This window comes from Acinetobacter sp. RF15B (genome assembly GCF_007558235.1).
Taxonomy (GTDB): domain Bacteria; phylum Pseudomonadota; class Gammaproteobacteria; order Pseudomonadales; family Moraxellaceae; genus Acinetobacter; species Acinetobacter lwoffii_C.
Map to the genome: position 1 here is coordinate 115344 of NZ_VLSR01000008.1, position 47920 is coordinate 163263.

38 protein-coding genes and 3 tRNA genes (1 of these 41 running past the window's edge) are annotated in these 47920 nt (G+C 46.2%); 19 read left to right on the plus strand and 22 right to left on the minus strand.

Annotated elements, in window-relative coordinates:
- From E2K74_RS08220 to ovoA, 3 genes are all read left to right on the plus strand, one after another.
- Positions 1–65: the end of a DUF2061 domain-containing protein gene (locus E2K74_RS08220; protein WP_151207066.1), read on the plus strand. Its footprint begins 178 nt before the window's first position; the window shows 65 of its 243 coding nt (coding positions 179–243); its start codon lies beyond the left edge, outside the window; its stop codon occupies positions 63–65.
- Positions 66–480: 415 nt separating this feature from the next.
- Entirely contained in the window at positions 481–1350 is an 870-nt protein-coding gene (locus tag E2K74_RS08225; protein ID WP_151204016.1) for a LysR family transcriptional regulator, read from the plus strand.
- A 147-nt stretch (positions 1351–1497) separates the two neighbouring features.
- Positions 1498–3681, plus strand: coding sequence for a 5-histidylcysteine sulfoxide synthase (gene ovoA / locus E2K74_RS08230; protein ID WP_151207068.1), 2184 nt, complete (start codon positions 1498–1500; stop codon positions 3679–3681).
- 94 nt (positions 3682–3775) lie between these two features.
- On the opposite strand, the gene E2K74_RS08235 is transcribed toward ovoA, so the two are convergent.
- Both E2K74_RS08235 and E2K74_RS08240 read right to left on the minus strand, forming a co-directional pair.
- The gene (locus E2K74_RS08235; protein WP_151204018.1) at positions 3776–4015 is read right to left on the minus strand and encodes a DUF2789 domain-containing protein; all 240 of its coding nucleotides are present in this window, start codon (positions 4013–4015) and stop codon (positions 3776–3778) included.
- Positions 4016–4178: 163 nt separating this feature from the next.
- The gene (locus E2K74_RS08240; protein ID WP_151207070.1) at positions 4179–4829 is read right to left on the minus strand and encodes an HAD family hydrolase; all 651 of its coding nucleotides are present in this window, start codon (positions 4827–4829) and stop codon (positions 4179–4181) included.
- A 185-nt stretch (positions 4830–5014) separates the two neighbouring features.
- On the opposite strand from E2K74_RS08240, the gene E2K74_RS08245 reads away from it, so the two are divergent.
- Together E2K74_RS08245 and ptsP are read left to right on the plus strand one after the other, a co-directional pair.
- The gene (locus tag E2K74_RS08245; protein ID WP_151204020.1) at positions 5015–5497 is read left to right on the plus strand and encodes an RNA pyrophosphohydrolase; all 483 of its coding nucleotides are present in this window, start codon (positions 5015–5017) and stop codon (positions 5495–5497) included.
- Positions 5498–5585: 88 nt separating this feature from the next.
- Complete coding sequence (gene ptsP / locus E2K74_RS08250) at positions 5586–7883, plus strand: phosphoenolpyruvate--protein phosphotransferase (RefSeq protein WP_151207072.1); 2298 nt, start codon at positions 5586–5588, stop codon at positions 7881–7883.
- On the opposite strand, the gene E2K74_RS08255 is transcribed toward ptsP, so the two are convergent.
- Together E2K74_RS08255 and E2K74_RS08260 are read right to left on the minus strand one after the other, a co-directional pair.
- Positions 7880–8077, minus strand: a complete 198-nt coding sequence (locus tag E2K74_RS08255; protein ID WP_151204022.1) for a hypothetical protein — start codon at positions 8075–8077, stop codon at positions 7880–7882. The genes ptsP and E2K74_RS08255 overlap by 4 nt on opposite strands.
- 278 nt (positions 8078–8355) lie before the next feature.
- Positions 8356–10014: an acyl-CoA dehydrogenase family protein gene (locus tag E2K74_RS08260; protein WP_151207074.1), complete on the minus strand. Its 1659-nt coding sequence runs from the start codon at positions 10012–10014 to the stop codon at positions 8356–8358.
- A gap of 531 nt (positions 10015–10545) precedes the next feature.
- Between E2K74_RS08260 and E2K74_RS08265 the strand changes: the two genes are divergently transcribed.
- The gene (locus tag E2K74_RS08265) at positions 10546–12066 is read left to right on the plus strand and encodes a catalase (protein WP_151207076.1); all 1521 of its coding nucleotides are present in this window, start codon (positions 10546–10548) and stop codon (positions 12064–12066) included.
- 94 nt (positions 12067–12160) lie between these two features.
- Positions 12161–12604, plus strand: coding sequence for a thiol-disulfide oxidoreductase DCC family protein (locus tag E2K74_RS08270; RefSeq protein WP_151207078.1), 444 nt, complete (start codon positions 12161–12163; stop codon positions 12602–12604).
- Between the two features lie 217 nt (positions 12605–12821).
- Here the strand turns inward: E2K74_RS08270 and E2K74_RS08275 are convergent, their stop codons facing one another.
- The 9 genes from E2K74_RS08275 to hcaE all read right to left on the minus strand — a co-directional run bounded on the left by E2K74_RS08275 (position 12822) and on the right by hcaE (position 21866).
- Entirely contained in the window at positions 12822–13877 is a 1056-nt protein-coding gene (locus tag E2K74_RS08275; RefSeq protein WP_151207080.1) for an MBL fold metallo-hydrolase, read from the minus strand.
- Between the two features lie 368 nt (positions 13878–14245).
- A complete protein-coding gene (locus E2K74_RS08280) occupies positions 14246–15181 on the minus strand; it encodes a cation diffusion facilitator family transporter (protein ID WP_151207082.1) in 936 nt (311 codons plus the stop codon).
- Positions 15182–15368: 187 nt separating this feature from the next.
- Positions 15369–16277: a DMT family transporter gene (locus E2K74_RS08285; RefSeq protein WP_151207084.1), complete on the minus strand. Its 909-nt coding sequence runs from the start codon at positions 16275–16277 to the stop codon at positions 15369–15371.
- A 292-nt stretch (positions 16278–16569) separates the two neighbouring features.
- Positions 16570–17799: a 3-phenylpropionate/cinnamic acid dioxygenase ferredoxin--NAD(+) reductase subunit gene (gene hcaD, locus E2K74_RS08290; RefSeq protein ID WP_151207087.1), complete on the minus strand. Its 1230-nt coding sequence runs from the start codon at positions 17797–17799 to the stop codon at positions 16570–16572.
- Between the two features lie 4 nt (positions 17800–17803).
- Positions 17804–18769 (minus strand): 3-carboxyethylcatechol 2,3-dioxygenase, encoded by a 966-nt coding sequence (locus E2K74_RS08295; protein ID WP_151207089.1) that lies wholly within the window; start codon positions 18767–18769, stop codon positions 17804–17806.
- Between the two features lie 70 nt (positions 18770–18839).
- Positions 18840–19655, minus strand: coding sequence for a 3-phenylpropionate-dihydrodiol/cinnamic acid-dihydrodiol dehydrogenase (gene hcaB / locus E2K74_RS08300; protein ID WP_151207091.1), 816 nt, complete (start codon positions 19653–19655; stop codon positions 18840–18842).
- 2 nt (positions 19656–19657) lie between these two features.
- Entirely contained in the window at positions 19658–19984 is a 327-nt protein-coding gene (gene hcaC / locus E2K74_RS08305) for a 3-phenylpropionate/cinnamic acid dioxygenase ferredoxin subunit (RefSeq protein WP_151205623.1), read from the minus strand.
- A complete protein-coding gene (gene hcaF / locus E2K74_RS08310) occupies positions 19984–20502 on the minus strand; it encodes a 3-phenylpropionate/cinnamic acid dioxygenase subunit beta (RefSeq protein WP_151207093.1) in 519 nt (172 codons plus the stop codon). The genes hcaC and hcaF overlap by 1 nt, the downstream gene beginning before the upstream one ends.
- A complete protein-coding gene (gene hcaE, locus E2K74_RS08315; RefSeq protein ID WP_151205625.1) occupies positions 20499–21866 on the minus strand; it encodes a 3-phenylpropionate/cinnamic acid dioxygenase subunit alpha in 1368 nt (455 codons plus the stop codon). Before hcaE ends, hcaF begins: the two co-directional genes overlap by 4 nt.
- A 280-nt stretch (positions 21867–22146) precedes the next feature.
- Between hcaE and hcaR the strand changes: the two genes are divergently transcribed.
- Complete coding sequence (gene hcaR, locus E2K74_RS08320) at positions 22147–23055, plus strand: DNA-binding transcriptional regulator HcaR (RefSeq protein ID WP_151207095.1); 909 nt, start codon at positions 22147–22149, stop codon at positions 23053–23055.
- Positions 23056–23428: 373 nt separating this feature from the next.
- Here the strand turns inward: hcaR and E2K74_RS08325 are convergent, their stop codons facing one another.
- From E2K74_RS08325 to E2K74_RS08355, 7 genes are all read right to left on the minus strand, one after another.
- Positions 23429–24289 carry an alpha/beta fold hydrolase gene (locus tag E2K74_RS08325; protein WP_151205557.1) on the minus strand — a complete coding sequence of 287 codons (861 nt, stop codon included), beginning with the start codon at positions 24287–24289 and terminating at the stop codon, positions 23429–23431.
- Between the two features lie 271 nt (positions 24290–24560).
- Positions 24561–25802, minus strand: coding sequence for an OprD family outer membrane porin (locus E2K74_RS08330; protein WP_151207097.1), 1242 nt, complete (start codon positions 25800–25802; stop codon positions 24561–24563).
- A 491-nt stretch (positions 25803–26293) separates the two neighbouring features.
- Positions 26294–27313: a 4-hydroxy-2-oxovalerate aldolase gene (gene dmpG, locus E2K74_RS08335; RefSeq protein WP_151207099.1), complete on the minus strand. Its 1020-nt coding sequence runs from the start codon at positions 27311–27313 to the stop codon at positions 26294–26296.
- Positions 27314–27324: 11 nt separating this feature from the next.
- The gene (locus E2K74_RS08340; RefSeq protein WP_151205425.1) at positions 27325–28221 is read right to left on the minus strand and encodes an acetaldehyde dehydrogenase (acetylating); all 897 of its coding nucleotides are present in this window, start codon (positions 28219–28221) and stop codon (positions 27325–27327) included.
- A 21-nt stretch (positions 28222–28242) separates the two neighbouring features.
- Positions 28243–29040, minus strand: a complete 798-nt coding sequence (locus tag E2K74_RS08345) for a 2-keto-4-pentenoate hydratase (protein WP_151207100.1) — start codon at positions 29038–29040, stop codon at positions 28243–28245.
- A 407-nt stretch (positions 29041–29447) separates the two neighbouring features.
- Positions 29448–30116, minus strand: coding sequence for an HAD-IA family hydrolase (locus tag E2K74_RS08350; RefSeq protein ID WP_151207102.1), 669 nt, complete (start codon positions 30114–30116; stop codon positions 29448–29450).
- Positions 30117–30446: 330 nt separating this feature from the next.
- The gene (locus E2K74_RS08355) at positions 30447–31415 is read right to left on the minus strand and encodes an RluA family pseudouridine synthase (protein WP_151207104.1); all 969 of its coding nucleotides are present in this window, start codon (positions 31413–31415) and stop codon (positions 30447–30449) included.
- 770 nt (positions 31416–32185) lie between these two features.
- Between E2K74_RS08355 and E2K74_RS08365 the strand changes: the two genes are divergently transcribed.
- The 5 genes from E2K74_RS08365 (at position 32186) to E2K74_RS08385 (ending at position 38204) form a co-directional block, all read left to right on the plus strand.
- Complete coding sequence (locus E2K74_RS08365) at positions 32186–35689, plus strand: Rne/Rng family ribonuclease (protein ID WP_151207106.1); 3504 nt, start codon at positions 32186–32188, stop codon at positions 35687–35689.
- A gap of 175 nt (positions 35690–35864) precedes the next feature.
- On the plus strand, positions 35865–37706 hold the full coding sequence (locus E2K74_RS08370) for a long-chain-acyl-CoA synthetase (protein WP_151207108.1): 1842 nt from the start codon (positions 35865–35867) through the stop codon (positions 37704–37706).
- Positions 37707–37897: 191 nt separating this feature from the next.
- Positions 37898–37973: transfer RNA gene (locus E2K74_RS08375), tRNA-Lys, on the plus strand.
- 23 nt (positions 37974–37996) lie between these two features.
- Positions 37997–38072: transfer RNA gene (locus E2K74_RS08380), tRNA-Lys, on the plus strand.
- 56 nt (positions 38073–38128) lie between these two features.
- A tRNA-Lys gene (locus E2K74_RS08385) sits at positions 38129–38204 on the plus strand.
- 156 nt (positions 38205–38360) lie between these two features.
- On the opposite strand, the gene E2K74_RS08390 is transcribed toward E2K74_RS08385, so the two are convergent.
- A complete protein-coding gene (locus E2K74_RS08390) occupies positions 38361–39047 on the minus strand; it encodes a hypothetical protein (RefSeq protein ID WP_151207109.1) in 687 nt (228 codons plus the stop codon).
- 242 nt (positions 39048–39289) lie between these two features.
- Between E2K74_RS08390 and E2K74_RS08395 the strand changes: the two genes are divergently transcribed.
- The 3 genes from E2K74_RS08395 to E2K74_RS08405 all read left to right on the plus strand — a co-directional run bounded on the left by E2K74_RS08395 (position 39290) and on the right by E2K74_RS08405 (position 41969).
- The gene (locus tag E2K74_RS08395) at positions 39290–39499 is read left to right on the plus strand and encodes a PspC domain-containing protein (protein WP_151205123.1); all 210 of its coding nucleotides are present in this window, start codon (positions 39290–39292) and stop codon (positions 39497–39499) included.
- 190 nt (positions 39500–39689) lie between these two features.
- Positions 39690–40472, plus strand: a complete 783-nt coding sequence (locus E2K74_RS08400) for a sulfite exporter TauE/SafE family protein (protein WP_151207111.1) — start codon at positions 39690–39692, stop codon at positions 40470–40472.
- Positions 40473–40559: 87 nt separating this feature from the next.
- Positions 40560–41969, plus strand: coding sequence for an SLC13 family permease (locus E2K74_RS08405; protein ID WP_151207113.1), 1410 nt, complete (start codon positions 40560–40562; stop codon positions 41967–41969).
- Between the two features lie 182 nt (positions 41970–42151).
- Here E2K74_RS08405 and E2K74_RS08410 read toward each other — a convergent pair whose 3' ends face one another.
- Positions 42152–43264, minus strand: a complete 1113-nt coding sequence (locus E2K74_RS08410) for an HPP family protein (protein WP_151207115.1) — start codon at positions 43262–43264, stop codon at positions 42152–42154.
- A 676-nt stretch (positions 43265–43940) separates the two neighbouring features.
- Here E2K74_RS08410 and glyQ point away from each other — a divergent pair.
- The 3 genes from glyQ to E2K74_RS08425 all read left to right on the plus strand — a co-directional run bounded on the left by glyQ (position 43941) and on the right by E2K74_RS08425 (position 47858).
- The gene (gene glyQ, locus E2K74_RS08415) at positions 43941–44930 is read left to right on the plus strand and encodes a glycine--tRNA ligase subunit alpha (protein WP_151205127.1); all 990 of its coding nucleotides are present in this window, start codon (positions 43941–43943) and stop codon (positions 44928–44930) included.
- Complete coding sequence (gene glyS / locus E2K74_RS08420) at positions 44930–46999, plus strand: glycine--tRNA ligase subunit beta (protein WP_151207117.1); 2070 nt, start codon at positions 44930–44932, stop codon at positions 46997–46999. The genes glyQ and glyS overlap by 1 nt, the downstream gene beginning before the upstream one ends.
- Positions 47000–47066: 67 nt before the next feature.
- Complete coding sequence (locus tag E2K74_RS08425; RefSeq protein ID WP_151207119.1) at positions 47067–47858, plus strand: AAA family ATPase; 792 nt, start codon at positions 47067–47069, stop codon at positions 47856–47858.
- The last annotated feature ends 62 nt before the right edge of the window (positions 47859–47920 follow it).

Below are 47920 nucleotides of genomic sequence, written 5' to 3' on the forward strand. Positions count from 1 at the left end.
TTCATGAACAGATATGGAATCGAAAAGGCCAGAAACAGGCCCCCACGCAAGACATTAAAGCTTAAGCCTAGTCCAGAGTAGTTGTGAGCTGGGGGTGCCAATCGCCACCACCTCCGCCACAACTACTGCAACAACGGTCACAATGACTCGTGGCAGATCCTGAATCATGACAACGTTTATGGAGAGCGTCCGCTAAAGAAGATCAATTGCTCCTCGATACCTCTGAAAGTTCAGCCGGATCATCTCTCTGCGAAATACAAAGCAGTGGATGGATGCACAGGCAGATGTCTCTTATCGAGAGGATTAGATGAATCTTGCAGACGTGTCCCAATGCGCTGAGAAAAAGTTTATTTATTAAAAAACATTCAAATATGAACAAGCTGGCCAATTAATTTTAAATTTACATAATTTCACTTTGATTTATTCCCAAATAATTACAATAATAAAATTAAGTATGAAAATTCTTTATAGGTAATCAAAATGAATCTCGCAGCCTTTGAAGCCTTTGTAAAAGTTATGGAAACCGGCTCAATTTCCCTAGCTGCAGATCAGCTTTTTATTACCCAGCCTGCCGTGACCAAACGTATTCATAGTCTGGAAGACTATTTTGGGGTCAAGCTGTTTGAGTCTGCTGGCCGCGGCGTACAGGCCACCCATGCCGCCCATTCACTGCTGCCTAAAGTCAAAAACTGGCTGAACGAGCTGGGAGATATTCATTATACCCTGAGCCATGAACAGGGTCAGATACAGGGAAAATTAAAGATTGGCACCAGCCATCATATTGGCCTGCATCATCTGCCGAGCCATTTACGTAACTATGTGCAGCAGTATCCGGATGTCACTCTGGATGTACATTTTGTCGATTCTGAACAGGCGCATGAACAGGTGATTGCCGGTGACCTGGAGCTGGCATTTCTCACCTTGCCGCCGCGTGGCAATGAACGCCTGAACTATGTCACCATCTGGAATGATCCTCTGGTTTTTGTGGCAGCCCCGTTTCATCCTCTGGCCCAGCAAAAAAAACTGAGTCTGGAAGATTTACTCAATTACCCCAGCCTGTTGCCCTCTTCACAGACCTATACCTCGCAGATAACGCTGGCCGAGTTTGAAAAACGTGGTATCAAACCTAAAGTTACCATGAGCAACAACCCACTGGAATCGATCCGCATGCTGGTATCCATCGGGCTGGGCTGGTCAGTTTTACCCAAAACCCTGGTTAATCATGATTTGCAGCAACTGGATATTAATCTGCAAATGAACCGCAGTCTGGGCATGGTCTGGCATCCGGGCCGAACCCAGTCCAAAGCGGCGGAAGCCCTGGTACAACTGATGCAAAATCCTGCGCTCTAAATCTGACTCTGCTCTGCTGCATTTATGGCGATGCAGCATTTTGTTACCGAATACCTCGCATCTCATGATGGCTTTAGAGTACTTTTAAGATAAACAAATTCATTTAATACAATGAATACTTAAAATGTATTTGAAGGGACGGACCGGATGCAGCTTCATTCTTATTCCAAAACCTTATCTGCTACGGCACAAGACAGAACTGATGAAGCTGAGCTGTGGCAGTCTCTCAGGCCCAGCCTCAAACCTACGTCGCATCTTGACTTTAAAGATGAGTACAGCGCGCGCAAGGTCTTGCGTGAGTATTTTCTGAATACTTTCGATACCTATGAGCAGTTATTTGACTGTCTAAAAAATGATGAAGCCTATTATCATAAACCCATCTCTTTACGCCATCCGCTGATTTTTTATTTTGGTCATACGGCGACTTTTTTCATTAATAAATTATTATTGGCCAAACTTGTCCAGGAACGCCTGAATCCACGCTTTGAAAGCCTTTTCGCTATTGGGGTCGATGAAATGAGCTGGGATGATCTGGATGAGCAGAATTATGATTGGCCAAGTGTGCAGGCCGTTCGTGATTACCGGCATCAGGTTCGCGCCCTGATCCTGAATATTCTGGAGCATGCACCCTTAACGCTTCCCCTGAACTGGCAACATCCCTGGTGGACCATCATCATGGGGATTGAGCATGAGCGTATTCATCTGGAAACCTCATCAGTGCTGATTCGCCAACATCAATTACACTATGTGCAAAATCATCCGTTGTGGCGTGCCAATGTGATCACCGGCATTGCTCCCGAAAACCGCCTGCTGGCCGTTCCTGCTGGACCGGTCATTTTAGATAAAGATTTTCACAGCCCCTTTTATGGCTGGGACAATGAATATGGCCATCATCATGCCGACATTCCAGCCTTTGAGGCGGCGCAATATCTGGTGTCGAATCAGGAATTCTTAGAGTTTGTCGAAGCAGACGGCTATCAACATCCCGATTACTGGAGTGAAGAAGGACAGCAATGGTTAGAGTTTTCTCAGGCGACCCATCCCACCTTTTGGGTCAAGACTGAACTTGGCTGGTTCCTGCGGCTGATGCTGGAAGAGGTTCTCATGCCTTGGGACTGGCCGGTAGAGGTAAATTATCATGAAGCCAAAGCTTTCTGTCAGTGGAAATCACAGCAGCTCGATCAGCCGATTCGTCTGCCCACCGAAGATGAATGGTATCGGCTCTATACTGTGTCGGGTCTGGACCCGACTCTACCGAGTCCGGCACAGGCCAATATCGAACTGAAGTATGCACCCCACTCCTGCCCGGTTGATCAGTTTCAGCAGGGCGATTTTTATGATGTTCAGGGCAACGTCTGGCAATGGACCGAAACTGCCATTTATCCGTTTGAAGGCTTTCAGGTACATCCTTTTTATGATGATTTTAGTACCCCTACTTTTGATGGCCAGCATCACCTGATTAAAGGCGGCTCCTGGATTTCAGCGGGAAATGAGGCCTTACACAGTTCACGTTATGCCTTTAGACGGCATTTTTTCCAGCATGCCGGTTTTCGTTATGTGGCAGCCACGGATGCCTTACCACAATTCCAGTCGCAGTATGAAAGTGATCAGCTGGTCTCGCAATATCTGGAATTCCAGTATGGCGCTGATTATTTCAATGTTTCCAATTTTGCCCAGACGCTGGTCAATCTGGCGCGTCCTTATTTCCAAGCCACGCCCTGCCACAAAGCACTTGATGTCGGCTGTGCCACCGGACGTGCCAGCTTTGAACTGGCACGTGATTTTGATCAGGTCACCGGGCTGGACTTTTCCGCACGGTTTATCCAGATGGGCGTAAAACTGATTCAGGAAGATCGCCTGCACTACCGCATTCCAGTCGAAGGTGACCTGATGGAGGATAAAAGCTTTAGCTTAAAGGAACTAGGACTGGCGCAGCACAAATCCAGAGTTGAATTCTTCCAGACCGATGCCTGTAATCTGAAACCGCATTTTAAAGAATATGATTTTATTCTGGCTGCCAATCTGCTGGACCGCCTGCATCATCCCAAAGCTTTCCTGAAGGAGATTTATAAACGCCTGAATATCGGTGGAATCCTGATGCTGAGTTCGCCCTATACCTGGATAGAAGACCATACGGCGCACAGTGAATGGCTGGGCGGTTTTGTACAAGATGGAAAAGCCTTAACCACACTCGAAGGAATTTCGGCGCTTCTCAATGAACATTTCGAGCTGCTGGCTGAACCGCAGGATGTGCCCTTTGTCATTCGTGAAACTGCACGTAAATATCAGCATAGTCTGGCGCAGCTCACGATCTGGAAACGCACTCATTAATCTAGTCCAAGACCAGAAGTTTTTTAGTAAAAATTAAAAAAAAGAGGAAGATACCAGGTCTTCCTCTTTTTTCTTTCTAAGCCCTTAAAATGGCTTAACGGGTTGTTTCATGTAAGGATTCATTGAGCTGATCGACTACAATCGCCCATTCTCCATCTGATGCAATTTTTTCTGTCAGAAACTGACGTTGAGCTTCATTCCAGAAAGGAGCTTCCAGTAAGGTCAGATCTTTATGTAACTGGTGCTCGTGAATAAATTTGGCAATTCCTTCTTCACTTGAATCCAGACCTAACTGTGCAAATAAATGTGTCATACGCGGTCGAACTAGAGTCATATTCAGCACCTCAGCTTTTGCTATTGTTATCATGTTATGGCTATTTTGTGTCCCTGAGCATAGCATGTTTGTTCCGGCACACGCAGCCTAAAAAGTACTGCGACTTTCGTCCTAGTGGGCATAAAAAAGCACAACCGGCGTTGTGCTGTAGCACTACAATAAATTAAATTGACCAGTCCTGAATGTCCCAGCCCTGCTCAATGGCAAGCGCTTTCAGGCGGTCATCCGGATTGACAGCAATGGCATGGTCAGCATACTCCAGCAGGAAACGGTCATTAATCGAATCAGAATAGGCCCAGGACTCTTGCACCTGACGGCCTGCCAGCCACTGATCCAGACGTGCCAGCTTGCCTTGCTGATAGCAGGCAATATTAATCACCTTGCCGGTATATTTACCCTCCACCCTTTCAGCATTGGTGGCAATAATCTCGCTAATGCCAAATTCCTGGAAAATAGGCGCGGTAATAAAGTCCGACGTCGCGGTAATTCCCACAATTTCATGGCCAGCCTCCTTATGATGCTGAATGGCTTTAAAACCCTCCGGACGCATTTGCGGGCGAATCACTTTTTGCATGAACAATTGATGTAATTCGGTCAGATAATCCTGCTCATGTTGGGTTAGAAACTGGAATACAAATTCGTTATAGGCAATCGGGTCCAGCTGGCCTTTTTTATAATCTTCATAAAATTTATCGTTTATGGCGCGATGCTGAACTGGATCAACCAGACCTTCATGAACCAAAAACTCTCCCCAAGAATGATCTGAATCAGTATTTAACAAGGTGTGATCGAGATCAAATAGTGCCAATTTCATGAAAATACTCGTAAAAACTGAAATTTAAGAAAAAATTTGTAAATCTATCTCCGCTAGTCGATAGAAATTCGTTAAGATCATAACAATTTTAACATTTTTAAACTTTGCTTTTTGTGTGCAGGATAAAGAAATAAACATCCCCCAGAAGCAAAGGCATAAATTAAACAAATTTTTTAGGTAGCCAAATGATCGACTCTGAAGGTTTCCGACCGAATGTCGGGATCATTTTGGCAAACGATGCTGGACAGGTTTTATGGGCAAAACGCATTGGTCATAATGCATGGCAATTTCCACAGGGCGGGATCCAATTTGGAGAAACTCCCGAGCAGGCACTCTATCGTGAGCTGAGAGAAGAAGTTGGCTTACTGCCTGAACATGTCCAAATAGTTGCGCAAACCAAAGGCTGGTTGCGTTATCGTTTGCCACACCGCTATATACGTACGGATTCAGATCCGGTATGTATCGGTCAAAAGCAAAAGTGGTTTTTACTCAAATTGACGGCGCCGGTACAGCACATTCAGTTGAACCTGTCCGACCCACCAGAATTTGATCAGTGGCAATGGGTCAGTTATTGGTATCCATTGGGCCAGGTTGTGAATTTTAAACGTGATGTTTATCGCAAGGCAATGATCGAGTTGTGCCAGCAGCTCCCACAGCAAAAACCTTAAAAAATCGCATCAATATGCAGATTTTTTGGCTGGCTATTGTTATAAATAAGTATCCGATTAAAATTCTGAGTATGACGGAGCAGAACTGATGTCAAATATGCAACTGGACACTTTAAGACGCATTGTTCAAGAAATCAATGCCTCGGCCAGTTTGCATGAATCTCTCGAGATTATGGTCAATCATGTGGCTGCCGCCATGCATGTGGATGTCTGCTCCATCTATCTACTGGATGAACGCAACCAGCGTTATCTATTGATGGCTTCTAAGGGTCTAAACTCTGAGTCTGTCGGTCATGTCTCCTTGCATACCAGTGAAGGTCTGGTGGGTCTGGTCGGGCAGCGTGAAGAAATCGTCAACCTTGATAATGCCTCCAAACACGAACGCTTTATGTACCTGCCCGCAACCGGAGAAGAGATTTATAACTCTTTTCTCGGCGTGCCGGTCATGTACCGTCGCAAAGTGATGGGTGTACTGGTGGTCCAGAACAAAGAACCTCAGGATTTCTCTGAAGCAGCGGAATCTTTTCTAGTTACGCTTTGTGCCCAGTTGTCGGGCGTGATTGCACATGCCCACGCGGTTGGCAATATTGATGTCTTTCGCAAGCCCAGCAATCTGCCTGCCTATAAAACCTTTCAGGGAATCTCCGGCTCTGGCGGAATTGCACTGGGCCGCGCTGTTATTCTCTATCCGCCTGCCGATCTGGCCGCTGTACCAGATCGCGAAGCCGACGATATTAGTGAAGAATTACAGCTTCTGGACAATGCCCTAGATTCAGTGCGTGAAGAAATTCAGGCGCTGGATGAAAAAATGCAGGATGCACTGATGGCCGAAGAACGCGCCCTGTTTAGTGTGTTCCTGCGCATGCTGGATGAAAATGCCCTGCCGGCTGAAATTAAAGCTGAAATTCGTGATGGAAACTGGGCACAAGGCGCAGTCCGTATTGTAATTGATAGCCATGTGGCCCAGTTCGCTCAGATGGAAGATGACTATTTGCGGGAACGGGTTGCAGATCTGAAAGATCTGGGACGGCGCATTCTGGCACGCTTACAGGAAGCGGATTCCAGCCACCGTGAACTGACCGACGAAAGTATCCTGATTGGTGAAGAAATTTCGACAGCTGCCCTGGTGGAATTACCGGTCGATAAGATTGCAGCGATTGTAACCTCTGAAGGGGCCATGAACTCGCATATGGTCATTGTGGCACGCGCCCTCGGTATTCCTACCGTGGTCGGGGTGACCGAGCTGCCAATCAGTAGCATTGATGATGTAGAAATGATTGTGGATGCACATCAGGGCCGGGTGTTTATCAATCCGCCGCGCCGCCTGCGTACCCGTTATAAAGAAATTCAAAAAGAAGAAGAACTGATTGCCAAAGACCTGCGGCAGTATGAAACCAAGGATACCATTACCCCAGATGGCATTGTGGTGAAACTGTATGTCAATACCGGCCTGATGATTGATGTGGTTCGTGGCGTTCAACGGGGTGCCAAAGGCGTTGGCCTTTATCGCTCTGAAATTCCTTTTATGCTGCGAGATCGCTTCCCCGGTGAAGAAGAGCAGCGCGCCATTTACCGCCAGCAGCTGAGCCATTTTGCCAACAAACCGGTGGTCATGCGCACCCTGGATATTGGTGCTGACAAGGATCTGCCTTATTTTTCCATTGAAGAAGAAAATTCAGCCTTGGGCTGGCGTGGCATCCGTTTTACCCTCGATCATCCGGAGATTTTCTCTTCCCAGATCCGCGCCATGCTGAAAGCCAGTATTGGGCTGAATAATCTGCATATTCTGCTGCCAATGGTGACCAGTGTCAGCGAAGTCGAAGAAGCCTTATATTTGCTGGAACGCGACCATCATGCCGTTCAGGAAGAAGAACAGGTCAAAATTACCAAACCCAAAATCGGTATTATGGTGGAAGTGCCCAGTATCTTATATCAGATTGATGAGTTCTCGGAACTGGTGGACTTTTTTTCGGTCGGCTCCAATGACCTGACCCAGTACTTACTGGCAGTTGACCGTAATAATCCGCGGGTGGCCAATGTCTATTCTCATTTGCATCCTGCTGTCTTACGCGCGCTGGACCGCCTGGTTCAAGACTGTCATCGCAATGAAAAGCCGGTCAGTATTTGTGGTGAAATGGCAGGAGATCCGCTTTCTGCAATTCTATTGATGGCAATGGGCTTTAATACCCTGTCGATGAGTTCCAGTAATATTTTGCGGGTCCGCAAGGCGATCTGTCATGTACCGATGAATGATGCGCAAGAGATGCTGGCACATGCCTTAAAAATGGATAATCCTCTGGTGGTGAAAAGCCGGATTGAATATTATTTTAAAACCCATGGGCTGGGGGATATGGTGAAAGCAACCACCCGGATTGTCGGGGCTTAAACACCAGCCGCCAAAAAATGCAGTAATAAAAAAGGGCGATCATCTTGTTGATATCGCCCTTGTTTGTGCTTGGTATAACCACGTTTTGCATTTTTCTTCCGGTCTACAAAGACCTGACTCTTGTTGACCTCATGCATGTGTTTCGCCACGAAGTTGTGAATGACCACTTCTGGCAGTGCTTTTTTCTTTGCCATCGCGCTGTCCTTTTTCAGTTGATGAGTTTTAGTCTCGGTTCAGGTTTTCGGTTGAGCCAACCTGTAACTCCTGTGGATTTCAGTTATTGCTTATAGGATTAATGGGTTCACGGGGTTTAAATTCAAGCCCGTTCAGCTTGTATTATTTCTTGCATGTAGGCGCTCATTTCCATGAGCTTGAGAGAAGCTGATCATACGCTTTTTTGTACATTGTACAATGGTTTTTTATTCAGCCAAGCTGGGTGGATTACAGCATCCAGAAAATAGAAGACAGGTTCTTAAGCTGCCAAGACCCGCCCCAACACCCGTTCCACATCCACCTGCTTCGCCTCAATCATTCCCGCCACACGGCCATGAAACTCGCTATAGCGGGTTTGAATAAATCCATCAGCTACATAGTCCGGGGCATGACGTGTCAGCAACACCGCTTGGGCCAAAATCACCAGACGGCTGACCAGACTGCGTCCCATAAACTGTAATTCTTCGGGCGGCTGCTGGAAGAGTTTAAATAAAGACTGCAGTTCCGTTTTTAGCGTTTCATTGTGCATAGCGGTAGATGCCCAGTCTTTAAACAGCATTTCCATCGACTCAGGTTCACGTGCAATGGCACGCAGTACATCCAGACACATGACATTACCTGAACCTTCCCAAATGGTATTTACCGGGGCTTCTTTAAAGATACGCGCCATAATACCATCGTCAACATAACCATTACCGCCCAAGACTTCCATCGCCTCGCCTGTCAGCTCGACAGCCCGTTTGCAAATCCAGAATTTAGATGCCGGTGTCATGATGCGTTTCCATGCCAGTGCTAAGGCATCATCGGATTCATAACAATGCGCCAAATGAAAACTAAGTTGCATGGCCGCTTCAGTTTCTAAAGCTAAATCTGCCAACACGGCGCGCATCAAGGGCTGTTCAATCAAATGCTTGCCAAAAGCCTTACGCTGACGGGCATAGGCAAGGCATTGTACCAGGGCCTGGCGCAGCATGGCCGTACTGCCCACCGAACAGGTAAGCCGAGTGTAATTCGCCATTTCGATAATCGTGGGAATTCCACGCCCGGCTTCACCAATCATTATGCCCCAGGCCTGATTAAATTCGACCTCGGAACTGGAATTACTGCGATTGCCGACTTTGTCTTTTAAGCGCTGCACATGAATATTATTTTTTGTGCCATCGTCCAGCCAGCGTGGTACAAAGAAGCAGGCCAATCCTTCCTGCTCGGTTTTCGCCACCACCAAATGTGCATCACACATCGGCGCAGAAAAAAACCATTTATGTCCGGTCAGCACATAGGCTTTGCCACGGCCCGGCTCCGCAATCGGCACAGCAACAGTCTGATTCGCCCGCACATCTGAACCACCCTGCTTCTCGGTCATGCCCATGCCTAGCCAAATTGATTTTTTCTGGGCAATCGGCACATCGCGCTCATCATATTCAGTCGATAGCAGTTGCTCACCCAGCTTTGCCCATAGCTCAGGTTCACGCTGGATGAGCGGAATACTGCCCAGCGTTATGGAATTGGGGCACAGGTTGCCACATTCGATCTGTCCAGCCAGATAAAATCGAGCCGCCCACTCTACCCATCTGGATGAGGATTGCGGGTGGTTAAAGGGATAGGCATGTGTATCGAAGTGACGGTTCAAGCCCATCCATTTGTGCCAGGAGGGATGAAATTCAATGAAATCTTTACGACGGCCACGGGCATCAAAGGCATGCAAGATGGGAGGATGTTGATTGGCCAGTTCGGCATGTTGATAATATTCGGCTGACCCGGCCATTTGTGCCATTTGTGCCATTTTAGACAAGGTGGCCTGATCTTGGCTGCCATAGCGCTGTAAAATTTGCTGTAATACGATATCGGTTTCAAATAAATTATAATCCTGCTTTTCATCAAACTGGTTGTGAATTTGATGGGTCGTCCATGTCTGCATTGCTCTAATTCCTGTTTTATTTTTATGGCTATTTTCATCCCAGTATAGTCAATAAATCGCCCCAGCATAGGCAGTTTTTAAAATAAAAATTTTATCAAAAATCAGTGAGGCGCATGTGCTGTATAGCTTCCATATGCCAAATGACCTAGGTCAAGACTGCTGTAACGGAGCCATCCACTACAACTCGCCAGACCCGTCAATTCATTTAATTTTAAATAAATAACAAAAACTTGAATGATCGAAATAAACGGTTAATGCAAACATAATATTCTATTTGTCAAAATGCATAATTCTGATTAATCTCAGAGTCTAACACTCCGCTTAGAGCAATAAGATAACCACAACTTTCATGTTATTTTGCTTCTAGACATTTTTGCATTTTTTAATTTTTCGGTTTTTGAAGATCGCATCGCTATAGCAACGCCACTTTAAAATCAATTTACAGAACGGTTCATATTGGATTGAGCGTGATACTCTGCATAGATTCTTCTCGCAGTCCTCAAAATATGATGATAATAATGGAGATATACAATGAGCGATGACTCTAAAAAATGTCCTGTCACGCACCTTACCACTGAAGCTGGTGCGCCTGTCGTAGACAATCAGAACAGCATGACAGCTGGTGCACGTGGCCCCGTGCTTGCCCAAGATTTATGGCTGAATGAAAAACTGGCAAACTTTGTGCGTGAAGTGATTCCTGAGCGTCGTATGCATGCCAAAGGTTCGGGGGCTTTCGGTACCTTTACCGTCACCCATGACATTACCCGCTATACCCGTGCCAAGATCTTCTCTGCAGTAGGCAAAAAAACCGAGATGTTCGCGCGTTTTTCTACCGTAGCGGGTGAACGCGGCGCAGCTGATGCCGAACGTGATATTCGCGGTTTTGCCCTGAAATTCTATACGGAAGAAGGGAACTGGGACTTAGTCGGCAACAATACCCCGGTATTCTTCCTGCGTGATCCTCGCAAATTCCCGGACTTAAACAAAGCGGTTAAACGCGATCCAAAAACCAACAAGCGCAGTGCCACCAATAACTGGGATTTCTGGACTTTATTGCCTGAAGCCCTGCATCAGGTGACGATTGTGATGTCAGACCGCGGCATTCCAGATGGCTACCGTCATATGCACGGTTTCGGCAGCCATACCTACAGCTTTATTAATGCCCAAAATGAGCGCTTCTGGGTGAAATTCCACATGCGCACCCAGCAAGGCATTCAAAACCTGACCGATGCGGAAGCAGCAGCGCTGATTGCCAAAGACCGAGAAAGCAGCCAGACCGACCTATTTGATGCCATTGAGCGTGGCGATTTCCCGAAATGGACAATGTACGTGCAGATCATGCCGGAAACAGAGGCAGAAAAAGTCCCCTATCATCCATTTGACCTGACCAAAGTCTGGCCAAAAGGCGACTATCCACTGATTGAAGTGGGTGAGTTCGAGTTGAACCACAACCCTGAAAACTATTTCCAGGATGTGGAACAGGCGGCATTTGCGCCAAGTAATCTGGTTCCAGGAATCAGCTATTCACCAGACCGCATGTTACAGGCCCGTTTGGTGAACTATGCCGATGCTGTGCGCTACCGTGTTGGCGTGAATCATTCACAAATTCCGGTCAATGCTGCGCGTTGTCCTGTGCACTCGAACCGCCGTGACGGTCAAGGCCGTGTGGATGGCAACTATGGTTCATTGCCCCATTATGAGCCAAACAGCTTCAGCCAGTGGCAGGAACAACCAGAGTTCAGAGAACCTCCACTAAAAATTACCGGTGATGCGGATTTCTGGGATTATCGCCAAGACGACAACGATTATTTCAGCCAGCCACGAGCCCTGTTCAACTTGATGAACGATGAACAAAAACAGGCCTTGTTCAATAACACTGCCGGCGCGATGGGTGACGCACTGGATTTCATCAAATACCGTCATATCCGTAATTGCTATGCATGTGAACCTGCATACGGTGAAGGTGTCGCCAAAGCATTGGGCATGACTGTGGCCGATGCACAAGCCGCGCGTGAAAGTGATCCTGCGAAAAACTTACCAAGTTTTCTCTAAAACTTGAGTAAAGAGCGTAAAAAACCACCTTCGGGTGGTTTTTTGTTGGTCGCTCATGCAATATGAAAACAGCCCATCACAAAAAAGTATAACCATGCGCAAGACGATAGAAGACATCATTCAAGAATACGACATTATTTTATTTGATGCCGTGTGTGTCATCTGCACGCGCTGGGCACGTTTTTTAATCCGATATGACCGAAAAATCCAGTTTAAATTGGTCTCTGCACAATCTCCCTTAGGCTCTGCCCTGCTTCAGCATTATCAGATGTCAACGGAGCAGTATACGACGCTGCTCGTCATTAAAGAGGGGCAGCTTTATACCGAGTCAACTGCTGTGCTAAAAGTCATGCAGCAACTCGGCTTGCCTTTTTCATTAATGAATATCGGGTATATTATTCCACGCGTTGCACGCGATTTTCTGTATCGTCAGGTTGCTTTAAACCGTTATCAGTGGTTTGGAAAAACCAACAGCTGCCTGCTGCCTTCTAGTGAAAATAAGCGCCATTTTCTGGAAGATGTGATGGATGAGTCTTAAGTTTTTAGCTACTTTGTACGGTTTGGCTCAGGATTGTTGGACGGTGGCTGAATCGGGGGAGCTATGCCAAGACTCTCGCTTGAACTTTCTGGAGAGATGAATGTTTTTTGGCTGATGGGTCTTAGCTCCCCTATCATACGGACAGCAAGATTTAGCCCACCGATCATGAAGCCTGCCCTGCTGATTCTTCTCATTGCCCTAGAACAACATCCAGCAGCTAGACAATAATGCGCTTGCCTTCACGAATACAGTAAAACGGGTTAATTAACTTGGAAGAATGCTGGATAATATCCTGCAGGACATTTTCAGGCTGGTCACGGTCTTCATCGGTCAACTGGAAGGTCCGGTAATGAATGGCCAGAGAACAGCGCGCATGCAGGTCCTGATGGGCATGAAAGGCATCTTCCGGGTTCATATGGATATAACGCATCAGCTCACGCGGCTCATAGGCCCCGATAGGCAATAATGCAATTCGCGGCTCACCCAGACGTTTGCGGATTTCCTTGAAATGCGAAGAATAGCCACTGTCGCCGGCAAAGAAACAGTGTTCCTTACCATGCAGCAAGGAAAATCCTCCCCATAAGGCACAGTTCTGATCACGCATGCCGCGCCCTGAAGCATGCTGCGCAGGTGTATACACAATCCGGATGTTTTGAAAAAAGCTGTTCTCCCACCAGTCCATTTCAATCACATTATAGTCTTTAGGCAGATACCAGGCATTTCCCAGACCGGTATAGATTGGCATCTTAAAATTGTGATGCAACCAGCCGAGTGTGGCCAGATCCATATGATCATAATGGTTATGGCTAAGCAGCACTGCATCAATCGGAGGCAATTCATCCAGGGCAATCCCGGCAGGAATCACCCGTTGTGGACCGCGGGATGAAAACGGGCTGGCATATTCTGACCAGACCGGATCGGTCAGAAAGTTATAAGGCCCAATCTGGATCAGGACCGTGGCATGGCCGATAAACCAGATTTGCCAGTCATCCAAAGAAGCCTCGGGGCGATGATGCGGCAAGGCACGCGGACGCGACAGGAAGTCGGCCTGCTCCTGTTTCAGGTTCACTTCCCAGGTTTTGGACTTTCTGGTAAATAACCATTTATACAAGTCGAAGCGGCTCTGCTCAAGCGAAGAGGGCTCCAGATTTTTGAACCGTTGACCATCAAAATGCGCTGAATGCAAATAGTCAAATACCGGCTTGGACCAGAGATGCTTCCAACTGGATTCGGTCTCAAGCTGAAACTTTTTAGTTTTAAAAAAATCTTGCATAAACATCCACTATTTATTATTTGCTATATGCAAGACAGCATCGACTTGAGGCGCTCAAGCGAAGTATCTTTGTTATTAGCATACCAACTTCTATACCTGCGTATCTAAGCATACTATGAAATCTGATCAGGGTATTCATTTATGTTTTTGTTATTTTTAGCAAAAAAAACCAAAAAAGGAAGAGTTTCGAAACTTTGCGAGTAGTTACTGGTCGGATTAAACAGACTTTCGATACGCTGCCCTGATGTACACCCCAACTCAAATATAGCAGCCTGGCTCTCAAAGAAAGCCAGCTTGAACGCCTAAATCATCCTTTTACAACAGGCGCTATTCACTTAAGCTTAAACCTCACCTGATGAGCTAGGTGTTTAGACCCGGCCCCGGGTGCGTTCCAGCCATACTGCCTTGGTTTGCGGCTTGACAAAGAGGGCAATAATTTCAGGATGTAACTGTTTGATCTGGGCTTCTATCCGATTGACACAGTGTTCAATTTCATCTGAAGTCAGATCATCTTTAAATTCCAGGCTTAAAAATACAATCACCTGATGCGCGCCCATCTGTTCAGTCAGCAGACCGTTGGCGCTATGAACTGCATGATCCTGCTGGGCTACTTTTAAAACATGGTCCCGCAGTTTGGGATTTGCAACTTCGCCGAGTAACAGACCTTTGGTTTTCTGCGCCAAAAGCCAAGCTGAAATCGCCAGTACAACGCCAATCAGAATTGATGCTGCACCATCCAGCTCGGGAATATTCAGTTGATGGGCCAAGAAAATTCCGACCAGCGCAATCAATAAGCCGGTCAAGGCAGCGGTATCTTCAAATAATACGGTAAAAGTGGTGGGATCTTTACTGCGTCGGAATGCGGCGAAATATCCGAGCTTGCCCTTCTGCTTGCGAAAGGCTTTTAAAGCCACCCACCAGGAAAACCCTTCACATACAATTGCGATACCCAGCACAATATAGTTAATGACAGGGTCCTGCATTTCCTCAGGCTGTAAAATATGCTGTATGCCCTGATAAATGGAAACGATGGCGCCTAGGGCAAAGACCATCAGAGCCACAATAAACGCCCAGAAATACAACTCACGGCCATAGCCAAAAGGATGTTGGGCATCTGCCGGTTTTTGGGAGGTTTTCATGCCATACAGCAGCAGAATTTCATTTAAAGTATCCACAACGGAATGGATGGCTTCGCTCAGCATTGCTGAACTGCTGGTCATATAGGCTGCAATAAACTTCACCACTGCAATCGTCAGATTCCCAAACAGGGCAGCATAGACCACAACTTTATTTGATTCAGACATCCTGAAACTGCCCTAAACAAGCTGCATTCAGCTTTTCTTGTCTTATATACCAGTATTTTAATCAGTTTATAAGTAGCAGTTGTTTTACAAATTGTTGTAGCGTCGTGAGATTGAGAGATGATCCAGGCAGTTGGGCACACTGAAATTCTAAAAAGAACAGCTGAGGCCCTTCCTGTTTGCTGTGCCGCTAAGTTCTGGAAAAATACTGTTCGCGCCATTCTTTCCAGAAATACATGACAATGCCCAACATCACCACCGCAATTCCGGCGAAAGCATGACTGCTAATGATTTCATTGTTGAGGGTGGCTCCCAGAACCAGTGCAATCACCGGGGTCATTACATTACTTAAAGAGACTGTAGACGCAGCTAGACGGCGGATCAGCCAGAAATAGCACAGCATGGCCACAATTGATGACATGATCATGGTAAACAGGAACCCAATCATGGCATGGGTACCTGGCATCTGCGTGGGAAAATGCTGCCAGATAAACGGGATTAACAACAGTGAACCTGCCGCAGACACCAATAATGAACCGGTGGCTTGCGACATTGGTTTTAGCGGTGCATTAATCTGTTTGACCCAGAAAATCGAACTGATATACGACACCATACTGATCAGCATCAGCACCACGCCCCACGGGTTAATTTTTGAATCTGCCGAATCGGCAAAGACAAAACTCAGGCCAGTTACTGCAACCGCCATTCCCAGCCATTGCAGCCATACCAGCCGATGGGTTTTTAAAATCACATGCCCGATCAAGCCAGCAATTAGCGGTGAGAACCCAAAAATCAGGGCCATCAGACCTGAAGTTAAATAATTGGCAGCCAGATAAATAAACAGCTGGGCGCCAATTAAATTCAAGCTTCCGGCCAGATAGCTTTGCATCGAGGTACGGTCAAAAGGTAATGGACCGCGCATCAGTTTGAGCACTAGCAGCGCAATGATGGAGGCACCAAAATAGCGGATAATCAGCACCCACATCGGATGCACCTCTGCCACACTCCAGACAATCGCCAGCGGCGTCGCTGCCCAAATCAGCACCAAAAGCGCATATATACTTGCCGTCACCAGCATAGAAGATGAATTTGAATTCATAAATGACTCAATTAAATATAATAAAAAGAATTAAACCAAAAGTTCTGTTCAAATCCACGATTAGCAGTATTACAAGCGGCATGGATGCCGCTCGAGCGTTTGGGATACAAAGAAGTATCCTCAAACGCTCAAAAGATTTTTGTTACTTTTCATCTTTGAAAAGTAAGACACAACTGCACAAAGTAATTAAACGTCGCAATATAAATAGTGGTCATGCCAAAACAATAAATAAAGTAGCCATAAAAAAAGCAGACCCCAGTTCCCCAAGATCTGCCTTTGTTAAACATTCAGCTTACTTCACCAGCTTACGCAAATCCTGGCTTAAATCCAGATATTTATCCGCCTCAAAAGCCGCCTGCTTGCTGATCAGTTTTTTCAGATGACGCATGTCTTTGGCCGCATTCACCGTGATGCCACCGACGATGATGCCATCTGTGACACCAAACAATACAAATGATGAATCAGCCCCCTGCTCGGCATTCATTTCACCACGTACAACCCACTCGCTTGCTGTCATATCACCCACGAACTGGTAGTTGATATTGAGCTGATCGGTCCAGAACCACGCCGGATTAGGGGTTGGCTGCTCGAGCCCCATCACATGACGGGCAAAAATTCCGGCTTGCAGATTGGCATTTTCCCAGGTTTCGACACGGCGATGATTGCCACAGTCACGCAGCTGGGTCGCTACATCGCCTGCAGCATAAATATCAGGATGAGACGTTTGACAGTGTTCATTCACCTGAATCGCACAATCCACCGCTAAACCGGCATCAAGCGCCAGCTGTGCATTAGGTACAATCCCGATACCGTAAACAACTGCATCAGCACGCAGCTCTTCACTACCTTCAAGAGTAACGACAACTTCTTCACCTTCAAGACGGCAGTCTGCAATCTTGGTTTCAAGACGCACATTGACCCCAGCCAGACGCTGCTGAGCCAATAAAAACTCGCTCAATATATGTGGAGATGAACGCCCCATGACCATTGGCCCCATTTCGATCACAGTCACTTCACAGTCTTTGAAACGGGCACTAGAGGCCAGTTCCAGACCGATCACGCCACCACCGATCAGGATGATACGGCGACCCGGCTGTAATACAGGCACCAGCGCTTGTGAATCTTCCAGATTACGCAAAGTATAGACGTACTTGCCTAAGGCATCGAAGTTTGGCAAACGGCGTGCTGCACCGCCGGTGGCCAGCAAGAGCTTGTCATAAGCAACAACGTCACCATTTTGTAGCTCAACCGTGTGCGCTTCAGCATTGATTTTCACCACGCCATTGCCGCGGATATGCTCGACCCCCAAATCTGCCAGTTTTTCTTCGGACAGGATTTCAATTTTGGTCTCAGCCGGCTTTAAAATCACGTCTTTAGATAATGGCGGACGCTCATAAGGCAAATGTATTTCATCACCAATCAGAATGATGTTGCCTTCAAACTTGTTGCCACGCAGTTCTAAAATCGCGCTTGCACCTGCCTGGCCTGCGCCTACAATCACGATGGTTTCGATGTTGCTCATGTCATTAACCTTTTAACTCTGCAGATACGATACCAAAGCCGGCAATCCATTCACTGATATCTTCATAGCAGTGGGTGGTCATGTCGTATTCGCCTATTTCGCTTAAAGCAGCAAAAGCCGCCATCCAGGAACGGACTTCCTGACCGCCACGGCCCCCATCACGGCGAATGTCAGCTTCAGTCATGGCTTCCAGTGCAGCGAAGTCGGCCTGCTTGAATTTTTCAAGTAATGCGACATCCCATTCCGGACTGAGTGGCACTGCAACCGAGGTATCCCCTGCTGCGAGTTTCTGACCAACAGCAATAATTTTTGCCTGACGCGCCTCCCGGGCTTCAACTGTCGGATGACGGCCGGCGATCAGAAACTCTTCCACTTCTGGTGGTACTGAACCCATTTGTGGTGTCGGTGGATCATGGGACAGCCCCCCTGTACCTAGCACCAGTACGCGCTCATTTTCAAGGTTTAAGGACTTGATAAACTGGCCAACTGCACGGCCCAAAGCGATGGTGCGCTTGGTGGTCGGCATCGGTGCTGCAGCGCCATTAATAAAAATCGGAATTGTTGGATAACGATCAAGCTTGCCTGCGCACAGGAAATGTAAAGGCTGAGTCACCCCGTGGTCCGCCTGCATACGGTAGGAGTATGCAACGTCGACCCCTTCATCCAGCACCCGGCGAACCAGCGCCAGTGCCCGATCTTCCGGTACATCAATATGGTCATTGTCTTTGCCATAATCCCAGTCGCCTGCGGCTTTGGCACGAATCCCCACGCAGAAGCTTGGCATCAGGTCATAGAAGAAACCGTTAAAATGGTCTGGACCAAATGTGATAATGAGAGTGGGATCATAGGCTTTTACTTCAGCAGACAACTGTTCAAACGCAGCACGTACTTTCTGCTCTTTGGATTGATCCTGCGGTGAAGCAAATTCCATTAACGGACTGTGCGATGCACAAATGAGTTTAACGGCCATGAGAGACTCCTGAATAAGGAAGGCAGCCCAGAACAGGCTGCCGATAAGTCCATTCGACTAGACTAGATTTTTATTCATCAAAGAAACCGGCGCGTGGCTGGCGTAAGCCACGAATTCCCAAACCACATTCTGCATTAATCAGAACACCGGTCAGTGGACGGTTATTTTGACGCGATGCCAAGAGCACGTATGAACCGGTCATGTCTTCCGGTTCAGGCAAGAAATTCAGTGGCATACCACGTGCGATTTTCTCAGGGTCGCGAGCATCCAGCAGGCCCAGATTATCCTGACCCAAGGATGCCGCGCCTTTGATATTCACATTCATACCTGAGGGTGCAACCGCATTCACTCGTACTTTAGGCGCAAGCTCATAAGCCAGTTCCTTCATCACCCCGACACCGGCATGCTTGGATGCAGTATATACAGGGCCTCCGCCAGCGGAGTACAGTGCCGAATTAGACAAAGTAAATATGATAGAACCTTCAGAAGCGATCAATGCATCCAGCGCAGCCTTCGCTCCCAGGATTAAAGATTTGGTATTAATGCCCATGATTTCGTCAAAGGCTTTTTCCAGCTGCTCGCCCGAAGTATTGACGATATCGGCATAATGATCCCAGATCCCGGCATTGCCCACGAAACAATCGAGTTTACCGAAACGTTCTACAGTTGCTTGAACTGCACGAACGTTATCTGCATAGCTGGCTACATCACCTTCGATCGCAAGAACTTTTCCACCGAAGTGTTCATTTAATGCATCCACTTTAGCTTTTGAACGTTGAAGAACCGCAACTTGTGCACCTTCCTCAATAAAACGCTCGACCAAAGCCCAGCCTAAGCCTGAACCACCACCCGTGATCAGTGCAACTTCGCCTTGTAGCCAACCCATGCTTACTCTCCTGCCATCTCAACAAATAACTGACCATCTTCCACAATTACCGGGAAAGTCTGAATCGGATCAGTTGCTGGCAAGCAAAGTGCTGTACCAGTTTTTAGACAGAAACGCGCTGAATGAAGTGGACATTCCACCGTGCCATCATCTTCCAGATAACCTTCAGACATTGAGGCATTACCATGTGAACAGCGGTCGTTCATGGCGAAAAACTCACCACCGTTATTGAATACTGCCAGCGCTTCAATACCGTTTACGCCACAATCTACTTTTAATGCTTCGCCTTCGTCCAGTTCGTCAACTTGGCAAACAAAAATCTTATTCATTAGAAGAACACGCTCAGGTTGTGTGAGTTATAAGTCGCCTGGTCCAGTGTGATCTTACGGTTGAAGATCTGGAAGCCTTGCTCGGAATCGACCTGACGGATTTTGTCGTGACGCTTACCACAGTAGATGGTGACATCTTTTTCTTTCTGGGTGCGGTACAACAGGTAAGTGACATACACGTCGTATTCACCGTCAACTTCAGTCGGCTCCACAATAATGTTAGACACCATATGTGTAGTACGTGAAGGGGGTTCTTCCGCCCAGGCCATACCGGTTTCCAAACGGGCAACGCGGCGTTCCAGCAGGTCTTTAGAATCGTTAAATACCCAGGTCGTTGGCGGCTCAATCGAACGGCGACGGTCACGGGTTTGCGCATTCGGTGTCGTACGCAGCGTATACGAAATATCTTCTGCCAATACATCCAGCCATTCGCGGAACTTCCAGTCGTCCAGCAATTTTGCTTCGCGGTACAGGAACTGACTGATCTGGTGATGCAGTTCTAAGCTGATTTGACTCATTTCACAAGCTCCTTCTCGTATTCGTCAGCGGCTTTTTCCACGTCTTCCCATTTTTCATGGATCAATAAATCTGCCCAGCGACGGTACATGCCACGTGCTGCAGTTTCTGAGAAAATGTAGTTGGTAATGCCCGGAATATCATCTTCACGAACTTTCTCGTTGCCTTTACCCATTTCCATGATCAGGCGGTTTTGACGCGCTTTATAACCCCGAAGCACTTTCTGGATTTCGATCCAGTTTTCCGAGTCATCTTGCTCAAGGAAACCGGCCGGACCGAAGGCACGCGTTGCCGAACGTTCAAAAGCTTCTTTTACTTCCTGCGACGCTTCAGCATCCGCAATACAGAATGCCCATACTTCAGTTTTGTTTGGACCACGTGGGTGCCATACGCGCAGTGTTGCCGTACCGTTTAACCAAGACAGTGTCGGGAACATGGTGTTGTGACCTGCAAGACGCAGCGCACGCACTTCACCTAAACGCTCTTTGACTTCTTCATAAGTTTCACGGAAATAGTTCGCTACCTCACCATCCACCCATACGTTGGCGTCCGGCTTTTCAGTAAAGAAGAAACCTGAACCGTGACCGCGTGAACCATATTGAATTGCGTCTTTGGCGGTTTCCCACACCGGACGCGCTGTTTGTGCAGCACCGAGTTTCTTCGAGGATTCATCATCCGGTTTTGCCCCCAAAACTTGAATCGCAGAAGCGTGAGAGAACAAGGCATGGTATTGGTCAGAAGCAAACTGTTCCGCTGCAAATTTCCAGTTACAGTCGATTTCCCATTTGTGTACACCACCGATGATTTCTGTCCCACCCGGACGACGATCTACGACTCCATCCAGATACCAGGCGATGTCGCCCATGTATTCTTCTAAATCAGGTGTGGTTTCATCCCAGCAACCGAAGACTAAGCCTTTGTAAGACTTCACACGATTGACTTCAACCAGACCCCATTGTTCTTTACATGCCCCATGTGGATAAGCACGTTCTTCAAGCGGGATATCTTTGAGTGAACCATCAATACCGTATGACCAGCCGTGGTATGGGCAAGTAAATGCACGGGTATTACCGCAGTCTGCGAAGCTGACCCGCATCGAACGGTGACGGCACTGGTTTAAAAATGCTTTGATTGAGCCGTCTTTTTGGCGTGCCACAATAATTGGATCTTCACCCATATAGGTATTGAAGAAATCACCAGCCTTGGGAATTTGGCTTTCATGGCATAGAAATAACCATGTACGACCGAAGACACGTTCAAGTTCTAATTCGTAAATGTCAGGATCAGTATAGATCGATGGCGTGATACGTCCATTTTGTGCATCGACCAAAGCGTCGATTTCGCGCACATCAATTTTTCCACTCATGAAAAGCTCTCCTGTGGCCACTATGGACACACAATAAATAGACTCAACTCGAATGGATAATGGATTTTTGCAGGATTTTGGGGAAATATTTTTTTTGTTTTAATTAATAGGTTTAAGCAATTATTGACCACGCTTATTTTTATATTAAAACACCAATCAACCCCTCTAAGGTATTTAGTTCCTAAATGACAAAATCATCTTCACGACATAGTTGTTTATGGACTATACTCCTATCAAATTATAGTAAGACATTTTTTGGATTACTCTTTGGGCTGATGACATGGAATTAAGACACCTTCGCTACTTTATCACTGTTGCTGAAGAACTGAACTTTAGTAAGGCAGCACTCAAACTTTATACGGCGCAACCCTCTCTCAGCCAGCAGATTAAGGATCTGGAAGAAGATGTCGGCGTACAACTGCTGTACCGTACCAAACGCAAGGTCGAGCTGACAGAAGAAGGTGCCGTATTTCTGGAACAGGCCCGTTTGACCCTGGCTCAGGCCGACAAAGCCGTTGCCATGGCGCGTCAGGTGTCGCAGGCCAAGCAGCAGATGCTACGCATCGGCTTTGTGCCGGTGGCCGAAATGAAGATCTTTCCGTATATTCTGCCCAACCTGCGTGTCCAAAACCCGGATCTGAAAATTGAACTGCTCAGCCTGAACAATACCGAGCAAATGAGATTACTGAAAAAGGGCGATCTAGATCTCACCTTTACCCGTCACAACTTCCATAGCGACGAAATTGAAAGCCAGTTTGTCCTGCGTGAGCCGCTAATCTTTATTTTGCCTAAAGATCATCCACTGGCCAAATATGAACGAATTCCGGTTAAAGAGTTGAATGGCATAGACTTTATTATTCCTGCTGCCGAACAGTCACTGACCCTGCACAATGCAATTTTAGACTTTGCCAAGGTCAACAATCTTGAATTCAACATTGTGCAGAAAGCTGACAATATCCTGTTCAACATCAACTCGATTGGCATGGGCTTAGGTTGCACGATTTTACCGGGCTATATTGCCCCATTGACCATGAATAATACGGTCATTCGTCCGCTTGACGTTGAACTGCCTTATCTGGATTTATACGTGAGTTACCGCAAAGCTGGAAATTCAATGGCCGTGGACAAGTTCCTGGAGTTACTGACCCACGTGTTCTATCTCAATATCAATCGCGACGAACAAAAATAAATTTCCCCCTTTTTTGACAGCACAGGTTGCGCCATACATACCTGTGCTATTTGCTTTTATTATTTTCTCATTAAAACCCGCTTTGTATTCTGGTTTTTTCATAAAGGCTGACTTTTTGGCGCCTCAAAATTAGCCTTAACCTGGGCTGCAGATGAGGAACTCCCGCTCAAAAACCATCTGCTTTACAACTTAAGTCTAATGAAAATTTAAGTGTTTTTTCTTCTAAAAAAGCCTCAATCTAGACTTAAAACAGATTAAAAATATCTATCAAACTTGCTACACGAGAAAGGTGACTGCTTTAGCTCTCTCCATAAAATCGTTTAGCCATAAAAAAAGGATGCCAGGCATCCTTTTTTTATATTTTTACTCGGGCTTATTTTACGCCATGTGCCAGCAGGTAGTTTTTGATAATGGTATTAAACTCTTCTGCTTTTTCCACCTGGGACCAGTGGCCGCACTGGCTGAAAATGTGGGCATCGGCATTTGGCACAATATTCAGAATATCCCAGGTCCTTGATACAGGAATCACCACGTCTTGCGTACCGTGGATCAACAGCACAGGAACTGTGATCTCTTTCATTTTTTCAAAATCAAGCGGGAATTCAAAACGGTCACGGTCACGTGCACCCACCACATCCATCAAACGATTTGATGCATAGTCATTTGCAGCAGACGCAAAACGTACTTTTACCAGTTCATCAGTAATCAGGTCTTTGTTTACGACAAACATAGAAAGGGTTTTCTTGATCCCTTCTTCAGTAAGCACCGGATTTGCGTGCGCTTTCAACGCGGCAGTTTGTTTCGCACCGCCGGTTCCCATAGAAACAATACCAAGAACACGTTCTGGATAGTCAAGTGCCATCTGGAAAGCCAACCAGCCACCCAGTGAGTTACCGACCAGCCAGGTTTTTTCAATACCCAGTGCATCTAAAGTACGCACCGCATGATCAACCCAGGCACGAATACCATAAGCCGTACCAGGTGCTACCACAGTCTGACCATAACCAATGGTATCAATGGCGATACAACGTGCCTGCTCACCAATGGCTGGAAGGTTTAACCACCAGTTTGCCGCCGCAGATACACCAGTACCTGAACCGTGCAGGAACAGAATTGGTGTACCTTCACCAATCTCGTGATAGTGCGTCAACTCACCTTCTGCCGTTTCAATCCATTTGTCTTCTAAACCAAAAAATGGATCTGTTTTGTATTCTGGGATTTGAACAGTACTCATGTTGATTCCTCTTACAGTTTTTAGCTTGCGTGTCCATCTGATAACAGAGGTCAACGCCAAGTTGACTCATTAACAATGACTTCTTTACACCCTTATCTTAACCGCTATAACCGAGTCAACTGATACAAAATTACGATTGTATGCTACAAAAAAAATATAATTTAAATATTTGTTTTATATAAATATTTTATTTTAAATCCTTAAGTTTCCTCAGACTTTAGGCCTTAAAAAGGCGATGCTGTTGCATCGCCGGTTTAAATCTGCTGAATGCTTAGAATTTATAGGTATAGGTGGTCGCCACACGGTATTCCTGCAAATCGGACTTATAATCAAAATCAGCATCGATATACATGGCCTGGACGCCTAGGCCTTTTAATTTACCCTCTGGCACTGTGTAATTCACAATCAGGTTCAACTCGTCTGAATCCTGATCTTTTTTGGTGCCGTAAGTTGCATCCTTCCCGAGCATATATACGGCGGTGGCATTCAAGCCCTTGGCACCCAGTTCAGAGAAATCATAACCATAGGTTAGGCCCAAGGATTTTTCATCAGGATTGGTAAAAGTCGCAACTCCCCAGTTGACCAGATAAGGCTGTGGCACCCATCCCCCCAATGTCGGGAATGCTGAATCGCCCAGCATTTGCTGATAGCCTAAACCAATCGTATGCGCACCATGATTAAGTTTAGTGCCTACTGATAAAGCCTGGTTATCAATCTCACCATAGAGTTTGTTACCTGAATCCGAGTTATCGAAGTAACGTACATGGCTGGTCAGTTTGCTTTTTTCACCTAAAGCAGCAGTATGGTTTAAACCTACAAAATGTTGCTGATAGATGTCTTGTACATCTGCGTACCAATAGCTTGCACCCAATTCCTGAGTGAATTGATGGTCTACTCCTGCAATCCACATCCCGTCAGATGTTGCACCATTGTCGTAGGCAGGTGGCGCAAATTTGCTGAGGTCACGAAACTGGTTGTCGTAACGGTTGTTAATGCCGTCAATATAGGCCAGCGTTAACTTGGTATCTTTCAGGTCTTTAGATTCTAACCATGCACCGCTAAACGTGGTAAGTAACTGACGCGATGGATCAAACACCAAGACTGGAGAAACCGGCAATAATTCACCCACTTTCAATTCAGTTTGCGATACTTTGGCTTTTAAGGTGGCACCGACTTTACCAAAATTGTCTTTCGACTCTTTACCATCATGCGGCAAAATAAAGTCTGGATTTCTGTCACGGCCATTCAGCTTAAAGGCATGCTGCACCAACAGGTCTGCACCAACCTGAATACCGCCGCCAATATCGTGATAGCCAGATTTGGCATCCAGCATCACCCCCTGAGACCACGAACCCCAGTTTTTAGTGGAATCGTCTTTAATCTGGCGATCTAGGTAAAAGTTTTTAAATTTGAGCTGGACCTGACTGTCGTCAATAAAATCTGCCTGAGTTGCAGTGGTTCCTAAAGTTGCTGTTGCAGCCAGCATTGCTATCCATAAATTTTGACGACGCATGACTTATTCCCAATAATCAAATAATAATCAAATAAAGCTAGGGCGCCATCATGCTGAACAATGGCCAGAAACGGAATCCGACCAGAGTATTAAGATTTAAGTCATGCACCCTATTTTTGTTTTTTCCTGACTCGCCCTCCGCTCAGGTTAAGAGCTTTAAACAATAAGATATTTTGCTCGATATTCGTGGGGTTTTTTCTAAACCCTTGTTCTGTCATTTATTTTTAACAAAATTTTAGTTTTTTAAATATAAAACAAGAAAATTAAGCGCTTTTAAGTTTAAATCCCCGTATGAATTTCTCTAAGCAATTGATTATATTAATATACTTCAGCTATAACCCGATATGCTTTAGCTATAATTTAAATTTAAGCAAGTAACGCTTCTACTTCGCGCTCCTCTTCTTAAAATACAAAACGCCCGATGACCTACATCGGACGTTGATCTAAAAATAACTGCGCAGCGGTTTAAAGGCTAGACAGTTAAAAACACATTAAGCTTCGGCTTCTTTGGCTTTGGACATGGTCAATGCCAGATCTTCAATCATGTCTTCCTGACCACCGACTGTGCCACGGCGGCCCAGTTCCAGCAGAATTTCGCGTGCAGATACGCCATATTTGGCTTCTGCACGTTTCGCAAACAACAGGAATGATGAGTAAACGCCTGCATAGCCCAGTGTTGCCGCATCGCGGTCTGCACGGATCGGGTTGTGCATCATTGGAATTACTAGGTCTTCTGCCACGTCTTGTACTTTAAACAGGTCAACCCCGGTGTCCATCCCCATACGGTTGGCAACGGCAATGAACAGTTCAAGAGGTGTATTCCCTGCACCTGCGCCCAAACCGGCAGAGGCCAAATCGACACGCACTGCACCGGCATCCACCGCAGCAACCGTGTTTGCCACGCCCATACCTAAATTGTGGTGACCGTGGAAACCTAGTTCAATACTTGGATCAAGCGCATCACGCAAGCATGCAACGCGATCGGTTACATCCTGAGGAAGCATATAACCTGCGGAATCCGTTACATAGATACAGTTTGCACCATACGACACCATCTTCTTCGCTTCTTCAAGCAGTTGAGCCGGAGTTGCCATATGGGCCAGCATCAGGAAGCCTACAGTATCCATCTCCAGCTTACGCGCAGCTGTGATGTGCTGTTCAGAACAATCCGCTTCCGTACAGTGCGTTGCCACACGGATGGTTGATACACCAATCTCATGAGCCATTTTCAGATGGTCAACTGTTCCGATACCCGGCAAAAGCAATGCAGATACTTTGGCATTCTTCATGCGTGGCACTACAGCAGACAGGTATTCTTCATCTGTTGCCGCAGCAAAACCATAGTTTACTGATGAGCCACCCAGCCCGTCACCATGTGTCACCTCGATTAACGGTACGCCCGCCTCATCAAGTGCAGTTGAAATCGCAATCATCTGCTCGACAGTGGTTTGATGGCGCTGTGGATGCATACCATCACGCAAAGTCATATCATGAACAATAATCTTAGACATGTGGTTGCTCCTTAAGCCTGTTCTTTTGCAAATACGTGTTCAGCAAACATTTCTGCAGTACGTGCAGCCGCCGCAGTCATGATGTCCAGGTTACCCGCATATTTTGGCAAGAAGTCACCCAGACCTTCGACTTCCATGAAGATCGACACACGGTTGCCATCAAACACAGGACCATTGACCAGCTTGTAGCCCGGTACATATTTTTGGACTTCTTTGATCATGGCATGCACTGATTCAGTGATTGCCGCCTGATCCGGTTCACCTTCAACCAAACAATGTACGGTATCGCGCATCATTAAAGGTGGCTCAGCCGGGTTGATGATGATGATTGCCTTGCCTTGTTTTGCACCGCCGACTTTTTCGATTGCACCGGCAGTGGTACGGGTAAATTCGTCAATATTCTTACGTGTACCCGGACCCACCGACTTGGTGGATACGGTTGCAATGATCTCACCATATTCAACCGGTTGAACGCGGGAAACCGCAGCGACCATCGGAATGGTCGCCTGACCACCACACGTTACCATGTTTACATTCGGCACTTCGCCCGCTGCAAGCAATGCTTCAAGGTTCACTGGCGGTACACAGAACGGACCAATCGCTGCAGGTGTCAAATCAATCATCAATACGCCCAGCTCATTCAGCTTGCGGCTGTTTTCTGCGTGAACGTATGCAGACGTTGCATCAAAGGCAATTTTAATGTCATCTTCAAGAACATGCGGCAGCAGGCCATCTACCCCTTCAGCCGTGGTTTTTAAGCCCATTTTCGCTGCACGTGCCAGACCTTCAGACGTTGGGTCAATGCCCACCATCCACACTGGCTCCAACCATTCGCTACGCTGTAATTTATAAAGCAAGTCCGTACCAATGTTGCCGGGACCGATCATTGCACATTTAATCTTTTTCATGAATGTACTCTCAAAATTCCATTATTCAGCAGCAAAAGCAGCTGTTACTGAACCAAAGCCTTCAATCTCAACCTTGAACTCATCGCCTGGCTGAGCAACCACCATCGGGCCTAAAGCACCGGTCAGGATGATGTCACCTTTGAGCAATGGGCGACCACGGCGTACCATCTCATCTGCAAGCCAGACCGCTGCATTTAAAGGATTGGCCAAACATGCTTTACCCACCCCTTGTGAGACCACTTCAGCACCACGAGTCATGACCATCTTGCAGTTCACCAGGTCAAGGTTGTCGAGCTTCACCGGACGTGAACCCAAAACAAATGCTGCCGAAGAGGCGTTATCTGCTACGGTATCAATCAGGCTGATTTTCCAGTTCTCGATACGGCTATCGACCACTTCAACTGCAGGAAGTGCATAATCAGTCGCGCTGATAATGTCTGCATAGGTGTGTTTTTCTTTGGTTAAATCTTCTTTGATCACCAATGCAATTTCCGCTTCAACTTTAGGCTGAATCAACAGACCGGCAGGAATTGCTTCACCATCGCCATAGGCCATGTCCGCAAACAACATGCCAAAGTCAGGCTGATCTACGCCGAGTTGTGTCTGAACCACTTTAGATGTCAACCCGATTTTACGCCCCACCAAACGGCGGCCTTCAGACAACGCACGCGCTGTATTGACTTCTTGAACGGCATAGGCAATATCCACGTCCGCACTTTCACCACCAAGTTCAGGGCGAATCGGTGCGATCGCAGTTTGTGATAATTCAGCGCGACGAAGGGCGTGTGCAACTGATTCAACAACAGCAGAATTCGACATCAGTGTTTCCTTAAACTGCAAAAATGAAGTTTATGCCTATATCCAGAAGAAGTCGTTCAGCAAGCTGGAAACGACCTGACAATGAGCTGGGATTGTCTGTCCTGAACGAGACATAAACATATACAATCTAAGAATCTGAAAATTAAGAGATGAATGCCAATAGTTATTTTATTTTTCGCTATAGCTATTAACTATTAATAAATTCAATATTACTTTAAATAAAACAGCGACTTAAGTTATAAATTTAACTAAATTCACAGCAAATTCATCAACATTGCTCTACGCTCAAATTGATCAAGTTTGCAGCATTAGACTAAAAGATAAGAACATATCCGGCAGTTGAGTGCATTTACAGGCACTCTTTTCAAACCGAGTGCCTGCAAGTTTACCGATCTCAAGATAAGCGATTAAATCGCTTCTTTCCATTGAACTTTAGCCAATAAAAAGCTATTCAGGCTGCGAATATCATGCACGATGGTCAAGGGATTAAACTGTGCCAGCGTTTCAGGCGTATGCACGCCATAACTCACCCCCACACTCGGCATCGCAATCTTCTGTGCCATCTCCAGGTCATAGGAGGTATCTCCCACCATAATCGCCTCATGCGACGCCACACCAGTTTCAGACAGAATCTCAGCCAGCATCAGCGGATCAGGTTTGGAGCGGGTCTCACTGGCCGCGCGGGTAACCGCAAACAGCTCGACACTCTCGGTTTGCTTTAGGACCCGATCCAGCCCTTTACGGCTTTTTCCGGTCGCGACCGCCAGTTTTACGCCCTGCTCTGCCAGCTCTTGTAACATCTCCGCCACGCCTGCGAACCAGCAATCTCCAGTAGAGTTCGCCACATAATGTTCAGAATAAGCCTGTAAAATATCGCTATGTAATTCTGGCACTGTCGGAAACAGACGCTCGGCAACTTCAGGCAAACCCAGACCGATAATACTTTTGGCATCGGCATCGGTCAGCGGCTGATTAAACTGCCGGGCTGCAAACTGGAGACTTGCCACAATCTGGCCAACTGAATCGAATAAGGTGCCATCCCAATCAAAAATAACCAGTTTTACAGGTGAGTTCATATAAGGTCCTAATATTTGATTCAGTATCTTTAAGCCCTCTCCTTCTAGGAGAGGGTTTGGGAGAGGTTAGTTAAATTTAATTCACTACCACAATTAATGTCAGTGAGCAGCTGTTTTCGTATAGGTATTATCTACTTTTCAAGGATGAAAAGTAGCAAAAATCCTTTGTTACTCTGATGGCACGTCCTTGTACCACAGAGTAACGGCGACATCCATGTCGCCCTTCATTGATTTAGAAATTGTCTTGAATCATCTCTACCTTTAATAAAGAAGGGAATTTTCCTCACTCAAATAAAGCAAAATCAGGAAGACTCATTAAAAAGCTAAAGATTACTCTTCATCTTCGGCAAGTGTGACCACCTTATCCGCCTTCTGCGCTCTGAGCTGCGCCACCAGACTTTGCATATCTTCAGGCAAGGGCGCCTCAATTGTCGGATAGCCTGGAATATCCAGACGCATGGCATGCAAGCACAAACGGCGTGGTTTAGGTCCTCTATATTCGGTTTCGTGACCATATTTTTCATCCCCCACCAAAGGATGACCAATACTAAAACCATGCACACGGATCTGGTGGGTACGCCCCGACAGCGGAGAGGCATAGACCAATGTGGCATGCATAAAGCGCTCTTGCACATTCCACTGGGTTTTGGACTCTTTGCCTTCTTTAGACACCCGCACGCGACGTTCGCCATTTGGCAGCTCATAACGATACAAAGGGGCATCAATCAACTGCTTGTCCAGACTCACCTGGCCTTTGACCACCGCAGCATAGGTCTTGTGAATTTTATGTTCTCGCAGCAGGTCTTGCAGGGTTTTTAGCACGCTACGTTTTTTCGAGATCATCACCAGGCCCGAAGTATCCCGGTCAATACGGTGAATCAGCTCCAGGTATTTTTTACCGGTTGCAGCACGTAACCCTTCAATCAGGCCATAGGCCACACCACTACCGCCATGCACGGCAATACCGGAAGGCTTGTTCACCACCATTAAGCCTTCATCTTCATAAATCACACGGGCCAACAGACCTTGAGCGACCTTGTCGGAGACGGGCGCTGCAGTTTCATCTTTCTGCTCATAACGGATCGGTGCTACACGAATTTGATCCCCAATCGAAAGTTTGGTTTCTGCTTTAATCCGTTTTTTATTCACACGAACCTGGCCTTCCCGAATCAAGCGATAGATACGGCTTTTGGGCACGCCTTTCAGACGACTAAACAGGAAATTATCGATTCGCTGACCATCCTGGTGTTCATCCACTTCAAACCAAGTGACACTTTGCCATTGTTGCGTAGAATTCATACAGTTACTGTGACCTGAAATTGACTTAAATTGAATAAAAAATGATCATTTAGATTATGCTTTACACAAGAAACATAAGCTTAGCCCATAGGCAGATGATGCAAGGTTTGATATAGTCAGCGCACGGAAACCATCGTTTGTGAATAAAAATTGAAGCATTTCAGATTTTTTTCTGAATTTGATTATTCAATTAAAGACTCACATGATACGGGAAGGTCCCCAAAGAATTATGCCGACGCCGAAGGCTTATTATATCGGCAAACAAAGCAAACTGTTGCGTTTAATTGTACCTCAGGTACATAAATCAGTTTGTCTGAAAAAATATGTCGCCAACCTAGTTGGTTTTTAAACGTAAACTGATACACATCAGATTAGTCGCACCCTGGAAACGACTTCAGGCTACAGTGTTTGATGCATTGGATCTGCACCGTTTGTAAAGATACGATGATAATTCCGTATCAAGACCCCCTATCTACAGAGAAGGGTTGATCTTCGAACAACGTGACAGTGAAAGTTACTCACATCCAATGCACCGCTCGTCCGCCAGTGAAGCGTTCAGGTGACTTTAATCATTTAAAGATTGAAGCCGTATTGTCATCCTCAATACGTGAATCAAAGCCGAAGCTGATCTATATAGGTAGCAGCCGGTAAAAAAAGACTCAGACCACAATGTCTTTACATTTAGTATCTGGGCCGTTGATCCGTGATGTGTGATGTTCGCTACGTGTCTAGCGATTTTTTGCTGTGTATCACTATAAGGTGTTACACCCATGAAACGTATGTTGATTAATGCAACACATGCCGAGGAAATTCGCGTTGCACTTGTCACTGGTCAGCGTCTTTACGATTTCGACTTAGAAAACCGTACCCGTGAACAAAAAAAATCTAATATCTACAAAGGTCACGTGACTCGCGTTGAACCTTCTTTAGAAGCTGTATTCGTTGAATACGGTGCAGGTCGCCAAGGCTTCCTGTCGATGCGTGAAATCGCCAATTCTTATTACAAAGCCGATCCTCGCCAAACGTCAAATATCCGCGAACTGATCACTGAAGGCACCGAACTTCTGGTTCAGGTGGAAAAAGAAGAACGTGGCAATAAAGGCGCGGCCCTTTCTACGTTTATTTCACTGGCTGGTCGTTATCTGGTGCTGATGCCAAATAACCCGAAAGGTGGCGGTATCAGCCGTCAGATTTCAGGTGCAGTACGTGAAGAACTTAAAGAAATGCTGGCCTCCCTGAACGTACCGCGTGGTATGAGTGTGATTGTTCGTACTGCCGGTATTGGCCGTTCTCAGGAAGAGTTACAACTTGATCTGCAACACTTGATGGATCTTTGGGCTCAAATCCAGAGCACAGCCAATTCTGGTCCATCCCCAATGCTGGTGCACCAAGAAGCTGGTGTCGTAACCCGTGCCATTCGTGACTATTTACGTGATGATGTTGCTGAAATCCTGATTGACTCAGAGCAGGCCTATAACGAAGCTTATAATTTTGTAAAAGCCGTCATGCCGCGTCAAATTGACAAGCTGAAAACCTATACCTTAAATGAGCCTTTATTTGCCCATTTCGGTGTTGAAAGCCAAATTCAGACCGCTTATGAGCGTGAAGTCAAACTTCCGTCTGGTGGTTCAATCGTGATTGACCAGACTGAAGCCCTGGTGTCAATTGACATCAACTCGGCAAAGTCGACCCGTGGTCAGGACGTGGAAGACACCGCACTCAACACCAACCTGGAAGCCGCTGAAGAAATCGCACGTCAATTACGTTTACGTGATATTGGCGGCTTAGTCGTGATCGACTTTATCGACATGACCAAAGACCGCAACCAGCGTATGGTCGAAGCCAAACTGCGCGAAGCGACCCAAAGTGACCGCGCACGTATCCAGTTCGGTCAATTATCCCGTTTCGGCCTGATGGAAATGAGCCGTCAGCGTTTACGTCCGTCTTTGGAAGAAGCGACTGGCTATGTTTGCCCTCGCTGTCATGGCACAGGCATGGTACGTGATTTACGCTCACTTTCCCTATCGATCATGCGTAAAGTCGAAGAAATTGCCCTACGTGAACGTCATGGTGAAGTACAGGTTGAAGTTCCGGTTGAAATCGCGGCCTTCATGCTGAATGAAAAGCGTCACAGCCTAGTTTATCTGGAACAAACCTCCAATGTACGGGTGACTGTGCTGCCACACCCGCACCTGGAAACTCCGCATTATGAAATCACGTATAATGCTGAAGGCTTTGCGCCGACCAGCTATGAGCGTACAGAAGCCACTCGTTCAAGTGAGAAAGAGTTAGGTTATGAGTCTTCTGAATGGCATCTAGAAGAAGAACAGCATGCGCAACATGCTGCACCAGCGCCTGCACAGCCACAACAAAACAATGGCCGCAATCACAATAAACGTCGTAATCAGCAAAACCAGCCGGCTCAACCGCAAGTTGCACAGCAGGCCCCTGTTCAGGCAGCAGCTCCTGTAGCATCAAGCAGCCCATGTGCGTGGTTAGAAAACCTGTTTGTACAAAAACAGGCAGCCACTGTAGATCAGTCCCGTACAGCAAATAATGCTGCTGCCGCGATTGAGCAAATGGTAAATGGTGGTGCGGTTAGCCGTGGTCAGTTTGGCCGGGTCAATACAGCAGCTCCGGCGCAACCAGTAGCCAGCGTGGCACCAGCAACATCAAGTAATGTGTATCTTGCGCCCTCTACCGTGGCACACAAGCAAGAGCCTGAGCCGACTGAAAAGCTGGTAGAGCGTGAAGAAAAATCACAGCGTCCGCATAAAAAGCAGCGCCCTAGCCGTCATAAAGACACACGTGAACACACTCAGTCTGAAAGCTCTACTGTATCGACATCTCACGCCAACACCTCTCATCAGGTGGTGGAAGAAGTAGTTCAGGTATCACGTCAAGAGCAACGTCAAGAAGCACGTGAACATAAACGTCATTCTCGCCGTCAGCATCATAACGACACTGTACAGAGCCATGATGCTCAGAACAATGAGCAGCAACAGAATGTGCCACGTCGTGACCGCCGCAACCAGCAACGTCCGGAACGCCCGAATCGCCACCGCGATCCAAGCGTGCTGAATGAACCAGCAGTGGAAACACCGGTAGTGCCTGAAGCAGCAGCTATCAACCAGAAACAGCCTCAGGTTGAGATGATAGATGCGCCGCGTCAGGACATTATGCCGACAGCTATGGTGGTGAATATTGATCAGGCAAGCAGTGAAATTGTCGCATTAAACGGCACAGCAGTACCTGTTGCAACACCAGCTCCTGAAGTGACTGCGCCAGCTGATGCACCTGTAGAGGTTCCACCGGCTGAAGAGTTCTTGGCTGAGGTGAAGACAACTGAAGTAGAAGAGCCGCAAGTCAAGGCTGAAGCTCAGTCGACCAAGCCGCGTGCCAGCAATGATCCGCGTCAGCGCCGTCGTCAACAGCGTGAAGGTCGATCTCAACAGGCCAAAACACCACAATTGACTGCGTCGCAAATTCCGACTCTGGGTCAGTTTACGGTGGGCAGCCTGATTCGCCATGTATATGGTGAAGACTGTTCTGTGCTGATTGAACAGTTCGGTCTATTACCCACCTTCAACCGTGCCTTGCTGAAGTTTACGCAGGAATATAATGCGACTGTAGCCAAAGCAGCAGCACCTGAGCCTGAGAAAAAGCCTGTCACCCGGGATGTAGAAGTTGCCAAGGCACAGCCTGAAGCAGAGCCTGCACCAGTTCTGGATTTAACACCGCCAGCGCCTACGCCAACCGCGCGTGTAGCCAATGACCCGCGAGAGCGCCGTCGTTTAGCTAAACTTGCAGCAGAGCAAGCCTTACAGCAGGCGAAGCAGCAAGCTCAGGCCGGGTCGGCAAAAAAACTGGCTGATGCACCTGTCGAAGAGGCTGAGGCAGTAAAAGCAGAACAAGCTGAAGTGACCAGCACTGAGACAGTTCAGGCCGATGTGGCGAAAGCGCCAACAAATGCGACCGTAACTGCTGAAGTCCCGGAAAACACAGCAGTCGAGTCAGTGCCCGAAGAAGCCGTAACAGCTGAAGAAGTGACGGACACGCCAGCAGCTGCAGAAGTGGCCGAAGTCAGCGAAGCTCGTGAAGAAAAGCCTCAAGCTGAACAGAAAGCGCCTATCACTGAAACTGCGGATTCACCTGCCGCAGATCAAACAGCGACTGAAGCAGCAGAGGCGGAGAAAGCCGACAAGCAGGCTGCTCGTCCACGCCGTCCACGTGGCCGTCCACCTAAAAAAGCAAATCCTGCAACGGAGTCATAATTCGCCCAATTGTAGGAAGATAAAAAAACCTAGTCATTTCGGTGACTAGGTTTTTTTTGCTAAATTTAGTCAGAATAGGTTGATTGCACTAGACTTTAAACGTTAAAAGATAAGAGTTAAGCGTTTATTGCATATAAATCACATGTAGTGGATACGAAAAATAAATAGGAAGATCATGAGCCAGATGAACCAACCCGATCTGATTGGTATTGCAGATGTCGCAGCCAAAATTCCAGCTTTTTTAAATAAAATACCCAACCTGCTGCATGGACTAAAACAGGCTTATTTACGTACTCCCAATACCCCAACCGGTCTAGGTATGGCTTTTGAGAAAGCGGTCATGCGTAATCCGGACGGAAATGCCTTACTGTTTGAAGAACAGTGTTATAGCTATGCGCATTTAAATGCTTGGGCCAATCAGATTGCTCATTTCTATCTTTCCTTAGGCGCACAAAAAGGCGATGTGGGGGCGGTCATGATCGAAAACCGCCCCGAACTCATCGCGACAGTTATTGGTCTGGCAAAAATTGGCGTGACCATTGCCCTGCTCAATACCTCACAGGTTGGCAAAGTCCTTGCGCATAGCATCAACCTGGTCAAGCCGTTTGCTGTGATTGCCGGGGAAGAGTGCCGTGTCGCAATTGATGAAATCCGGCATGAGCTGGCTATTGCTGCGGGTCACTTCCACTGGTTTGCAGACCAAGATACACAAACAGATGCTGGGCAGGCACCCGAAGGCTTTGTCAATCTAGCAGAAAAAATTGACCTGTTCCCGAAATTCAACCCGTCTACCACCGGCTCAGTGCAGGGCAAAGACGGCCTGTTCTATATTTATACTTCGGGAACCACCGGCTTGCCGAAAGCTGTCATCTTTAGCAATGGACGCTGGACACTGGCCTATGGCACCTATGGTCATGTACTGAACCTGAATCAAGAGGATGTAATGTATTGCACCCTGCCACTTTATCATGCCACGGGGATGGTCGTGTGCTGGTGTGGCGTGATTGCAGGAAGCAGCGCACTGGCCATTCGGCGTAAATTCTCGACTTCCTCATTTTGGAAAGATGTCAAAAAATTCGATGCATCCGCAATTGGATATGTCGGCGAATTATGCCGTTATCTGATGGATGCACCGCCTTCGGAGCAGGAACACGGCCACCGCGTCACCAAAATGATTGGCAACGGCATGCGCCCGAATATCTGGGACAAGTTCAAAGCACGTTTTGGGATTAAAGAAGTTCTAGAGCTATATGCCTCCAGCGAAGGCAATGTTGGCTTTAGTAATGTATTTAATTTTGACAATACAGTCGGCTTTTCGCCCACGCCCTATGCAATTATCGAATTTGATAAAGAGAGAAATGAACCAGTCCGGGATACCAAGGGTCACTGCAAACGGGTAAAAAAAGGTGCAACTGGCCTGTTAATTGGCAAGATTACCCGTCGTTCGCCTTTTGATGGCTATACCGATCCAGAAAAAAACAAGTCCGTGATTATGACCGACGTTTTCACTAAGGGAGATGCCTATTTCAATACCGGTGATCTGGTGCGTGATATCGGCTTTCGGCATGCCCAGTTTGTAGACCGTCTCGGTGACACTTTCCGCTGGAAAGGCGAAAATGTCTCGACTACTGAAGTCGAAAACATGCTGACCGAATATGAAAAGATCGTTGAAGCAGTGGTCTATGGCGTGGAAATTCCCAATACCAACGGCCGTGCCGGCATGGCGGCCATTACCCTGCAGCCAGGCAGTGAACTGAACGAACAGGACCTGAAACAGATGGTGAGTACCTTTAAGCAATGCTTGCCTACTTATGCAATTCCGGTGTTCTTGCGTATCCAGCAGCAAGTGGAAACTACGGGTACCTTTAAATACCAGAAAAACCAGCTTAAAGAACAGGCGTTTGATCCTCAAAAAACCGATGAACGCTTGCTGGTTTTGCTTCCGAATGCGACAGAATATTGTGAATTGACTCAAGAAATATTCAACAATATTCAAGCCTATCAATACCGTTTTTAGTTTCAAAGTGCATTTTTTAAAGAGATTGAGTGAATTTGTTGCATTTATAAACAAACATCAACAAGTTTGCTAATTTTTACTTGCGCTCAGTTGATAACTTGCTACAATACGCTCCATCAAAACGGAAGTGGTGTTGAGGAAATCTCTTTTTCTTGCACTGCACATTCAGACCAAGTTTGAGTGTTGGTTCAGGGTCGTTAGCTCAGTCGGTAGAGCAGCGGACTTTTAATCCGTTGGTCCCGCGTTCGAATCGCGGACGACCCACCACTTATTTTGATGTACCTAGAGATGGGTCGTTAGCTCAGTCGGTAGAGCAGCGGACTTTTAATCCGTTGGTCCCGCGTTCGAATCGCGGACGACCCACCATCTTTTAAAGGCTTCTGATACGAAGCTCTTTTCGCTTTTAAAGCAATATCTTGAATGGGTCGTTAGCTCAGTCGGTAGAGCAGCGGACTTTTAATCCGTTGGTCCCGCGTTCGAATCGCGGACGACCCACCATTCTCCCCCTCAGAATAATTTTCTATTGATCAACCGATCATTCCAGTTTAGATCATAACGCTTATCTTATTAATTTTTATAAGTATATTCTAAGTTCGAACAAGCTAGCCCGTTTTTACCCTTCGATGCCCCTGACATTATTCAAGGTCTGATCGCTTATTGCGGCGGGAAATTATCTTTTTTGCTCAAGACATAAGCTTTAGAGGGTGCCGGATAGCCACGCTCAAATAATTCCTGATTGATGGTTTCTTTTTCACTATGAATTTTTTCCAGATTCATCACCAGCTGATTGCTATTTTTAATAATGTAATAAAAGCTGGCACCTTCTTTACGCTGGATAATCAGCTCGGTACGTTCCGGATTCACGATCCAGCGATCTTTACGATAGGTGATATTGCCATCATCGGAGTTCTTTGAATTATCAATAAAAATTTTACCATGCTGCACAATACTGCGATGCACTGTACCATCTGCCAATAAAGTCAGAATAAATTCAGCTGTTCCCTCGATACAGGGTACAAAACGGCCATCACACTGAATTTTAGCGCAATAGCGTCCTACAAAATCCTGAGCATATTCAGGTACAGGCTGAGACTCCCCGGCTGTTTCGGCCCGAAAATTGGTCTGGGAGGCGATCTGGGTCAAGGACTTGGCGACCACCGGCTCTGTAGGCACGGTATTGGCCGCCGTTATGCTGATCCCACTGGCCTGTTCCGATCCAGCAATTTCCTGCATAGGCTGAACCTGGTGACGATCACAGGCCAACAACCCCGCTATACCAGCGAATACCAGACCCAGCCGACTCAAAGTATTGAATGCATAAACTGACACAATTGATTTCATCTTTTCACGCACCGCAATAGGGCTATATATGCCATAGGGCTTATAAGAGTTGTATAAATTTTTGACATAAATCAATGAATTTTTCATTATGTTAGAGGCTGGAGCCTAAATAATTAATCTTTATTAACATTACTTAACGAATTAATCAGGAGGATACGCTTTAAAATTTGCAAAAAAGCTCCATCTTTTAATTCATGAATCATTTTGTAAAGATTCAAGCTTATTTTTTTCAGGAGATATGTATGACCAATGTTGGTTTATATCGCTCAAACCGCTCCAATATGATTGCAGGTGTCATGGGCGGTATTGCTGAACGTTTTGGTTGGAACGTCACCCTATTACGTCTTATTTTTGTTTTGCTCTCGGTGATGAGCGCGGCCTTTCCGGGTATTTTGGTTTATCTGGTCTTATGGCTGGTGATTCCAAAAAAGAACCTGATGCTGGAAGAATAACCCTTATTTTCCTTTAAGTTTTCACCCAGATTGAATGTGGTGAACTTTTATACCGCAATAATTCCCCCAAATTATTGCGGTTTTTTTATTGATTTTTCCTTCTATTTTTTAAAGCCGATCTCAAGCTGGCTATTTACCCTACCGCAGATTCGCTATAACTTAGTCATGTATTTCTAGAAATGGATATTCAATGACGCAGGCAGAATGGATCATCTTATGTCTTTGTGCATTTGCCGCGCTGTTACACGGATTAAGCGGCTTTGGCTTTCCAATGATGAGTACGGCGTTACTCTCGATGCAATACTCCTTAAGTCTGGCCATCGCTCTGGTCATTCTGCCCTGCCTGCTGCTTAACCTGATTTTACTCAAAGCCGATCCCTCCCGGGGGATGCTCGCAAGCATCACTTATCATTTTAAAAAATACTGGCCACTGATTCTGAGCAGCCTGTTGGGCAGCCTGCTCGGTGTAAAATTACTGCTTTGGCTGAATGAGGGCTATCTTAAATTATTGCTCGGCGCAGTGATCCTGTTTTATGTGCTGGACCAGCTGCGCCACCAGCCTTTTCAGGTCAGCCCCACTGTATGCAGCATGCTCGGGTTCGGTCTGCTGGCAGGGACAATTGGCGGGGCCACCAATGCCATGGCCCCTTTTTTAATGATGTATCTGCTGAGCTGCAAGATTTCTACCACTGAAGTCGTGATGGTCAGCAACCTGAATTTTATTGTCAGTAAACTGGTGCAGCTCTGTGTGCTCTTCCCTCTCCTGCTACAGCTCAATCCCCAACAGCAGTATATTTTAGTCTGGATCACAGTATTTGCGCTGGCCGGCGTCTGGATAGGTGGAAAGATTCGCCATCGGCTATCACCACAACATTTTAGATCTCTGGTCTTAGGACTGCTGCTGATTTTTGGCCTGCATGCACTCTGGCAAAGTACTGCACTATTACAACATTCTGCGCTACTCATTAAGTAGTATATTTTTCAGGACAATATCCATTACATTAGATCAATAATAACCAGGACAAATTCTTTCAAATAAAATGTGGAGTAAGGAGATTGTATGAGTGTTAATTTAACCACCCCGACCAATGTCATGCCCAAAGGAAGCCGTAAGGGTTGGATTCTGATTATTCTTTCCACCCTGATTGCCTATGGTCTGTATAACATTTTGCCCTATGATGAAAATGCCAATAAGGGCTTAGCCCTATTAATTTTTATTGGTATTTTATGGCTGACCGAAGCCTTACATATTACGATTACTGCACTACTGGTTCCCGTGCTGGCGGTGCTGCTGGGCATGCCCATGGCCTCGGGTGAGGAACTGGTTCCCATCACGACTCAGGCAGCATTGGCCACGTTTGCTGATCCGGTAATTTTCCTGTTCTTCGGCGGTTTTGCTTTGGCAACGGCGCTGCATATCCAGAAACTCGACAAGAAAATTGCTATGTGGATTATTTCACTCTCCGGTGGGCATCTTGGCGTCTCGGTGCTGGCAATTTTTATTGTCACCGCCTTGCTTTCCATGTGGATTTCCAATACTGCCACCGCAGCAATGATGTTACCGCTGGCACTGGGCTTACTTGCACATCTGGATGTGCAGCATGAACGCAAAACCTTTGTTTTTATTCTGCTCGGGATTGCCTATTCCGCCAGTATTGGCGGTCTTGGCACCATGGTTGGCTCACCGCCCAATGCGATTGCGGCCAAGGCGCTCGACTATGATTTTGCCGACTGGATGAAAATCGGTTTACCGATGATGCTGATTATCCTACCTGCCATGCTGGTCAGTCTGTATCTGGTGCTGTGTCCCAAACTGAATCATAAAGTCCAGTTTATCACTGAAGATATTCCCTGGACCGGCACCCGTATCGCCACCATGATTCTGTTCCTATGTACTGCAACCGCCTGGATTTTCAGCAAGAAGCTGACGGAAAATTTCGGGATCAGCCAGCCCGATACCTGGATTGCCATTTTAGCAGCTTGTATGGTGGTCATTCTGGGCACCGCGACATGGAAACAGATTTCAGAGAATACCGACTGGGGCGTGCTCTATCTGTTCGGTGGTGGCCTGACATTAAGTGCCGTTCTGAAAGATTCAGGCAGTTCACTGGTGCTGGGTCAGACTCTGGCCAATGCCTTTGGGGATGCCTCTCCACTACTGATTATTTTCGTGGTAGCGACCTTCATTATTTTCCTGACCGAATTTACCAGTAATACGGCCTCTGCCGCACTTCTGGTTCCGGTCTTTGCCGCCATTGCTGCCCAAATGGGTATGCCTAAAGAAATTCTGGTGATTGTAATTGGTATCGGTGCTTCCTGTGCCTTCATGCTACCTGTAGCCACCCCGCCAAATGCGATTGTGTTTGGTACCGGTCATATCCAGCAAAGTGAAATGATGAAAGTAGGCTTTGTCCTGAACATCATGTGTATTTTCCTGATTTCCCTATTTATTTACTGGTTCTTTATTTAATCTATCTTTTCAAATACAGACCAAAGCACACTCCGGTGTGCTTTTTTATGGGAATCTCCAAATTGTTCTAGTCTGCAAAAAGATAAGCCCTGTTTTTTTCTACACCTTAAATTCTATAAAACTGGCTGATAAGCAGACTCAATAAAATACAGGCCTCATCCCTGCTATAGGCAATTGAGTGTCTAAGCTTTCATTTTAAGATGGTTCAGTTCCTGATTTAAGGCGGCAATAATATCGGCCCGGCTAATAATCCCCACCAGCTGCTGCTCACTTACCACTGGAATATAATTAAAAGAACGTTCAACAAAATAAGGCACCAGATCCTGAATCGGTTGCAAGGGCTGCACTGTCACCACCTTACGGGTCATAATGTGTTTGACCGGATGTTCCCAGCTGCTGCGAAGATCACCAGCGTGCTTCAACCATTCCACCACCTCATACATCGCCAGGGTCCCGACCAGTTTTTCATTGGCATTGACCACTGGCAGGCTCATCAGGTTCATCTGCTTAAACTTGTCCAGAGCATGCTGAATATTATCTGTTTCATGCAATGTGACCACGTCCTTGGTCATAATATCCTGACAGCTGAACTGGGTGACTGCACGCGCATTGGCCAGGTCTTGTGCCTCTAAAATAATCTTTTGCAAATCATATTCACTAATGTCCAGCAGCTCGGTCTGATGGTCCAGCACGTCCTGAATATCTTGCGGCCGAATCGTCACTTTCTGGGTCGGCGTTGGGTCTTTGGAACGAGTATTCAGCTGGGCCTGTTGCTGTGGATAACGCTTGCCAATCATCCGGTTAAAAATAATTGCAATTACCATCAACAAGACCGAATTGAGCAGTACCGGATAAAAAACAAAGGCATAGCCCAATTCATGTACCGCACTACCGCCCAGTACTGCTGTAATAGCCACCGCACCACTGGGTGGATGCAGGGAATCGGTGGTCATCATCAGGATAATTGCTAGAGCCACTGCCAGACTAAAGGCTTCGGTCGGATTGGCAATATACAAGGCACAGGTCACACCGATCACCGCAGCAATGGTATTTCCCACCATAATGTTCCAGGGCTGTGCCAGGGGACTGGCTGGAACAGCAAAAAGTAGGACCGAAGACGCACCCATCGGCGCAATATACCAAGCCTCAAAGTCTCCCAGTATCCAGTAACTCAGCAGGGAGGATACTCCAAGACCCAGCAATGCACCGATTCCACATAACAAACGATCTTTAAAAGGAAGAACTTTAAAATTGGGTTTTAAGGTATTAAGCCATTCGAGATTTGAGTGAAACACGCTTTGCCTGGTCTGATTTTTTTACAAATTTTGCGTATTATAAAACCAAGTGTTATTGAAGATGTATTCATTTTATATCTTTTCTAAATTGATTTTTTTACTGATACAACAATGCTTAAAATAAAATCAATAAATATCAAATACTTAAAACCATATTAAATAGAATCAGTGCTAAAAAGTCTCATCATTCTTTTCTATTCCACTTAACAATTATTATCTCAAGCAGAACTGATCCATCTTTTAGCTCAAGTAAAAGACCTCACTATCTGCCTGCCTGTTCCGGATCTCACTGAAAAAATTATGCGTTTTTGTCAGATGAAGGCTGAAGAACAGCTACTCGTCATAGTGAGAATGGAGGACAGGTTCAAAGAGTCAATCACGATCACTCATGTAGAATTACAGAATTTTCATCGTCTTGTACTGAGATTTGCACAGAGATTTAGCTTAATGTATGAACCAAAAGTTACTATCGAGCTAGAACCTTTTGATGATAAAACGCTATTGGACTTTACCTGGATGTTTAGCGATTTGGCTAAAAAACCATCCCAACTGTGCATTTGAAATCAGGTAGCGCATAAAAGATTTAAAAACAGGGATCAGAGCTTAAACCTTTGCCACACTCCGGCAAAGTCCTTATAATTGAGCGCAATTTTTCTCTAATTTTAAGTGGATGACCATGAGTCGCGCCATATCGCATATTGATACTTTCCAAGGCTTAATTCTTGCCTTACAAAACTACTGGGCGGAGCAAGGCTGCGTCGTGTTACAACCTTACGACATGGAAATGGGTGCAGGAACATTCCACACTGCAACCTTCCTGCGTGCGCTGGGTCCTGAAACCTGGAACGCGGCCTATGTACAGCCTTCACGCCGTCCCAAAGATGGCCGTTATGGTGAAAACCCGAACCGTTTGCAACACTACTACCAGTTCCAGGTGGTACTAAAACCCAACCCGGACAACATCCAGCAGCTTTATCTGGATTCTTTAAAAGCGATTGGGATTGATCCTTTGGTACACGACATCCGTTTCGTGGAAGACAACTGGGAATCGCCGACACTGGGCGCATGGGGCTTAGGCTGGGAAGTTTGGCTCAACGGTATGGAAGTGACGCAGTTCACGTACTTCCAGCAAGTCGGTGGTGTTGAATGCTACCCGGTTACTGGTGAAATCACTTATGGTCTGGAACGTCTGGCCATGTATCTACAAGGGGTAGATTCGGTTTACGACCTGGTCTGGACCAAAGGCCAGTTCGGTACAGTGACTTATGGCGATGTATTCCATCAAAATGAAGTAGAGCAATCGACTTATAACTTTGAATATGCCCCGATCGAGAAGATGCTCGATCTGTTCGACTTTTATGAAGCTGAAGCATCTCGCCTGATTGAAGCTGAACTGCCATTGCCTGCTTATGAACAAGTCATTAAAGCATCTCATTGCTTTAACTTGCTCGATGCACGCGGCGCAATCTCGGTGACTGAGCGTCAGCGCTATATTTTACGTGTACGCACGCTTGCACGTTCTATCGCACAAAGTTATGTTGCTGCACGTGCCAAACTGGGCTTCCCAATGGCTGAACCGCATCTGCGTGATGAAGTCTTGGCACAATTAAAAGCCCAAGTGGAAGCAGAAGCAGCCCAAGCAGAAAAATCAGCGGAGAACAAATAATGTCTAAACATACCATTTTATTTGAACTTGGCTGTGAAGAACTTCCACCAAAAAGCCTGAAAAAATTACGTGATGCGCTGCAAGCAGAAACCGTAAAAGGCTTAAACGATGCTGGACTGGCTTTTGATTCTATCGAAGCATACGCAGCGCCCCGTCGTCTGGCTTTAAAAATTGTCAATGTTGACGCTGCGCAAGCCGATACGCAAAAACGTTTTGATGGTCCTGCTGTACAGGCGGCGTATGATGCAGAAGGTAAACCGACGAAAGCCCTAGAAGGCTTTATGCGTGGTCAAGGGATTAGCGTTGATCGGGTCTCTACTTTTCAGGCCGGTAAAGTTGAAAAAGTGTGCTACTACAAAGATGTCAAAGGTCAAAGCCTGGATGCGCTGTTACCGCAAATTCTACAAAATGCGCTGGACAACTTACCTATCGCTAAACGTATGCGCTCTGCGGCAAGCCGTACCGAGTTTGTACGTCCAGTGAAATGGGTGGTATTGCTCAAAGATGATCAAGTGATCGAAGCAACGATTCAGGACCACCAAGCCAGTAACCTGAGCTATGGTCACCGTTTCCATGCGCCTGAAGCGATTACTCTGGCCCATGCGGAAGAATATCTTCCGAAGTTAAAAGCAGCTTACGTTGTGGCGTCTTTTGAAGAGCGCCAAGCCATCATCGACCAGCAAGTCAAAGCGCTGGCGGATGAGGTGAATGCGATTGCAATTGTACCAAGCGACCTTCGTGATGAAGTGACTGCACTGGTTGAATGGCCGGTGGCTTTACGTGCCAGCTTTGAAGAGCGCTTCCTGACCGTGCCGCAAGAAGCGCTGATCACCACCATGCAGGACAACCAGAAGTACTTCTGTCTGGTAAATGCTGAAAATAAATTACAGCCTTACTTCATTACTGTATCGAATATCGAATCTAAAGATCCGGCCCAGATTATTGAAGGTAACGAGAAAGTTGTTCGTCCGCGTCTATCTGATGCTGAATTCTTCTTCCTGCAAGATCAGAAGCAGCCACTGGCTTCTCGTAAAGAGAAACTGGCCAATATGATCTTCCAGATAGAATTGGGGACGCTTTGGAACAAGTCTGAACGTATCGCCAAACTGGCTGTTGCACTGGCGCCCATTACCGGTGCAAATGCTGCTGATGCTGAAAAAGCCGCGCTGCTGGCAAAATGCGATTTGACCTCTGAGCTAGTGGGCGAATTCCCTGAACTTCAAGGGATTGCGGGTACTTACTACGCACGTCTTGAAGGCGAAAATGATGAAGTTGCAGAAGCTTTAGGTGAACAATATTTACCTAAATTTGCAGGTGACGTTTTACCGAAAACCAAAACCGGTACGACGATTGCCCTGGCGGACCGTTTAGATACCTTGACGGGGATTTTCGGTATTGGTCAGGCACCGACTGGCTCTAAAGACCCGTTTGCACTGCGTCGTTCTGCGATTGGTATCCTGCGTCTGGTGACTGAAAACGAGCTGGATGTTTCAATTGAAGAACTGATCAAACTGGCTTTGGCTGCCTACGGCGATGTACTGAAAGATCCGGCGAAGACTCTAGCCGATGCTGTTGCCTTCCTTGAAGGTCGTTACCGTGCCAAATATGAAGACAAAGGCGTTGCTGTTGATGTGATTCAAGCGGTTCAGGCGTTGACACCAAAATCCCCACTGGATTTTGACAAGCGTGTCAATGCAGTTAATCACTTCCGTACATTGCCTGAAGCTGCTGCTCTAGCTGCTGCCAACAAACGTGTTGCGAATATTCTTGCCAAAGAGGCTGCTCCTGCTGGTGAAGTTGTTGAAGCAAACCTGGTGGAAGATGCTGAAAAAGCATTATTCGCTGAACTTGCGAAAATCACACCAGTGGTTGAGCCGCTGTTTGCTTCTAAGGATTACACGGCTGCGTTGTCTGCATTGGCTGCCCTGCGTGCGCCAGTTGATGCATTCTTTGACGGTGTCATGGTCATGGCGGATGATGCTGAGCTAAAAGCAAACCGTTTACGTCTGCTTGCTCAGTTACGTGACCTGTTTACCAAAGTGGCTGATATTTCGGTGTTACAGCACTAAGCTAATTAGTTGAAGTTTAAACAAAACCCCGCTATAAATTAGTGGGGTTTTTTTTTGAGCAATAAGAATGAAGTTAATCAAAGTACATGTAAAAAATTATCGAAGTATTTTAGATAGTGGTGAAATCGAGATTGAAAAAATCAAAACGGTTTTAGTTGGTATCAATGAATCTGGCAAAACTACTTTACTAAAAGCTATTAACCAATTAAACCCCGCTAGTGACGTTGAAGAGGTCAGTCTCTTACGAGATTTTCCGCGTGCAAAGTATGCTGATCATATTAAAGGACAAGAAATAGAAAAAGTTTGTTCTTCTACACTTTTAGTTAAAGGTACGTTCTGCCTAGAATCCTCGGATAGAGAACAGATACTCTTTAATTTTCCAGAAATAGAAGAGTTAGAAATAGATTTAGAAAAAGTTTTTTACGTTAAAGATAAATTTTATAAAGGATCTAGTCATCTTCTAGAAAATTTTGATCGCTTCACTTTTGGGAGTATAAAAAAAGATATCCTACGGTTAAATGAAGCTCTAAATCAGTCATCAAATGCTGAACAATTAATTCATGATATAACTTTAATTTTACATCAATCGAAAGGAGATAATTATTATATTATTGAATCAGAAGCCATAAGTTTAAAAATACTTCTTGAACAAGCTGAAATAAAAATTGATGAAGAGAATCAAAAAGAATTAGATCGAATTTCAAATATCTTAAAAAAATTAAACACCAATATAATTTATTATAAATTGCTCAAACAACTTTCAACAAAACTTCCAAAATTTGTTTACTTTAATAATCTTAGATTAGCATTTGAAGTGCAACACCATGTTGTTGCCATAATACCTGACTCGGACTTTTAAAGCCGAGTCTTTTTCTTGGACGATGATTCAAGCGTTGAGTAATTTCTGCAATATAGGCATCC

Bases quoted from the DNA above. Each gene is read 5' to 3' on its own strand.
- E2K74_RS08225 (WP_151204016.1), top strand. From the start codon at position 481: ATGAATCTCGCAGCCTTTGAAGCCTTTGTAAAAGTTATGGAAACCGGC.
- ovoA (WP_151207068.1), top strand. From the start codon at position 1,498: ATGCAGCTTCATTCTTATTCCAAAACCTTATCTGCTACGGCACAAGAC.
- E2K74_RS08235 (WP_151204018.1), bottom strand. From the start codon at position 4,015: ATGACTCTAGTTCGACCGCGTATGACACATTTATTTGCACAGTTAGGT.
- E2K74_RS08240 (WP_151207070.1), bottom strand. From the start codon at position 4,829: ATGAAATTGGCACTATTTGATCTCGATCACACCTTGTTAAATACTGAT.
- E2K74_RS08245 (WP_151204020.1), top strand. From the start codon at position 5,015: ATGATCGACTCTGAAGGTTTCCGACCGAATGTCGGGATCATTTTGGCA.
- ptsP (WP_151207072.1), top strand. From the start codon at position 5,586: ATGTCAAATATGCAACTGGACACTTTAAGACGCATTGTTCAAGAAATC.
- E2K74_RS08255 (WP_151204022.1), bottom strand. From the start codon at position 8,077: ATGGCAAAGAAAAAAGCACTGCCAGAAGTGGTCATTCACAACTTCGTG.
- E2K74_RS08260 (WP_151207074.1), bottom strand. From the start codon at position 10,014: ATGCAGACATGGACGACCCATCAAATTCACAACCAGTTTGATGAAAAG.
- E2K74_RS08265 (WP_151207076.1), top strand. From the start codon at position 10,546: ATGAGCGATGACTCTAAAAAATGTCCTGTCACGCACCTTACCACTGAA.
- E2K74_RS08270 (WP_151207078.1), top strand. From the start codon at position 12,161: ATGCGCAAGACGATAGAAGACATCATTCAAGAATACGACATTATTTTA.
- E2K74_RS08275 (WP_151207080.1), bottom strand. From the start codon at position 13,877: ATGCAAGATTTTTTTAAAACTAAAAAGTTTCAGCTTGAGACCGAATCC.
- E2K74_RS08280 (WP_151207082.1), bottom strand. From the start codon at position 15,181: ATGTCTGAATCAAATAAAGTTGTGGTCTATGCTGCCCTGTTTGGGAAT.
- E2K74_RS08285 (WP_151207084.1), bottom strand. From the start codon at position 16,277: ATGAATTCAAATTCATCTTCTATGCTGGTGACGGCAAGTATATATGCG.
- hcaD (WP_151207087.1), bottom strand. From the start codon at position 17,799: ATGAGCAACATCGAAACCATCGTGATTGTAGGCGCAGGCCAGGCAGGT.
- E2K74_RS08295 (WP_151207089.1), bottom strand. From the start codon at position 18,769: ATGGCCGTTAAACTCATTTGTGCATCGCACAGTCCGTTAATGGAATTT.
- hcaB (WP_151207091.1), bottom strand. From the start codon at position 19,655: ATGGGTTGGCTACAAGGCGAAGTTGCACTGATCACGGGTGGTGGTTCA.
- hcaC (WP_151205623.1), bottom strand. From the start codon at position 19,984: ATGAATAAGATTTTTGTTTGCCAAGTTGACGAACTGGACGAAGGCGAA.
- hcaF (WP_151207093.1), bottom strand. From the start codon at position 20,502: ATGAGTCAAATCAGCTTAGAACTGCATCACCAGATCAGTCAGTTCCTG.
- hcaE (WP_151205625.1), bottom strand. From the start codon at position 21,866: ATGAGTGGAAAAATTGATGTGCGCGAAATCGACGCTTTGGTCGATGCA.
- hcaR (WP_151207095.1), top strand. From the start codon at position 22,147: ATGGAATTAAGACACCTTCGCTACTTTATCACTGTTGCTGAAGAACTG.
- E2K74_RS08325 (WP_151205557.1), bottom strand. From the start codon at position 24,289: ATGAGTACTGTTCAAATCCCAGAATACAAAACAGATCCATTTTTTGGT.
- E2K74_RS08330 (WP_151207097.1), bottom strand. From the start codon at position 25,802: ATGCGTCGTCAAAATTTATGGATAGCAATGCTGGCTGCAACAGCAACT.
- dmpG (WP_151207099.1), bottom strand. From the start codon at position 27,313: ATGTCTAAGATTATTGTTCATGATATGACTTTGCGTGATGGTATGCAT.
- E2K74_RS08340 (WP_151205425.1), bottom strand. From the start codon at position 28,221: ATGAAAAAGATTAAATGTGCAATGATCGGTCCCGGCAACATTGGTACG.
- E2K74_RS08345 (WP_151207100.1), bottom strand. From the start codon at position 29,040: ATGTCGAATTCTGCTGTTGTTGAATCAGTTGCACACGCCCTTCGTCGC.
- E2K74_RS08350 (WP_151207102.1), bottom strand. From the start codon at position 30,116: ATGAACTCACCTGTAAAACTGGTTATTTTTGATTGGGATGGCACCTTA.
- E2K74_RS08355 (WP_151207104.1), bottom strand. From the start codon at position 31,415: ATGAATTCTACGCAACAATGGCAAAGTGTCACTTGGTTTGAAGTGGAT.
- E2K74_RS08365 (WP_151207106.1), top strand. From the start codon at position 32,186: ATGAAACGTATGTTGATTAATGCAACACATGCCGAGGAAATTCGCGTT.
- E2K74_RS08370 (WP_151207108.1), top strand. From the start codon at position 35,865: ATGAGCCAGATGAACCAACCCGATCTGATTGGTATTGCAGATGTCGCA.
- E2K74_RS08390 (WP_151207109.1), bottom strand. From the start codon at position 39,047: ATGAAATCAATTGTGTCAGTTTATGCATTCAATACTTTGAGTCGGCTG.
- E2K74_RS08395 (WP_151205123.1), top strand. From the start codon at position 39,290: ATGACCAATGTTGGTTTATATCGCTCAAACCGCTCCAATATGATTGCA.
- E2K74_RS08400 (WP_151207111.1), top strand. From the start codon at position 39,690: ATGACGCAGGCAGAATGGATCATCTTATGTCTTTGTGCATTTGCCGCG.
- E2K74_RS08405 (WP_151207113.1), top strand. From the start codon at position 40,560: ATGAGTGTTAATTTAACCACCCCGACCAATGTCATGCCCAAAGGAAGC.
- glyQ (WP_151205127.1), top strand. From the start codon at position 43,941: ATGAGTCGCGCCATATCGCATATTGATACTTTCCAAGGCTTAATTCTT.
- glyS (WP_151207117.1), top strand. From the start codon at position 44,930: ATGTCTAAACATACCATTTTATTTGAACTTGGCTGTGAAGAACTTCCA.
- E2K74_RS08425 (WP_151207119.1), top strand. From the start codon at position 47,067: ATGAAGTTAATCAAAGTACATGTAAAAAATTATCGAAGTATTTTAGAT.